Origin of the sequence: Rhizobium bangladeshense, from assembly GCF_017357245.1 — a bacterium.
Lineage (GTDB): Bacteria > Pseudomonadota > Alphaproteobacteria > Rhizobiales > Rhizobiaceae > Rhizobium > Rhizobium bangladeshense.
The window spans coordinates 114714-172005 of the sequence record NZ_CP071617.1; the positions used below are offsets into that span (position 1 = coordinate 114714).

Below are 57292 nucleotides of genomic sequence, written 5' to 3' on the forward strand. Positions count from 1 at the left end.
TCTGCATCGACATCTCGGCGCGCAAACAGGCGCAGGCCGCCCTGCGGCAGGGGGAGGAGCAGTTCCGCCTGTTCGGCGAGGCCTCTTCCGACGTGTTGTGGATCCGGGATGCGGAGACGCTGCAATGGATCTACCTGACGCCGGCGTTCGAGACCATTTACGGTGTCGATCGCGAGCAGGCCATGACGGGCAATAATTTCCGCAGCTGGGCCGAGCTGATCATCCCCGAGGACCGGGAACAGGCTCTTTCCGAGATCCGGCGGGTGCGAAACGGCGAACGCGTGGAGTTCGAATACCGCATCAGGCGTGCTTCGGACCATGAAATCCGCTGGTTGCGCAACGCCGACTTCCCGATTTTCGGAGAGGAGGGGAACGTTCAGCAGATCGGCGGCATCGGCCGCGATATCACCGATGAAAAAGCCTCTGCCGACCGGATGAAAGTGCTGGTCGCCGAGCTTCAGCACCGCACGCGCAATCTCATGGCAGTGGTCAGGTCGATGGCTGATAAGACCTTGCGGACAAGCGCCGACTTGCCTGATTTCTACCAGAGATTCTGCGACCGCCTGGATGTGCTGGCCCGTGTGCAGGGGCTTCTGTCACGGCTGCAGGAGGGGGAGCGCATTACCTTCGATCAGCTCATTCGATCCGAACTGGCCGCCCATGCGTACTGGATGGACAGATGGAACGGATCACGCTCGACGGCGTGGAGGGGGTACGGCTTCGCACGACCACTGTACAGACAATGGCCTTGGCAATGCATGAGCTCGCTACCAACGCGGTCAAGTACGGAGCATTCAGTCAACCCCAGGCGCATGTGACCATCGCCTGGCGTGTCGAGCAATCAGGCGAAGGCGGCAAGCCGTGGCTGCATGTTGACTGGCGGGAGAGCGGGGTGAAGATGCCGCCCGCTGATGCCGGGCCGCAAGGGGGCGGCCAGGGGCGGGAATTGATAGAGCGCGCGCTGCCCTACCAGCTGGATGCGAAGACCTCGTTCACGATGGGAGAGGACGGCATCCACTGCACAATTGCAATTCCTATTTCCCTTACCAACCTCGCCGAGGATGAGGTGACGACTGAGGGGAGGGTGTTGATCCAGTGAGTCCGTGTCGACGGCCTTCAGCAGGAGCTGGCTGAATTGAAGCCTCCGGGAGGCCGTCTCTGGTCCCCGGGTCATGCCGCAAGGTCTTCGCTGTCACTCTGGCGGGCAAGCGCTCTGGCTCGCGGCGAGACGTGACCTCTCGATCATCAAGAGGTCGAAGCACCTGCGGGGCCGCTTGCCTGATGTTTCTCGTCCCATTCAGACAGCTCTCCCTGAAGCCTATCCAGGTGAGCCAGATGCATGGCCTGCGACTCTTCAAAATTCGCAAGAAGTCGTATCGCTTCCGCCAGGTCGGCGCCACGGGTCGTCAATTCAGCCACGATCTCGCGCTGCCGAGCGACGTGCTGCCTTCCCAAGGCGACATGCTCTCGCGCCTGCTGCAAATTCTTCTCCACAATCGCGCGGTCCATGCCGCTCTCCTTCTCCAAAGTGCGCCGCATCAATTCGATTATGCGGCGCGCTTTGATTCTTGCTTTGATGCACGTCATTGTCCCGGAGCGACGGGCACTTCCGGGCGATATGCAATGGGAGCGATCATGCGCTTATTATTCAGATTTGGAAACTGCCTCGCCGCATCGTAGAGACTGCCGTTGACCTTGCCCTAGGCGCCCGCGATGCCCGGAATCCTGTGGGATCGCGCGCGTACTTATCGGCGAGGATCCCCGCAGATATTTCGCGACCCGAGGTCTCTGAGATGCAAAAGGCTAGCGAGATTCTTGGGGCCGCCTCAGGCGCGTCGCATACCCCTCAGAGCTGCGTCGGAGCGTCGGTCTCCACCTCGGCATAAAGCTGACCGCACAGCGTCAGCGATCGCCGTATCGCAGCGACGCGATCTTCGGCGTCTTTGGGCGAATAGGCCCAGATGTCGGTCGCCCAGCTCTTGCCGTCCATTTCGTACTGCAGGGCGAACCTATAGAGCCGTCGCTCATCCGCGTCGGTGCTCACGAAAGTGCGGTCGGGCTCACCGCGGCACTCTCTCACGCGGGGGAAACTCACAACATTCAAAACGTGTGCTCCTTGGGTTTACCTCGTCGCCAGGGCTCGAAAGGCCACCTTCCTTTGACTAACCTGATCGCCTTGATTTCGTTCCCGGCTTCTGGCGCGAGCAGTCCCATTCGCGGTCCAGCTCTTCAGGCAAGTTACATCGCTGTGCCAAATCCATCATGTACATACAGGTGATGTACATCGGCGAGGTTATGGAAAGGAGGATGTGATACATTGGAGGAAGGTATTCAAAAGCGGCAACTCCCAGGTCATCAAACGCGGGGAGACTGACATTCCAACTTTGCAGAAACAGGACACTTCAACTTTGCGGCTACACGCTATCTGGCATAAGCTGAATTATGGAACTGCCCGAGCGGCGCCGTTGCCAATCACCCGCAATGCATCAGCGCCGATTGCCGAGGATGGCGTCAAACGGATTGGTGAACTGTATCGCATCGAAGCCGAATTGGGCGGCCTTGACCTGGCGCCTCGCCTCCCCGGGCGACAAGAGCGGTCAGCGCCGCTGATCGAAGACATGCAGGCATGGCTCGTCCATCATCATGCCCGTGTCCCGACGAAGTCGCCACTCGGCGAGGCTTTGGCCTACATCGTCAAATACTGGGACGGCCTGAAGCCCTTCCTGACCGACGGCAATGGGAGCCAAAGCCACGCGCGATTACGGTCGCCTGTTCCGGGCGCCGCCAAAGCGCGATGCTCTGCGAGTGCGATCGGAAAGCAACGTGGATCTTGACGGTTCAAGCGGGTTGCATTGATTTCAGCGCAGTGGCGGTTTCAGGAGCCCTCGCCCTGGCGAGGTCCGCCAGAAATCTTTCCATCAGATCGGAATCGCCAAAGCGGCGATATTCCCTCTCCTTAGCCAAGGAGAGATCGGGACTGGCTTTCACCAGGCGCGCCATCATATCCTGCGCACCCGCCAGCTTCCCCTGGCCCGTGAGCACGGCTGTCTTGATCAGCAAGCAATCTTCTGCCTGCGGCGCACGGATCAGGCATTCGTCCAGCACCTTGTCCGCGTCATCCAGCCGGCCAGCCGCGTATAATGCTTGTCCATGGACATAGATATAATACTCCGGCGCCATAGGATGCAGGCGCCGGGCCCGTTCTGCATTGGCAACGGCGTTCGCGTATTCACCGAACCGCACCTGTGCCTTGGCGAGGGCCATGAGGCTATCGGGATCGTTCGGGTTGAGTTCGACGGCCTGCTGCGCCGCCTGCCTGGCGCCGGGGTAGTCTCCCTTGGCGGCAAGGCCGAAACTCAAGGCCTGATAGCCGCTGGCAAGATTTGGGTCGAGCCGGATCGCCTGACGCGCCTCGCTCAATCCCGTTTCGAGATCGGCATCGGTGGCAAGCCCGCTCACGGATTGCACCTTGTCCAGAATATAGGTCATACCGAGATGCGCCCGCGCGGCGGCATAGCTCGGGTCCAGCTCCAGGGCGCGCTGGAAAAGTGTCCGCGATGCCAGAAAGGCGTCCTTGTCTTTCGATCCGTGCCTGTACCGATCACGACCGCGGAGCACGAGGTCGTAGGCCTGCAGATTTTCCGTCGGCCGCCGCGCTGCATTTTCAATCTCGGAAACTCGAACATAAGAGACGAGATGGGCTACGATCTCCGACGTCAGCTCCGTCTGCACCGCGAAGACGTCATCGACACCCCGGTCATAGCTGCGCGACCAGATATGAGCGCCGCTACGGGAATCGATGAGCTGGGCCACCACGCGAAGCTTGTCACCCGCTCGCCGCGCGCTGCCTTCGACTATGTATCCGGCGCCCAATCTTTCGCCGATCTCGCGCACATCGGCCGGGCGACCACGCAAGGCAAATGTCGAATTCCGGGCGATGACCTGAAGCTCGGGATTGCGTGCAAGCTCCGTGATAATATCTTCGGTAAGCCCATCGGCGAAGTAGCCTTCGTCGGCTTTGTCGCTCATGTTGTCGAAGGGCAGCACGGCGACCGAAGGACGGACATCGACGCTCGCTATACCCGACAACAAGGCGACGCCATTCGAAATCTCCCGGGAAATCCCCCTGAACGGGGGAACGTCTGCCAAGGCCGCCGCGCCGCCGATAACGGCAATGGCAGCGGCATAAGGTGCCGCACGACGAAGCATCTGGCGAGGGCGGGAAAGCCGCTGCCAAAGCGCGGGACCGGCCGTCAGTCGCACGGCATAAACATCCAAGGGTTCGGGAATGTTCTTGGCCTGGCGCCGACCAATTCGATAGAAGAGCTTCGCCCTCTCCCTTTCGGCGCTTCGCACTACGGCCGCACTCACGAAGATGCTGCCGGGCTCCGCCATGGACTCAAGACGTGACGCGACATTTACGCCGTCGCCGAATACGTCGCCATTGTCTTCGATGACGTCACCGAGATTGATGCCTATGCGAAGGTTGAAGGTTCGATCGGCAAAGCCGCGCTGGATCTCAATGGCAGCGTCAAGCGCTTCGTTGACACTGGGAAAGGCCGCGAGAAATCCGTCTCCGGCGCTCTTGAAGGTGCGGCCACGGTGCTTCAGAATGGTCGGTGCGATCAACTCATCCAGAACGGAGCGGAGTTCGCTGTAGGTCCCCGCCTCATCCTCCGCCATATGACGGCTGTACCCGACGATATCGCCGGCCATGATCGCAGATAGCTTGCGTTCCACGGGGGGCTCCTCGGTGATTTCCTATCGGGTATCATATAGCGACGGCAGGTGCCATTCACAGTTCGGTGTGCCATTTTTTCAGGGTGGCAGCTGAAACCGTGCAAGCAATGATGTGCGTCATCAAACAAGAGGTCTCTGCGGTTGATGGAAACAGAAGATGAGAGCCCTCATTGGGAATCCGGCCTCAGTCAAAGGTTGAACCTATGTCCATCTCCGAAACAGGCGTTTAGTATCAAAGCTTCCTGGCCATGCTGAACGGCAGCACGTTATCAGTTTCAAGCTGAGCTGCCGGCGCCGGCCGTCCAATGTAATATCCCTGAATCTGGCTGATTCCGTACTGCTGCATCAGCCGCTGATGTTCAATGGTCTCGACGCCTTCAACGAGGATCCTCACACCCCGGTTGCGCAGCAGGCTGATGATGTCGAGCAGCATCCTCTTCCCTCTCTCCGTGTTGCAGTCATGGAGGAAGGATCGATCGATCTTGACGGTGTCGAATTCTATCAGGCGAAGCCATGAGAGCCCGGCGAACCCTGTGCCGAAGTCGTCGAGCCAGACTTGAGCGCCCAGCTTTCTCAAGTCGCTGATGCAACGAACCACATCCTGGTCGATTTCCAGCTCCACGCCCTCGGTAATTTCGAAAGCAAGCCGAGCGCCGGCCACGTCGAATTCTGCTAGTGTTGCTGCGACATAGCTGGCGAAACCTGGCTTCTTAAGTTCAATCGGCGAAACGTTGACGCTGGCAACTTGCACCAGGTCGGTTGCCAACAAGTCCCGGCAAACAGTGCGAATTGCCCATCGGCCAAGTTGGATGATAGAACCTGTCCTTTCCGCAACTGGGATAAATATCGCAGGCGACACGGGCGTCCCGTCCAACATCCTCAAACGCATCAAAGCTTCAACGCCGTCCGTCTTGCCTGTCTGGATGTTGCGGATCGGCTGATAGACGAGGGAGACGAGGCCGTGTTCGAGCGCGATTTTCAGGGTCGCGGCTATATCCTCGCTGTCATCTCTGCTCTGCGGGTCCTCAGGATCGAAGACCACGAGGGTGTTGCGACCACTTGCCTTGGCAGCATAAAGCGCGCGGTCAGCTTCATGAATGACCTTGTCGACCTGCCTGGTCTCATCCCGTGTATAGGATACGCCGACACTTACGGTGATGACAGTGGTCCCGTCCCGCCTGTGCTCGTGTGGCCAAGCCAGTGCTCGGACAGCCGCACACATTGCTTCTGCGAGTTCGGTCGCTCTTTCCGCATTCTGCATTGGTGTGATGACGATAAATTCTTCACCCCCGTATCGCCCGATGATCGAGCCGCAGGACGAGGCGACGCTTTGGAGAAGCTGGGAAACGGCGACAAGGCACCGGTCACCCTCCTGATGGCCATAATAGTCGTTATAGTGCTTGAAGTAATCTACATCGATCAACAGGACGGCAAAGGGCGCCCTATCGTCCTGCCAGCGTTGCCAACAATCACGCAGACGTTGATCGATTGCCCGGCGATTTTCCAGGCCGGTCAAGGAGTCGGTGTTTGAGAGATGCAAAAGAGCCTTGCCCCTTTCGTCGGCGGCAGCTTGCTGCAAACTCGCTTCAAGAGCATTCAGGAAGACTTTATAGCGCTCTCTGTTGAGCTGCAGGTTCACGTAAGAAGTAAAAATGAGGCAGGAGATGCAGAACGCACCGAGGATCAGCTTGTGGAGAAGCAACATAGGCGCGAATAGATAAAGCGCGCCGATGAAGATGAGCATATTCGTCACGGATGACGCAAGAGCCAGCGGAAAGCGGAAGCTGAAGAACAAGTTGACGCTCATCATGAAGATCGCGCCAAAAACCATATAGTATGAGAACGCGTCCCTGACCGTGGTCATCTGGGCGGTGAGAAGCCAGACAAGATAAGCTGCCAGCACGGACGCCGCCGCGGCCATGTCGACGGTATCGGCTTTTGACTTGCGGTAGAGCAAGAGTTCCAGCATGCATAGCGCACTGACGCCAACTGCCAGCCGGCCAGCGATCGTGTACCGGACGACATCGCCAATAAAAAGATAGTCAGTGACAGAGTATGCGAGGTAGGCAGCTACCGCTATCCAGAGACCGTTGCGGGTGGCGGTCTTTCGGCTGCTTTCGCTCTTCTTGTTATAAAGGCAACGCAACTGTTCTGGCGACAGCGTCGGCCGCATGGTGGCGACTGCCGTCTCGGCTAACACGTGCATCATGCCCCTGCCACCCAACATCCTGCAGCCGTTGCCCTACGCAGACCGCTAGCTGAAGCTGGATAGCCCTACGCAGACACCACATCAACCGATAACGCTCGAACGAACGCTAAGCGGGCGGAGTATCTCTCGGGTTCACTAATATTTTCTAAAATTAATAGGTGTACTGGCGACCGCGGCCGCCAACCTTGACTTGACCTTTGCGAGAATACTGAGAATTTTATGCAATCGATTAAATTCTTATTCACCAGTGAGGTTCCGTGGCTCAGCCCCTCTTTTCTCTTGATGGCCAAAGCTTGATCACTCCGCAGTCCGTCAGCAACAATTTCCTCTCACCTGACCAGAATTACCAAACAGACATCCTGCGAACTGCGGAAGCCGAATTTGCGATCGTCATCAACATCGCAATGCAGCGGTTCGCCGGAGGCAAAGACCTGCCTGGCGCAGTCAGGTGGTTGATTGGTCAGCTCCACGACGTCCGCCAAAAATTCGGCGCTGCTACCTGGCAGAAGCTCATTCCGATTATTCAGGCCCATCCCTCGGCAAAGATTCTGCAGCAGTGCCCGTTCACCCGCTGGTCCTTCGAAAAACCGCGCGGCTATTCCGGTGATGCCGGTCTCATCGACTTTATTTATGGGCATCCGGCGGCGGCCGACGAAGTGGCCAGATCCACTCCTCTCGGTCTCGATATCTTCGAATACACGATAAACGCTCCCGGCCCGGTAGCCGTAAGGGAACGCCGCGACATCCTGACCCGCTACGTTGATGAGACCGCTGCGCGAACAGGTTCGGACACCGAGGTCCTGGCCATCGCCGCCGGTCATCTTCGCGAAGCGGAGACATCAACAGCACTCGCAGAAGGCCGCCTTAAACGCTGGGTTGCTCTTGATCAGGATCCCCAAAGTATTGGCTCGATCTCAAGCCAGTTTCACGGAACTGCGGTCGAGCCGATCGACGGCTCCGTGCGCGGCCTGCTGGCGCGAAAGCATCAGATCGGCAGCTTCGATCTGATCTACGCAGCAGGATTGTACGATTATCTCACCGATAAAGTTGCAATCCGACTCACGCAGATCTGCATGGAAATGCTGAAGCCTGGTGGCGTCTTTCTATTTGCCAACTTCTCCGATGAAATGGCGGATGACGGGTACATGGAATCCTATATGAACTGGGAGCTCCTCCAGCGTTCCGAAGCCGACATGTGGCGTATTGCCAATGCTAGCGCGGCGGAAAACACGGTCGATAAGACAGTCTGGTTCGGTAGCAACCGCAACATCATCTACAGCACGATCAGAAAGCTGTCGTAAGTTGCGACGGGCCGGGCGCGTCACAGCCGATGCGTCCGGATCCCGCGATGTTACTGCTCACAACCGGTACTGCCAACGGAGCAGATTGAACAACTGCGATCCCGCACTCTGCATTTGCTCTCTGAAATGGCATCTGCTGATGCCAAGGCCGGTGCGTCGGCGCGGAGCTGATCACGCTCCGGCGAGTTGGGGCGCACGTGGCTGCGTGACGGCGAACACGATCAGGCCAAGAAACGTGAGGGCGAAGCCAGCCCAGACTGCAGAAAGCAGGCCAAATCCCGCCGCGATTGCCGCCCCGCCGGCCCAGGCGCCGATGGCGTTGGCCACATTGAGTGCCGCGAGGTTCATCGCGCCCATCAATGTCGGGGCTTCCGGGGCGAAGCTTGCTAACCTCACTTGGATTGTGGGGATGGCAATCATCATCGTCGTGCCGACACCGAAGAGCCCGATCATGAGCAGCACAACATTTCCACCGAAGGATGCGAGAATTGCGAGCATAACCAGCGCGCTGCCGAAGCCGATGATGAGGCCCCTCGAGGGATGGTTGTCTGCAAGACTTCCACCAATGAGATTGCCTAGCGTCATACCGATGCCGAAGAGAGCGAGGGCTAATGGAATCCAGGCCCGGTCAATCATTGCAATATCAGTCACGAATGGTCCGATGAAGGTGTAGACGGCAAAGATGCTGGCGACCCCCAGCGCCGCGACGAGCATCATATTCCAGACAGATGCGCGGCGAAGCGAGCTCAGCTCCTGCGCGATCGATCCGCCATTCAATGCGTCGGCCCGCGGTACCCATACCGAGAGCGCCAGCAACGCCAGCAAACCTACCCCGGAAATGGCAAAATAGGTGTTCCGCCAACCGAGATTCTGCCCGAGGAAGGTAGCGACTGGCGAACCGATGATGGTTGCAACCGTAAGCCCGGTCATGACGAGCGCAAAAGCCTTGCCCCCATGTCCAGGTCCCACAATGTAGGAGGCGACCACGGCGCCCGCCCCGAAATAGGCGCCTTGGGGCATCCCGCTGACGAAGCGGGCGAACGCGAACATGCCAAGATTGACTGCGATTGCCGAGAGCACATTGCCGACGATGAAAAGGCAGAGCAACGCCAGGAGCAGAGTTTTCCGGTTGAAGCGGGCAGCCGCCAGGGTGACGAGCGGAGCCCCGATTACGACGCCAAAAGCATAGGCGGTGATCGCGTTCGTCGCCACCGGTATGCTGATATCGAGGCTTTCGGCAAAGAGTTGCAGAACCCCCATGCTGGCGAATTCGGACGTTCCAATACAAAAGCTTCCAAGGGCCAGCGCAAACAAGGTCAGACCCCGGCGCCGATGCTGCGCCTTGTCCGTGCAATAGGAGCTGACCGTCCTACATTGAGGTTCAAACGCTTTTTGGAGCATGTTCAGACTCCTCTGCACCGCTCGAGGGTGGGTTGATGATTGCCAGGCCTGGATCCGCGTCGCCAATTCAGAGGTTCCAGCGCGGCTGCGATGCCGTCATGCGGCCTCAACGGCATCAGAACTTCACGACCGCCCGCCCGACGACCTTGTTGTCTCGCTGGAGATCGAGATATTCGTTGATCTCATCGAAACCGATAGTCTTGATAGTGTGTTGGATTTTGCCTGCGGCGGCGAGCGCCATCACCTCGGCGAGGTCGGCGTTATTGCCCCAGAAAGACCCATGAAATGTCTGCTCGCCGGAGACTCGTGGGAACAACGGAATGTCGATGCGATCGGCGATGAAGCCGACATCGGCATAGTGGCCACTGATCGCCAACAAGGCGAAACCCAGTTGCATCATCTCCCGGGCGCCGGCGCAATCGATGATCGCATCGAGCTTGTCCTGCCCGGTGGCCTTCTTGAGCTCCTCGCCGATATCGCCAGTGGACCTGCCCTTGATATCGATGATGTGGTCGGCACCATAGCTCTTTGCGATGGCCAGCTTGTCCGGATTGCGGGCGAATGCAACCACAGTCGCACCGGCGCCAAGCAGCTTGGCATATTGGACCGCATAGGCACCGAGGCCGCCGATGCCGAACACGCCGATCACCCGATCAGGTCCCAGGCCACCGGCATCGCGGATCTTCTTGATGCCGCGATAGGGCGTCAATCCGGCATCCGTGAGTGGAGCAAGCTCTTCAAATTTCAAATGCTCCGCGACCTTGATCACGTAGCGGGCCGGAACGGGAATATATTCCGCAAAGCCACCATAGGAGCCGAAGCCGGGCCAACGCACGTTAGCGCAGATATGCGTGTTGCCGACCTGGCAGTGGCGACATACGCCATCGCCCCATCCGGGAGCGACCACGACATGATCACCTTCTTCGAGCCCCGCAGATTTTGAAACGACGCCGCCTATCTTCTCTATCGTACCGGTGATCTCATGGCCCGGAATGACCGGCGGGGGAATATCGCCGTAGTTCTGGAAAAATCCGTCGACCAGAAGAACGTCGGAGCGGCACATCCCGCATGCCGCAACCTTGACCAGAACTTCGTTCGGCTCGATATCGGGAACCGCTATGTCTTCCAGGACGAGCGGCTTGTGATATTGGAGTATGCGCGCGGCTCTCATGCGTTTCTCCTTTCCTCGATAACCTGGCTTCATCGACGGCTACCTCTGCAACCGCGATATTCTGCTCAATCCTTCTGGCACCCAGGGCCGTTAAGACGGCATGCGCGCATTGTCTTAGTTTGCCGGCGCAGCCGCGCTGGCGATAAAGTCTGCGACGTCCTGCGGATGCGAGAGCATCACGGCGTGGCTGGAGTCGATTTCAATGACCTTGGCGCCGGCACGCGCTGCCATGGAACGCTGCTGGCTGGGCGGAATCATGTGGTCGTTCTTCGTCACCATGAAGTAGGTGGGCTTGTCCTTCCACGCCGGCGCCGTGACTTTGGCCTCTACGGCGCCCAGCCCCCAGGGAACCTGAGACTCGGCCATGAACCTGGTCTTGGCGGAGTCGACGTCCGCTGCGAAGGACGTCGGGAACTTGGCCGAGTCCACCAAGAGGAAACCGTCGCTAGGCGGAAGCAGCGGCGCCTTGTCCTCGCCGGGCGTCGGCACCGTGGCGATGTCGTGGACCGACTCACCTGCTTCAGGCGCAAATGCCGCCAAGTAAACCAGGCTCTTGACCTTGGGCAGGCTGCCGGCCTCGGAAATTACTGCTCCACCATAAGAATGCCCAACCAGAACGACCGGTTTGCTGGCCCTGCCAATGACGTGCCTGGTGGCATCTACGTCACCCTGCAGGGTAACGGTTGGATTCTGGACGGCCAGAACCTCGTAGCCGTCGGCGGAGAGGATGCGGTGGACGGCCTGCCAGCCCGAAGCATCGACGAAAGCGCCGTGCACCAGCACGATGGACACGGGCTTGTCGGCCGCGTGGCCGACGACGGCGGAAGCGGTTGTGATCATGACAGCGAGCAATCCTGTTATCGCGCTTTTCATCGGAGTTCTCTCCAGGGTTAATCGACCTCGACCGGGTCGAGAGTGATCGGTGTCCGATCGGCGAGATCGCCGATCCTGGCGGCATAGTCCTTGAAGTGCGGAGTGTCGCGATGGGCGGCGACAGCCGCGTCATCGGCATAAAGCTCGTCGAGCACGAAGCGGTCATGATTGGCCTTGTCTCGCCATATATCCCACCGCAGATTTCCAGGCTCGGCCCGGCTGCGCACCCGCATTGCGGACAGGAGCGTTCGGAGTTCGGATGCCTTGCCGGGGTGCCCGGTCAGGATACCCACAATCTTCACGTGAGCGGACATGGTTCATTCCAATCTTGGACTTGGCCCATCTTGGACGTGAGTTGGGCAAGTGTCGGCTGCGGGCTGCAACCGGCGAACCGCGACGACGTGCCGGCCGGTTCACAAACTCATGCCTGCTCTCTCAGAGCAGTGAGCAACTCTTTTGCCAGCGGTCCCGCCGAGGCAGGATTCTGGCCGGTGATGAGGCGGCCATCGACGACAACATGCGGTTCCCAGTTGGACGCAGACGAGTATTCGGCGCCTTCCGCCCTCAATGCGTCCTCGAGTTCGTAAGGCACGTCATCTCGGGCGTAGTCATATTCCTCTTTCTTCGAGAAGGAGGTGAGCTTCTTGCCGCGCACGAACGTGCCGCCACCGAGGTCCACGCCGAGCAATGAGCACGGGCCGTGACAAACGGCGCTCACGAGCTTGCCCGTGCTCCAAGCCCGCACGACGGCCCTCTGGACGTCCGCATTGCGCTGGATGTCGACCATCGGCCCGAGGCCGCCGGGGATCAGGATGGCGTCGTAATCCGCGGCGTCCACCTCGGCTAACTTGCGGCTGTGATTGAGGCGACGAAAGGCCTCGCTCCCAAGGAATCCTTTCTGGGCAGGGTCCTTCTCGTCGTAGGCGTCGTATGGCGTCCATCCGCCGGCAGGTGATGCGAACTCCACCGCGACACCGGCCGTGTCGAGCACATCGAAAGGATGAGCGACCTCGGCGAAAAAGAAGCCGGTCTTGCGGTTGTGCGGGCCGATCACGGCCGCGTTGGTGACGATGAACAAGACGTGTTTTGTCATGGCTTTCCCCTTGAAAATGATTCAGTCGAGGATTCCGCTTCAGGGCGGCGTCCGCCGTCTCAATGGAGTGGTGACCTTGCACGGACGCGACAGCATCACTGCCTGGCCGCTAACTGATTCCGTGGCCTGGCGCGCCTCCGCGCTTCGCCATCTATTGCAGCATGCTGGGCGCCGCATGCTCGGCAATCCCATGCCGGTCCGCGCCTCATGCGTCCGCAACCTCACTATCGCCGCCTGGTGCCGTTAGACCCATAGCCGCGCCCTGAGGTGCTGAATTCCTTTAATGAGCTTCTTCAAATGCTCAGCCGCTTGGGCTGCCGCACGTTGCAAGCGGCCATCCGCGACCAAAGACGATCCATGCGTCGGGCAACTGGATCTTTACTCACGCAGCGAGTTTACATCGAATCCCGCGTGCCGCCCGTTAATCATGGTAAAATTTGGTAATGAGCTTCTGCGACGAGACCTTCTCGCCAGCTAATCCCGTTCCAATGGCGCCGGCGCGGCCGATATCTCGCCTGATGTTCCGGCCGAAAGCCTTGGCCCTTCGCCGCCGACTGCATCAGTTCTGCTCGAACCGGCGCAGGATTGCCTGGGGTGCTCGCAATACTGGCCGAGAACGAGTATTATAGATTGGTTATTCGCATATATTATGATTGTCCAAGTGCGCCGGGTTTCGCGTTCGATAAGATTCATCTGAGTGCCGCGCCGCGACCCGTTTAAGCGGCTCGCGGGTTTTTGCTGTTTTGTGCCGACATTCCATTAGGCGCGCAGATAGGCTCATAAGCAGCCCCGGAGTTGGACGCTGCGCCTTTCGCTTCGGTGGCTGGTCGGCAGACTGCTATCAAGTTCAGTTCGGTAAGAAGGAATCTTGAGGGAAAAGATTGTGACGAGCGACCTTGCCGAGCAGATTTCCCGGTCCTTCTCCTTCGGGCCCTTCGTGCTCATTCCCGAGCGCCAGTTGCTCTTGCAAGGCGATGCCCCTGTTCGCATAGGTGGCCGCGCACTGGATATCCTGACGACACTGGTCGAGCGCCCGGGGGAATTGGTCAACAAGCGCGAATTGATCACACGCGTTTGGCCGGACGTCGTTGTCGATGACGGAAACCTCAAGGTCAACATGGCTGCCTTGCGGCGAGCCCTCGGCGATGGCGCCGGGACGACGCAATACATAGCGACGGTTACCGGGCGGGGCTATCGGTTCATTGCGCCAGTCGAGGTCGTCAGAATGTTCGGCTTCGCGCCACCCGCAGCGGCGGCGAGAAAGCGCAGCCACAATCTACCGATCGCGACGACGAGGGTCTTCGGAAGGGCCGAGGCGATTGAAACCATTCGACGCGAGTTGAATTCATCCCGTTTGGTGTCGGTTGTCGGTGCCGGCGGCATCGGAAAGACGACGGTGGCGCTGGCCGTCGCCGAGCAGACGATCGGCGTGTTCAGAGACGGTGTCTGGCTGATCGATTTGGCGCGGTTAAAGGATTCGTCGCTCGTGCCCTATGCCGTTGCGGCTGCAATCGGTCTGGCAACGCACTCCGCGAATATGCTCGCTGCCTTGGGCAGCTATCTCCGCGATTGCGAAATGCTCCTCGTGTTCGACAATTGCGAGCACATCATTGAAGCGGCCGCCTCCTTTGCGGATCGGATTCTGGCCGAAGCGCCAGGCATCAGGATTCTCGCCACCAGCCGAGAGCCGCTCGGTGTGAGAGGCGAACGCGTCCGCAGGCTATCGGGATTGGCCGCGCCACCTGCGTCGTCCGACCTGAAAGCTGCCGAAGCGCTCGGCTATCCCGCCATTCAACTCTTTGTAGATCGCGCGACCGACAGGCTGGAGTCCTTCGAACTGAGCGACGCCAACGCGCTGACGATTACGGAAATTTGCCGGCGGCTCGACGGCCTTGCGTTGGCGATCGAACTTGCGGCGACACGCGTCGATTCCTTCGGCACGGACGGGTTGCTCGCGCATCTGGACGGTCGATTTCGCTCCCTGAGTGGGCATCGCGCCGGCCCCAAGCGCCATCGCACGCTGACGGCGATGATCGACTGGAGCTACGATACTCTCACGGAGAGCGAATGTGCGGTCATGCGCCGGCTGTCGGTCTTTGCCGGTTCGTTCGATCTCGATTCGGCCTGCGCCGTCGCCGGCGACGATTTCGACCGGGTGGTGCAGGTGATCGACGACGTCGCCAACCTGGTCGCAAAATCCCTGCTTTCGGTTGACGTCGCCGCCGACAAGCTTGTCTACCGGCTCCTGGAGACGACGCGCGGATATTGTGGCGAGCGGCTGCAACTGAGCGGCGAGGAGGAGGTCGTCCGCCGTCGGCATGCGGAGCATATTTGCACGGTTCTGGAGCGCGCAGCGAGCGAGTGGGCGCAAAGACCGGCCCCGGATTGGGCTGGTGCCTACGGAGGCGTCCTCGACGATCTGCGCTCGGCGCTGGACTGGGCCGGAGGGGTCGCCGCGGACAAATCGCTGTACGCCCGGCTCGCGCTCGCGGGAAGCCTGCTCTGGAACCACTTCTCTTTTACCGAAGAATGCCGCGTTCGCGTCTCGCGGGCGCTCGAGGAACTCGATGCAGCGGGGCTTGTCGGGACGGCGGCAGAGATGCAGCTTCAGGTGTCGTTCGCAGGCACGACGATGTTCACGCGCGGCGCCATACCCGTGGCCATGGATGCGATGCGACGGGCATTGGAAATTGCCGTTCGGATCGGCGACATCGACCATCAGCTCCGTTGCCTGCGGATGATCGGTACATACCAGCTCTTCAGCGGCGAGCACAATGCCGGGATCGGGACGCTTGAGACCTTCATTTCAATCGCCACCGCGGCGGACCCTTCCGCGTTGCCGGCGGGAGAAACGCATTTGGCCGTAGCCGATCTACTCATCGGCCGGCTGGAAGGCGCCCGGGAACGTATTGAACGTTTTTATGGGAACTACTTGAAAGACTCCAACGACCCGCGGTTCGCGCGTTTCCTGTACGATGGAAATGTCGATGTGGGGATTATCCTGTCGCACATACAGTGGCTGACGGGTTTGCCCGACACGGCCGCGCGCACCACAGAGGTCACAATCGCGCTCGCGCGAAAGACCGGGCATGAGCTTTCGCTCAGTAATGCGCTCGCCTGGGCCAGCCTAACCTTTCTGATGAGCAGGCGTTATCAAGAATGTGACCGCTTTGCCGCGATGCTTGACGATCAAATCGTACGGCATGGTATCGTCATCTGGCGGCCTGTTGCCACTTTCTGTCGCGGAGCAGTGGCGTGTGCTCAAGGGGACATGGCGGGCGAAGTTTTGGGCGTGCTCGAACAAGCTGTTGAAGAGTTCCGCGCTATCAGGCATCTAGCGCGGTTCCCTTTCTATCTCGGAGGCTTTGCGGACGCACTAGCCAAGTACGGTCGGCTAATCGACGCCGCCACTGCCATCCAGGAAGCGATCGATTGCGCGCAAGAGCACAACGAGCAGTGGTGCGTTCCTGAGCTGCTGCGCATCCAGGCGTCCATTCTGTCGGCCGAGGCCCGCCGCGATGAGGCGGAAGCACTCCTCATCGAGTCGATGGCGTTGGCCGAGAAAATCGGTGCGTTGTCGTGGCGATTGCGATCAGCCTGCGATCTCGCAAGCCTCTGGCAAATACGATTGCGGGCGCATGATGCGCGCAAAATGCTGCAACCGGTTTATAATGAATTCACTGAAGGATTGGAAACGCACGACCTTGCCCTCGCAGCCGACCTGCTCGCCTCCCTTGCGCACCTTGGAGAGGACAAAGAGGTTAAAACCAATCTCGCCGACTTCGTCCCTCAAACTGGATGCGAACTCTAAGGGTGAGATGAAGTGGTAAGGAAGAAGATGACGGGTCAGCTACTATGACCAACCGTATGGCAGCGTTCGAGCACGATGATTTGCAGCGAGCGCTGGCCCTATGACGAGAACATTCCTCCAACAGCAAGGTTAGGACGCGGTCCTCGTTCCAAAGCCCTGAGGGTTCCCATCCCGGCTCATCAGAAACTAACGGCTGGCTTTTTCCTGCCATGCGGCCGTGGGTGGCCGTTTTCGCTTGGTTCGGAAGCGCGGTATTCAAGATCCTCCCGCAGCGAAGAAACCCCGGCGGGTCTTGGGAACGGCGAATTCGGTCATCAATCCCTGTCACCCTCCCTTGGCGGATAAACTTCGATGTTCGCTGACCAGTAGTGTCTGGCAATGTTCTGGCTGTTGCGGATGACGTGATATGCAATATCGGGATCACCTCCTTCGAAAGTGTCGGGATCCGCACCGCACATCAGGCAGTACATGCGCTGATGAACGACAGCAGCGAAGTACTCAAGCGTCGGCGCCATGCCATGCTGGCCGATTGCCGTCATGACTTCGCAAGCGTGATTTCTTGCCTCCGTCAGAACTGCAAGGATTGCGTTCGACAACATCTTGTCAGTGCGGTGGATAACCTCGGCGATCTGCATCTCGGCAGGATCTTTGCCGGCATTGCCTTGTCGCATGGGCTTTTCCTTCGATCCTCGTGCCGGAATTCAGCCGCCGTCGGGTACCATCGTGCTGTACGACAGGTAGTTTTTCGCGCTGTCGGTGAACTCGCGGTCAGTCCGGAAGAGGAATGAACTCACCACGATCGCCGATCGGAAGGTCGAAGCGTCCCTCCCCCCACTTTCCGGCTCGCCACTCCGCCTTCGCTTCTTCGATACGTTCCTTCGACGAGGCAACGAAATTCCACCAGATATATCTGGGTCCTGAGAAGGTGGCGCCGCCGAGGATCATGATCCTCGCGCCCTTTTCACCCGCCGCCACCGTGATCCTGTCTCCGGGACGAAACACCATCATTTGCATCGCTGCGAACTCTTGCCCGGCGACGGAGATCGAACCGTCGACAATGTAGATCGCACGGTCTTCATGCTCGTCCGGCATCGGCAGACGCGCGGCCGGAGCCAGTTCGACGTCCGCATAGAAGGTTTGCGAAAGCATCCTGGCGGGCGCCTGCTCGCCGTAAGCGCTACCGAGGATAAGTCGCGCCGAGATACCGTTATCCTCGATCATGGGCAGCGCGTTCTTGGCGTGATGTTCGAATGACGGGGTCACATCCTCATGGCTTTCGGGCAGAGCCAGCCATGTCTGGATTCCGAACAAGCTGTTCGGGCCGGTCCGCGCTGCGGCACTCGTGCGTTCCGAGTGAGATACGCCCCTGCCTGCGACCATCCAGTTCAACTCTCCCGGTCTTATGATCTGGTCGGCGCCGGTGCTGTCCCGATGGTGAAAGTCGCCGCGATAGAGGTAGGTGACGGTGCCGAGGCCGATGTGAGGGTGGGGACGAACGTCGATGCCCTGCCCGGTCAGGAGTTCGGCGGGGCCGGCCTGATCGAAGAAAATGAACGGCCCGACCATCTGCCGTTTCGGCGCGGGCAGAGCGCGACGGACTTCGAAGCCGCCTAGGTCGCGGGCTCGGGGAATGATCAGCGTTTCAATCGCGTCCACGCCCACTTGATCAGGGCATCCGGGTTCGATGCCGGGGTTCCAGCTCATTCAATACGTCCTTCTAGTGGCGGTTTCATCCGACGCGTTTGCCCTGCGGTCCGGAGGAGACGAAAACTCACAGGCTGTAATCTACGCCCGCGCCATACTATGTCTACATCATCGGTTGCGCCAAGGCAGTGAAAACCCAGGGCCGGTCGGCTGTTGATCGCCGGCCCGAGCGAGGACGTGGATGGCGAGCGAAGGCCGCTGCGCGGTTTTCGCTCGCCAACTCGTAGCCCGATTACATTCCTGTGCCGGTTTTGGGCGCTGGGGTGTTAAGCAATTGCTGCTCCCACAGATATGCAATCCCGCTACCGCCAACATGCTGCACGATAACGTCTGTGATCCTTGCCGCCTGTTCTGCACGAGCCCAGTCGCGCTGCCATTCGGCCGCGAGCGCCAACCAGGTCATCATGTTGACGCCGGCTGCGATCATGCGTTGAATTGCGACCTGGTGCGCCTCGACCGAGACTGCGCCCGAGGCGTCGGTAATCACCGTGACGTCCCAGCCTTCGCCCGCAGCCTGAATTGCCGGCATGGCGACACATACCTCCGTCCAGAGACCCGCTATAACGAGTTGCTTGCGGCCGGTCGCCTTCACGAGGTCGACGACCTTCTGATCCTGCCAGGTGTTGATGAGCGTCCGGTCGATTATCTCCTGGCCGGGAAACACGTCCGCGATCTGGGGGAACAGATTGCCGCCGCGCTCTGCGATCACTGTGGTCAGGATCGTCGGAACGCAGAAGGCCTTGGCCGCCTTCGCAAGACCGACGGTGTTGTTGACCACCATTGTAGGCTCGTGGCTGTTTACGTTCGCGAGCTGATAGGGCTGGTGGTCTATGAGAACGAGCACCGAATCTTCGGGACGCAGGAGTGAGTTGAGGCCGTTACGAAAGGTCATGGATTGTCCTGGGTTGGCGGTTCGTCGAGGTACATGTGAACGCTTCTTGAAAAGCGATCCGCGAGAACCCTGTCATTCTCACATGCGATACGGTAGTCCTCGGATAGGGTGAGCAGTGTTGCAGAATGAGGAACGCCGGGTGGAAATCGAGGATCTCAGGACATTCGTGGAAGTTGCCGATGCGGGCGGAGTGACACCGGCGGCGCAACGGCTCGGCATCTCCAAGTCAATGGTCAGCAGGCGCATCGCCCGGCTCGAGGCAGATCTTGGCGCGCAGCTTGTGGCACGGACGACGCGTGGCATCGCCCTTACCGAAGAAGGTGCCACCTTCCGAGACTACGCCGCGAGAATCTCGGCCGAGATCGATGCGGCGCGCGAAACGATCCTGCCGGCCGGGGAGCTCTGCGGCCGGCTGCGAGTTGCAGCACCTCTTTCGTTCGGCCCGACGCACTTCGCGCCCGTCCTGTCTCAAATGGCGCGTCGGCACCCGCAACTACACGTCTACTCGTGCTACACCGACCGCTTCGTCGATCTCATCACCGAAGGCTTCGACTGCGCCATTCGGGTCGGCTACCTGTCGGATTCCAATCTCGTCGCCAGACGTGTCGGACCACTGTATGGAAAATTCGTCGCCAGCCCGGACTACATCGCGGCGAACGGTTCACCTGAGACGCCGGACGAGCTTCTCAACCATCAGGCTCTAATGCAAGGAACCGAAATCTGGCAGGTCACCGATGGAGACCAAGTTCTCAACATTCGGCCACAAGGACGCTTCAAGGCCGACAATGGCGTAGCGCTCCTTGCGGCCGCGTTGGAAGGGCTCGGGATAGCAAGACTCCCGAACGGCCTTACGGATGAACATATCTCCTCGGGTGCGCTCGTCGAGGTGATGCCACGCCACGCGCCGCCTCCAGCCGGCATCTTCGTCGTCAGGCCTCCCGGACAGCATCCGGCCAAGAAGGTTCGCGTGCTGACAGAGATGCTGATTGAATGCTTCGATTCCGGCTCGTAGAAAGCGCCTCGAATCTGTGGCGCAAGATGTTCTGAGTAAAACTCGCCCAGCCGCATTGCCGCCTGGCCCACATATTCAGGCAGCCGCGACAGGGAGATCGTCAACGGTGCTGTGAACTGCTCGCCTTTCGAAGAGCGAGCCCATAGGCTGCCATAGATCGACGTCGAGCTTGCTGCCTCCAGCCTTTCCAAGGAAGACAAACGGCCTTCGGCAGCGAGCGCGGAGAGTGAAGCCCGTAGCCGCGCTGAGGAGCGTAGAGCTGTGGCCCTGCAGGACTAGCGAACGCACCGACGAGAGCCGAAACAGCGGATACCTGGCCAGTTCCTCTTCGCGCAACACTCTGTCGCGATCGTCGTCACTACGGGAATCCCTGCGGAAGCACAAAATAAGCCGAACTGGTCGTCGAGGGCTTCTGCGCCTCCCGACCCTGCTGAAACTTGACTGTCAGTAACTGAAAGGACCAACATGATCGATCTAAGCGGAAAGCGCGCCTTGATCACCGGCGGCTCGCGCGGCATCGGTGCAGCAATTGCCGAGGCGCTTGCCGATAACGGAGCCGACGTGGCGTTCACCTATCAGCATTCGGTTGAGAAGGCTGAGGCGGTGGCAAAAAATATTGAAAGCCGCGGCCAGCGCGCGTTTGCCATCCAGGCCGACAGCGCCGATCCGAACGCAATAGCTCGAGCGGTAGAAAAAGCCGTGTCTGCGCTCGGCGGGCTCGACATCCTTGTCAACAGCGCAGCTATCGGCCATTCCGGAACCATTGCGGACCTGGATGTGGAAGAATATCAGGCCCTGATGGACGTCAACGTGCGAGCGCCAGTGCTGTTCGCGAAAGCTGTTATCCCGCATTTGCAGGAAGGTGGCCGTATCATCACTATCGGTTCCGCCCTTGGCGAGCGGGTGCCATTTCCCGGAATTACGCCTTACGCCATGTCCAAGGCGGCGCTCACCTCATTCACCCGCGGCCTCTCGCGTGAACTGGGACCAAAGGGCATAACTGTGAATCTCGTGCAACCAGGCGCGACCGACACGGATGCCAACCCCGCCGACGGCGCGGCCGCCGATTTCCAGCGGAGCCTGACGTCGCTGGGACGCTACGGCGAGCCACGCGAGATCGCGAACGCCGTGGTCTTTCTTGCGAGCCCTGCCGCCAGCGTGATCACCGGCGCAACCCTGACTGCAGACGGAGGGGCAATCGCCTAGCCGGAGATCACCGAGCACCTCTCAGTGGCAGTGGCTCCGGCTGTGAAGGCCGTCAGGCTGAGAGGTGATAAGTCAACCGCCGGCAATACAACGGAGCATTGTCAAAAGGCGCGCTCTGCACGGCTGCAGAAATAGTGGACCGTCAGATCGATCAGATTCGGGCGCCGCCCGTCGCGTCAATCATCTGACCCGTCGTCCAACGCGCATCGTTCGATGCGAGGAAGGTGATGACGTCGGCCACGTCCTCCGCCCGTCCGACACGTGAGAAGACCGAGAGTGCTTCGGCGCCGGCGCGCGCATCCGGCGATGCCAGCCACTCGGCATTCATGTCCGTCTCCGTCACACCCGGCAGCACGGCATTGACTGTTATCCCGCGAGCCGCCAATTCAGGTGCCAGCGCAAGTGTCAATGTCTCGAGCGCGCCCTTGGAGGCAGCATACGCGGGATGCGTCGGCGCCGCGATCCGTGTAAACCCGGTCGAGACATTGATGATCCGGCCGTTCTCGCGAATGTGGTCAGCGACGGCCTGGATCAGGAAGAACGGCGCCTTGTAGTTAATCGTCATCACCTCGTCGAACGCGGCTTCGCTCGTCTGCTTCAACGGCAGTGCAGGCGCGATGCCGGCATTGTTCACCAGAATGTCGAGACCAGCCGAGCCCGTCTCGGTACGCGCGGCTTCGCTGAACTGCGCCCAGAGGCTGTCGGCCGCGTCCTTGCCCTGTCTGAAATCGGCCTTCACGGCGACGGCCTTGAGGCCTAGCGCTTCGATGTCGCGTACCGTGGCATTGGCCGCATCCGAATTGGCGGTGTAGTGCACGCCGATCAGCGCGGCACCCTCCTTGGCGAATGCAAGGGCTGCCGCCCGGCCGATACCACGAGAACTTCCGGTTACAAGGGCTATCTTGTTTGCTAGTCTTCGGGACATGGGCCACTCCGTTGCTAAATTAAATAGTGAACCCTATAATAAGAGGCGATAGACGTATGTCAACAATTTAATAGGGATCGCTATTTTAATGGCTGAGGCTGTCCGCAAACGAGGCAGACCGCGTGTTCTCGACCGCGACATCGGGCTCGACATCGCGGTACGGCTTTTCTGGGAACGGGGCTACGAGGGAACATCGACCGCCGACCTTACTAAGGCGATGGGAATCAATCCGCCCACGCTTTATTCCATGTTCGGCTCTAAGGAAGAGTTGTACCGTCAGGCGCTCGACTTCAGCATTGCCCGTGAAAACAGCCGACGGTTGAAAATCCTGCAATCGAGTCTTCCGGTTTATGAAGCCCTGAGCCTCTACCTTTATGATATCGCTGACGGAGACACCCAGCCGGACAAGCCGCCAGGTTGCATGGTCTCAACGGCCGTCCTGCAGCATGCGGAAGAAAATGCATCCGTCGCGCGGATGACGGCAACATTGCGCGAGACGTCGATGCAGACCCTCAAAGCCCGCTTCGACCGTGCCGTCGAGGAAGGCGAACTGCCTCCACATACTGATACCGACACGCTCGCGCGCTTCTATGGTGCGATTATCCAAGGCATGTCCGCCCAGGCCTGCGACGGCGCCTGCAATGCGCTTTTGAAACGGCTGATCGACATCGCACTCACAGCTTGGCCTGGAAAGCGGCAGACTTCCGCGGAAAACTCAGATTAAAGGCGCTTAACCACTCATATGACCGCAAGGAAGGCAGTGCTCGATATTGGAAATGTTATTGCCTCTGGCCGCCAAAGGAAGAGGGAAAACTTTCGCGCGTCTTGTCGAACCGGCGCGGCATGTGGCGCTATTTTACCTCCGGCGTGGACAATCGGCATCCGGTGCAGTTGAAATGATTTGAACCAGCGATCCTCAGGAAAACAAGTCGCCGCTCCCACAAAATCAATGAGTTGAGGCATAAAGTGGAGCCGCAACCAGCATGCAATTACTAATCGCTCAGCCGCAGGCTTGCCGGTCATGACATCCCGCTTCCAGCCGACATTAAACTCGAAAAATGATGTAGCGCTATGAGCCATTCATCTTCCGTCTCCACCACGACGAAAGATGAGCGGACCCTGTTGCGCAAGATCGTGCCGTCCAGATGGCGATTCACGATGTTGCCGAAACCCTGCGCCATGAACACACCCTTGCCCAAAGAACGGATGGTCTGATCGACGAGGGAAAGCGTGACGCCGCGGAGGGTATCTTCGTAGCTGCTGAATTACTCCTCCACCTGCGGGCGGCCGACATAGAGCCTTGGGAGCAAGCCAAAAAAAACAGCGTCGCTCGTATAGATCCGAGCCAGCGCCTTACTATCCCAGGTCGCAGCCGCAGCGTTCCATCGCTGCTGTATCTCATTGAGAATTATATCATGCATTTGAAAACAGGTACTCTCAGCCGGAAGCCCTGCGGCGGCCGTTGGTTATGTTTGGGGTTGAATATGGTTGGTAGGGCGTGACCCCACCCCTTGCGTCGTGGCGACGCCTGCCGTCGGCGGTTGTCCGCCGACGGAATCGCGCTTTCGAAAGTCAGTCGTAGTATTCTACGGGCGCTTTCTTGAAGCCCTGCCAGGTTTCCATGTCGTGGCCGGGTACGACGATCGCGTTTTCCTTCTCGACGACACGGCGCAACCTGCGCACGGATGCGGCAGCCTCGCGCGCCGAGGTCAGAGCGCCGGGCAGGCACTTCTCGTTCCAATGATCCATCGTATAGGCGGCATCGATCGCTAGCAGGATCGGGCCTGTGTTCGGCAACCGCACCATGATCGACTGATGACCGGGCGTATGCCCGGGCGACATGAACGTCTGCACACTGCCGTCGCCGAACACGTCGTACTGGTCTTCGTCTTCCATCACGTCCCAGGTGATGCCATCCTTGGTCAGGTCCTTCTTGATATAGCCGCCTTGCATGAACCAGTCGGCGGAGAAGGCCCAATCGATCTCGCGCCGCTGCACCAGATGGCGCGCCTTGGGAAAATTGCCGCAGGCGCCGGAATGATCGAGATGCAGATGCGAGTGGAGCACGAACTTGATGTCGTCAGGCTTCATGCCGATCTTGGCGAGCTGGTTCACGCAGCCTTCCGCCGGATCCATGATCGGGTAGTATTTTTTGGTCGTCTCGCCCCACCAAGCTTCCGGATCATGGGCCGCCTCGACGGCCGTACCGCCATCGATGACGATGTTGCCCTTGGGGTGAACGATCAGATACCACGGTATCGGCGTGAAGAAAGGCTCCTGGCTGTAGCCGAGCTTGATGTCGACTTCTTTCTGCCGGATCTGGCCGGTCTGGAACATGTAGAGCCTGATATTTGTGCTCATGGGGTCTCCTCCTGTCGTGAATATGCTGCGGCTTACGCCGCGGTTTTCGATTTTCCGCTCAACGTGACGGCCAGAAGCTCATCGTAGGTCCAGTCTGTCTTCAAAGCTTCCGCGACGCGGTTGCCGTCGTGAATGACCATGACGCGATCGGCCAGCGCGAGTGTTTCGCGCAATGACGACGACACAAGCAACACCGCCGCGCCATCCTGCGCAAGCTGCAGGATGATGTCGTAGATTTCCTTGATCGCACCGACATCCACGCCATTCGTCGGTTCGACGATGATGTAGAGAAGTGCACCGGCGCTCATCCATTTGCCGATGACCAGTTTCTGCTGGTTACCGCCCGAGAAGAAACGGACCTGGATGGTGGCATCGCGCGGGCGTACGGCGAGCTGATCCATCACCTCGTCCGCATATTTCTTCATCGCGCCGGGACGGATGGTCAAAAACCTCTCCAGCGTGTTCAGCACCGGAAGGCAGATGTTCTCGGCAACGGTCAGCGACGAAAAGAGCGCCTGCTTGCGGCGGTCCTCGGGAATGAGGGCCACGCCTGAACGGCGCGCGGCAATCGGTGTGCCGACGTCAATGACCTCGCCGCGCAGGCTGGCGTTGCCCGCGTGGCGCACGATACCGCCGAGTGCGCGTGCAACATCCTCCATGCCGCCGCCGACCGGCCCCGTGATGCCCAGAACCTCGCCCGCACGGACTGTGAAGGAGAGTGGTGACAGATTGGCCGTCGCCAGTCCCTTTACCTCCAGAAGAACCTCCGGGCGGACCCGGCTGCCGTCATTGTAGGCCGACAGCTCTGCGCGATTGCGATCGACCATCAACTCGGTCACTCGATCCTCAGTAACTTCGCCGCGGTTGAGCGTGCCGGAGACCAGCCCGCCGCGCAGGATCGTTGCACGATCGCAGATTTCCTGCACCTCCTTGAGGCGATGGGAAATGTAAACGATAGCGATCCCCTGCGTTTTGAAGCGCTCGATGATGCGGAAGAGCATCTCCGATTCTGCGGCGGAAAGGCGCGCCGTCGGCTCATCCAGCACGATCAGCTTGTAGCGACGATGGAAAAGCGTCGCCAGCGTAACCAGCTGCATCTCGGCTGCCGACAGCGTGCCGGCAACGCGGCGCGCGTCGAGATCGATGCCCATTTCGGTCAGGATCGCGGTTGCCTCGTCGTGGATTGCCCGGTCGCTGACCCCAAAACGCCCCGGTTCGTTGCCGAGCAGGATATTCTGCCCGACGGTGAAGCTGGAAACGAGTTCGGCGTCCTGATAGACGGCGCCGAGGCCCAGGCGGTGCGCTTCAGGCGGGCTAGAGACGCGCACGGGCGCGCCTTCGAGGAGAATCTCGCCGGCGCTGGGTGAATAGACGCCGGTGAGGATCTTGATCAAGGTAGACTTGCCGGCGCCGTTTTCGCCGAGCAGGCCGTGGACCTCGCCGGCAAGGAAGCTGAGGCTCACGCCTTTCAGTGCCTTGGTGCCGGCAAATTCCTTCTCGAGATTCTTAAGTTCGACGAGTGCTGTTCCGGTCATGGCCCTCACCTCAGATGAACTTGAGGTGGACTTCTTCGCGGTTCAGAAGCGCGTTTGCGCCGACCGCAATGATGAGAACCAGCCCCTGGAAGATGTGGCGGGCTGCAAATGGGAAGCCGACCATGTTCATGCCGGAATCCACCATATAGAGGAAGAAGACGCCGACGAGCGTGCCAAGCAGATGCGGCCTGCCTTTGCCGAGCACGGTCGCGCCAAGGAACACGGCAGCGAATGCCTCCAGCAGATATCCTTCACCACCGACGGGCTGTGCCGATGAAGAGATGGAGGTCACGATCACCCCGGCAATGCCCGACATGAGCGCCGACAACACGAAGGCGAGGATGACCCAGCGATAGACGTTGATGCCGGAATAGAAGGCTGCCATCGGATTGTCGCCGACGGCGGCGATGTAGTGGCCGATGCGGGTACGGGTGGCGGCGACCAAGGCGACGAGGAAGACGGCAAGCAGGATGAGGACCGGGACGCCGACAATGCCGAATTTGCCCTGGCCTAGATAAAGGAAGGCCGTTTCGTCATAGCCGACCGGCACCTGATAGCCGCCGGTGATGAAGATGTTGATGCCCGAAAGAACGAACATCACTCCCAGTGTCACCACGATGCCGGACAGGCGACCATAAGTGACGAGAATGCCGTTGACCGCACCGATCAGGCACGCGGCAATGAGCGCGACAGCTATTGCGGCCCATGGTCCGAGGATCGGAATGAGGAAGGCGACGAGGATCGAGGACGTGGTAACCGTCAGGCCAATCGACAAATCGAAGCTGCCGGAAATGACGACCCATGTCAGGCCGAGTGATACGAGCGCGCTGACGATCATAGAGAACAGGATGTTGTTGAGGTTCGACAAGCTCGCGAAATAGGGCGAGGCGATGGAAAAGCCGACCGCCGCCAGCACCAGCACGATAATGGTTCCCCACCGCCGCAGAAAGCGCATGGCGGAGGATTCATTTCGTCCCGCTGTCTGTGTCTTTGCCACGAGTTTTTTCGTCGTCTTCGCCTTCGCGAGGCTTTCCTGCTCAGCTTGCGTCACTGTACTGTTCCAGTCGTTCTTGATCGATAGAAGGCAAGCGTTAGCCTGCGCCGAACCGCTTACCGTGTGGCATGTCATGGGAGACGCATGCGGCGGGCGGGAAGATCAAGCCCGCCGCATGCCAGGCTGGCTCTTAGCCGCCGAACTGCTTCAGCAGTGCGATCGCTTGCTCATCCATGCTCTTGAGTTCGGCAAGGGCCTCTGCCGCCTGATCGGGCGTCTTGGTGATGACTGGAATGCGGTAGACGATGTTCGGGACATCCTCGCCTCGGGCGAGCTTGACGGCGAGTTCGCCGGTCTTGCGGCCGATTTCGGGAAACGGCGAGTCGCAGCTGAAAACCACCGGAACCTGCTTGGCGGCCCAGGCTTCGAGGAATTGGGTGGAGAGATAGTGGTTGAACAGCGGGACGTCGTCGCGGTTCATCTGCTTGAGCGCTTGCGCTGCTCCGAGTGTGAAGGGCCACCACCACGAGATAAAGCCGGCAAGCGAACCGGGCTCGGGATTGGCCTGCAGAAGGGACAGCATATTCTTGCGGCCCACGGAGATTTCGTCCGTCGTGCCCTGTCCACCGTCGATGAACGGAAGAACCTTCATGCGCGGCTCGTAGCGGCACATCAGCTCGAACATATCGACTTCCATGTCGAACGGCGTGAAGTAGCCACGCTGCTCGGCGGTCTGGGCGAAGGTGCCCTGACGCTTGCAGTAGTTCTGCACGAAATATCCGAGCGTGGTGGCGGTGCCCCACACGTCGTCCATAACGGCGGGCGAATCCTTCACAGGGATCGTAAAGCCGACCGTCTTGATGCCGCGCTTATGAGCCTCGTCGGCGATGTAGGCCGTCTCGGATTCCTGGGAGTAAATACCAATGACGAGAGCGTCGATGCCGCGATCTAGCAATGCACGGGAAGCGGCCTGCTCGCTTGCCTTGGTCGGCTCGCCGCGAACGGTGACGACTTCACCACCGGCATCGAGCACCGCCTTGACGATCTGCCAGCAGCCGCGCCGCCAAGGCTGGTTGAACGGGCCGTAGGTCAGCGGCACGCCGATGCGCACCTTCTTGCCTGGCGCCGGTGGCGTGATTTCTTCCGCACTCGCAACCGTCGCAGACCCGGCAAGGACAGCGCCGCCGATAATGCCAGCTGCGCTCTTTAGAATGGTGCGCCGACTGAACTTCGCATATTCGCTGGCCTCCTGGGCAAGTCTTCGCAGTCGTGCGGTGTCATCAAAGAAGCTCATGTTTTCCTCCCTGTTGCTTCGGATTTCGGCCCGAGGAGCCCGGCGCTTGTAGACCGACGACGGCTGCGCACGCGTCGCCGGCGGCGCTGGACCGATGCCCCACGCCCTGCCCGCTTCGTGAACCTGAAACCCGCCGAGGCGACCGTCGCGCCCCTCCTCTGGACAAGGAACCATATTACATGGTTGCCTGACAAGTGGATTCTGCTATTCTTGCGGAAAAAGTTGCAACAGGGCAGTGGGAGGCGGCAAAGCCTGTTAAAACCTCGCGTGGTAGGGACAGGCAAAAACGCTCGGAGGTGCGCATGGTGCTAGATCACAAGGTAACTCGCGGCCCGTCGCTTGCGGATTCGGTCGCTGGCCGAATTCGCGCCGACATAACGTCCGGAACCTACGCGAAGGGCGACAGACTTCCGACGGAGCGTGTTCTTGCAGAGAAATACGGCGTGAGCCGGCCCATCGTGCGTGAAGCGATCGGCACGCTCAAGCGGGACGGTCTGGTTTCAACGCGCCAGGGGCTTGGCGCCTTCGTCATTGAGACGAAGGAGGTCGCCTTCCGGTTGGCAGGCGTCGATCTGACCGATGCTCTGGATGTCCAGAATGTTATCGAGCTGCTGATGGCAGTTGAATCCGCTGCAACGGCGCTGGCAGCAGAGCGGCGTTCCGCAAAGCAGCTCGTCGAGATCGAGCGTCGGCTCAACGCCATCCAGACGGCATTCGATAATGGTTCGGCCGGCATCGAGGAGGACCTGGCGTTTCACCGGGAGATCGTCGATGCATGCGGCAATCCGTATTTTCGGGAGATGTCAGATTTCCTTGAAGCCCATGTCCGAAACTTCATCCGCAAAGCCCGGGCCAGCACACTGCGCAACGCCTTGCTCGAGCAGGTGCAAGCCGAGCACGTCGCCATCTACAATGCAATCGCCAATGGTGATGCGCAGGAGGCGCGGCTTGCAGCAGAGGATCACCTTCGCGGGGCCGCCAATCGACTCACCTTGCTTCTCCACGAAAACTCCTCATGAACGGAAGTTAGTTCCCGAGCAGCCATCTCAAGCGGGCTTATCAAAAGCTGAACCATGCGTCGGGCGTAGATGCAGCATCGGGTGTGGAATAATAAGGTTCTAATTGGAATACGAACCATCGACCCCACTTTTCCGCAACTGTGCAGTTGAACGGAATCGAACCTGAGGCCCATTTGTTTCGAAACCGTCGAAGTTTCAAGAATGCTCGAGTCTGGAAACTGAAGCCAAATCCTCACGCGCTAACGCCACAATGCCGATATTGGAACAGCGGACAAACGTTCCCCGAAAGGGATCACCTTATGATGGTCATACAAGACCATGCCCGAAACAAACCGTTCTCCGGATGCTTCGGCCAAAATTCGCAATCCCGAAAAATCGGAATTCGAGACAGATGCTGCCGCTTTTATCTCGATGCCGACGATCCGGCCTCTTCTATCTTCAATGACGATATCGACTTCGTTCTGCTGCTTGTCACGAAAATGCGAAAACTCGTATCGGCTATGCCCGCCGCTGGCGAGCTTTAGGATCTCCCCAAACACGAAAGTCTCCAGCAAAGCCCCGAACTGACCCCTGTTGTCGCGCAGGCGGTCGAGAGAGAGGTCACGAAGAGAAGAGAGCAGACCAGAGTCGAGGAAATGGATTTTCGGTGTTTTGGTCAGGCGTTTCAGTTTGTTCGAAAACCATGGTTGCAAGGTTCGGGCGAGGAACAGGCTCTCGAAGATGCCGACATATTTTTGCGTTGTGATGTGATTCATCCCGATGGCGGCGCCAATTCCGGAATAGTTCACGAGTTGTCCCGAATGCTCTGCCAGAATGCCTAGCAAGCGCGGCATTTGAGCGATCTGCTCGATCTGTGCGACATCGCGAACGTCGCGTTGAACGATCGCATTGATGTAATCCGCATACCAGTCCTGCCTGCGGCTCAAGGTTTTGCGGCCCAATGCCTCGGGATATCCACCTGCCAGAACTACAGCTATCAGGTCGTCACCGACGATTGGTTCTCCGGCCGTGGCTTCATTTTGAAAGGCGTCACGCAGGAAGGTGCTGCCGGCCCTTCTGATCTCGCTTTGCGCAAGTGGTAGCAATCGAACGACTTCCATGCGCCCTGCGAGTGAGTCTGCCACGCGTGGCAGCGTCATGAGATTTGCTGAACCAGTCAGGAGGAAACGCCCTGGGCGCTGGTCCGTATCCACGCTTTCCTTGATCGCCAACAACAGCTCGGGAGCGCGCTGAATTTCGTCGATGATGGCGCGATCCATACGTCTTACAAAGCCAACTGGATCCTGCCGCGCTGCGTCCAAGGTCGTCGCATTATCGAGCGTGTAATACTCCATCCCCTCCTTGGCCATTTTCTTAGCCAACGTCGTTTTTCCTGATTGTCGGGGACCTACGATCAGTACGACTCGCGTGTCTGACATGGCGTCGGCAACGCGCCGCTCAACGAGCCTTGGGTACAGCGCCACAGCTTCATTCCCTTGATGACTGTTTGAAACTACGGCGATGACTGATTGAAAGTCAATGTGTGACCGTTTGAAATTAACGTGGCGGGTAATTTAAAGTTGGCGACATGCCAGATTGCGGCATGAGGTAGGCGAGAGGCCATGCAGGCGCTGCTGAACCTTCGCTGATTGGTCACCGAGTAACCTTGTAAGCGTGGTAGGACAAGCCAACTGAGCACTAACAAACACATACCCACGTCGAAAAACTTTGCGCCACGGATAGCGGAGCGCAAAGTCCCTCGTCGTTGAAGTCACACGGACTGAGCGAAAGGTTCACGCAAAGCGGACAGACCATGTGACTTGCGCAACAGATCGGCCGCCCTCTCTCCGATGACAACACATGGTGCCATCGTGTTGCCGGTGGTGATCCGCGGCATGATCGAGGAATCCGCGATACGAAGGCTATCGATGCCATATACCTTGAGCTCCCTATCGACGACCGACATATTGTCACGTCCCATTTTGGCGGTGCAGGATTGATGCCAATAGGTGACGGCCGAGCGTCTAATGAAATCGATCATGCCTGACCTGCTGCGCGGGCCTGGAGCGGTTTCACCCGTTACCAGAGGTCTGAAGCCATCGCTGTTTCCCAGTTCGCGACACAACTCGACTGCGGCCAACGCGGCTGCCATGTCTTCGGGCTCACTGAGGGAGTTCGGCTCGATCAGGACGGGATCGTTTATGTCGGGGCCAGAGAGCCTCAATCGTCCGCGGCTTTTCGGCTGTGCAAGACCGTTGAACATCGTCCAACCGTATTCTGGCGTTTGGAGACCCGTTTCGGATGGTGAAGGCACCGCGAACTCCAACTGACACTGGAGGATGTCGGGCTGGTTTAGACGCGTGTCACTCTTCCAGTAGATGTTCGCCTCGCAGCCGCTACCGCCAACAGCTTCCGGTTTTCGGTAGGCCCAGGTGCAGCCGAAAGCGAGATGATCCTGATGATTGCGACCGACACCCGGCAGGTCTTGCACGACTGTAATACCATGCGACTGCAGATCTTTTTTTGGGCCGATCCCGGACTGCATAAGGACCTTCGGCGTATTGATCGCCCCCAGTGACAGCACCGTCTCGCAATGCGCCATGAACTGGCGTTGCCGACCATCGACCAGAGCCTCCACTCCTTTCACCCGCTTACCATCGAAGATGAGACGCGTAACCAACGCATCGGTCAGCACCGTCAGGTTGCGGCGCGACAGCAGTGGACGAACATAAGAGTGGAATACCGATTCCCGCTTGCCATCCCGGATCCGTAGCTCAGCGATCGATGCGCCTCCGGGGACTTCCATCATCTCGCCGTTCGTTGAACCGAAGACCGGAACGCCCAGAGCTGACGCGGCGCTCAACAGGGCCTCTGCGACTGGCTGGGGTGACAGAGGCTGTGCGACATGCACTGGCCCCCCCGTTCCGCGACGGGATGGGTCCACGTCGCCCTGCCAATCTTCGATCCGGCGATAATAACCGAGGATCGACTCATATCCCCAGGCATCATCACCCGCCTCTGCTGCGAAGTAATCCCAATCCGCCTTGTGTCCCCTGGCCCATACCATGACGTTGATACTCGAACCGCCGCCTAGCCCCTTACCCATACTGAGAGGGAGTCGTCGCCCGTCCAAACCAGGAGCCGGTTGTCCAACAAAGCTCCAGTCCCGGCTCGATCCGAGATTAAGCGGCCACTGCGCGGGGTTCGATACGGTTTCGGATTTATCATCGCCACCTGCTTCAAGCAGCAGGACGCTGGCGTTTCCATCCTCTGCCAATCGCGCTGCGACAACCGAGCCGCTGGACCCTGCGCCGCAGACGATGAAGTCAAAGACATCGCCGACCGCGTTCTGCGGAAAGGACGTATTTGCGGGCACATTATCGTCATAGTTGTATAGTTTCACGTAAGTTCCTCCGTGAATTATATCGGGTAAATTGATGAAGTCTGTGTCGCGGGACGCGAGGAAATGCCCATGGATTTCGGTCGGGGATCCGGTGCACCACCGGTATCTCGCTTCCGCAGTGCTGATCAGTTAAGGGATAGCGCGAAATCGTTCACTGCTTTTTTGCCGATGCGGCCTTGGCGGCCTTGTCGATTGTATCGGCGATGACCGCCGGCTGCGTCATGAACAGGGCATGGCTCGCCGACACCTTGGTGACCTTAGCATTGATGCGCTCCGCCATATGGATCAACATGGCCTGGTCGAAGGCCTTGTCTTCGGTGGCAATAACGGCCCAGCTGGGCTTGGTGCGCCATGCGGCGTTCTCGAGCTTGGTGCCGAACGCCGACATTTTGATCGGAACCTGCGCATCTCTCATGAACGCGACATCGGCGTCGCTGACGTCGTGTGCAAACCCTGACTTGAACTTGGCCGGGCTGACGTAGCCGAAACCGTCCTTCGTGGTCTCGATAACGAACTCGGACGCGGGCGCAAATCCCTCGTATTGCTGAGCCGTCGTCTCGCCGGCATCTGGGGAGAGAGCAGAGACATAAACGAGGCCCTTAACCATTTCATCGACCCCAGCTTCCGTGATGACAGTACCGCCCCAGGAGTGTCCAACGAGAATGACCGGACCATCTTGCCGCTCAAGTGCACGCTTGGTGGCGGCAACATCATCTGCAAGAGACGTTAGCGGGTTCTGCACAATCGTGACGCGATAGCCACGTTTTGTAAGATTGTCGTACACGCCCCTCCAGCCGGAACCGTCCGCAAATGCGCCGTGAACCAGGACCACGTTTCGCACGGATTGGTCTTGCGGGAGCGATTCAGCGGCCTGCGCCGGCAAGGTGGCCGAAAGGGAGGCTGCAGATGCGATTGCGGCAATCGTGGTGATGGTCTTGCGTGTCATGGCTTTCTCCTCTTGGGAAATCACGATAACAGTTATCGCGATATCTATAAGCTGACAGATGTTGAGTTATGCGTCAACAAGATTATTATCGCGATATTTGTTTTCGTGATAATATCGGTTATATGTATGAGGACAGGAGTTCAAAATGACCCAACGCCACAACGATCCCCCGCCCCTGCGTGACCAACTGTGCTATGCGATCTACACCGCCGGCATCGCAATTCAGCGTGCCTACAAGCCGCTACTCGACGAGCTTGGGTTGACATACCCGCAATATCTTGTCTTGAACGTTCTTTGGGCGCACGACGAACAGACCGTGGTTTCCATCGCTGATCAGCTTGCTCTGGAATCCAGCACCTTGACACCTCTTTTGAAACGCCTGGAAGCCGCCGGGCACGTGCGCCGGACACGCAATCTCGGAAACGAACGGCAGGTTTTGGTGGCGCTGACTGACCAGGGACGCGCATTGCAGCACAGAGCAGGCTGCCTCGGCGATACATTGCTTGCAGCCTCAACCCAGACACCACCGAAACTCGCTGCTTTGAACCGCGACGTGCGACATTTGCGCGATGCGATCTACTCCCAGATCGGCGGGTGGGATGCACCCGCCTGACCTGTAATGGCGCCAGATGACCTAAAGCTCACGCGGTCGGAACAGTCCCACCGTCGATCACATGCTCGGTCCCGGTAATGGATGTTGCCCGATCCGAGGCGAGGAACGCGATCAGGTCTGCGACCTCCTCCGGCGCGGCCGGTCGTCCCAGCGGTATGCCGCCGAGCGACTTCATGATCACGTCGACCGCGGCGTCGTAGTCGATGCCAGCTTGCTCGGCTATGCGCAGAGCCAGACCATTGGAATTCGGACTGGCGATCCAGCCAGGGGACACTCGTACCACCCGCACGCCCTTCGGAGAAACCTCCTTGGAGATGCTCTTGCTGTAGGTGTTGAGGGCCGCCTTGGCCGAAGCATAGCCGGTCGTCGCCTCCGGTAGCGGAAGGCGGTTCTGGATCGAGGTGACGTGAATGACGACTCCGCTTCCCTGAGCGATCAACCCGGGGATTAGCGCACGATCCAGCCTGACTGCCGGAAAGAAGTTGAGGTTGAACTCCTTGTCCCACTCCTCGTCGGTGAGCGCAGCGAAGCCACCTGAAGGAGCCGAAGAACCGCCCAGCATATTCACAAGAATATCGAGCCCGCCGAGCTCCCGATGCACCGCGTCGACGACCGCTTGAACGCCCGCCCCGGTGGTCAGGTCAGCTTCAACGAATGCCGCACCAGAGAAGTCCGCCGGCTTGGAGCGAGCGGTGGTCAGCACACGGGCGCCAAGCTCCCGGAAGAGAGCTACGGTTGCTGCGCCGGCACCCATCGTTCCCGCGGTGATCAGGGCCCGACGCCCCTGCAATGTGAAAAACGGTGTCATACGGTGATCTCCAGTTCGGCGACCTTGTCGCCCGCGAGGACGAAGAGGAAGCGCAGGTCAATCGGGCTGCCAGGGAAAGTGCCGACGGCGTGAGCCGTCACCAGGGTCTTTCCGTGTTCAAGGGCGATGTGGAAGGGTTCCACGGTGTAGCTGTATTGCTGGCTTTCATCGGCCATCCACTTACGAATGGCATCACGTCCCGTATGGGACTTGCCTTTATCTTTCACGCTGCCGTTTTCGGTGAAGGCGGCTGCGACAGCATCGGGGCTGCCATCCCGGTCAGCATCAAAATAGGCCTCTATGGCCTCGGGGAGTTTGATAGTCATTCTGGTCTTCCAATCCTGTTTTCAGCCTTAGCCAGCTATGAGCCGCGCCCATTTGAGGCCGACAAGCCCAATCTAAGACTGGACGATTGGCAGGATAACTGGGACAAAGCGGGATGAAACGTTTCGAAAAGAGGGATAATGACGCGCTCTTTCCTTGTTGACCTGGATGCCGTCCTCAGCATCGCCCGCCTGGGCTCGTTTCGGGCCGCCGCGCTGGAGCTCGGTATGTCCACGACAGCACTGAGCAATGCCATCGCCAAGCTTGAGCAGCGCTTAGGCATTCGGCTTTTTAACCGCACAACGCGCAGCGTCTCGCTGACCGACGCAGGGAAAACCTTCGTCGAGCGGGTTAGACCGGCAATGACCGACATCCACGATGCCATGCTCTCGGCTCAGTCGCTTCAGGAGACTCCGACCGGTACGTTGCGCATCAATGCCTTTGTGTCGGCAGCCCGCGAGGTGATGGCGCCGCTCATCCTCTCTTTCCTGCAGCGCTTCCCCCAGGTGCACATCGATCTGGTCACGGAGGGACGGCTCGTCGACATAGTAGCGGCCGGCTTCGACCTAGGCTTGAGGCCGGCCGATTTGGTGCCGAACGACATGATTGCCGTGCCCCTCGGTCTGGAGCGCAGCAATGCCGTCGTCGCATCGCCGGATTTCCTGCGCACGCACGGTAAGCCTGTCGTTCCGGCCGACTTGTACGGGTTTCCGTGCATCCGCGCCCGTCTTCCGAATAACGCATTGTTGCGCTGGCGCTTCGAGAAGGACGGGAACGCTGTCCAGATCGATGTGGAAGGCTCGATCACCCTCGACGAGTCAAGCCTTGTCAGGATAGCGGCGCAGAATGGAGTGGGGCTTGGATACGTCATGGAAGCGGATGCGCGCGACGACATTGCGGCGGGCCGACTGGTGCGAGTTCTCGAGGACTGGACCCCCTCTTTGGCCCCACTAGCGCTGTATTACCCTGGCAGGAAGAATCCGCCGGCAGCCTTCAGTGCGTTCATTCAGGCTGCCCGCGATTTTGCGAATCGCTGACCTGGTGCACAGATCGAGATTTTTTGCGGCGCGGGATGTTCATGCCAAGCGCTACAATCAAAAGGATGTTCGTCTCACTCGTGCGGGATTGCTTTAGCAAACTGCGCAACCGAAAGTTGAATTTATGACGTAGTTGATATTATATGACAACACCCCGCTAAGGGCTTCCGCGTTGCCGATGGGATCAACCCTTTACTCTCATTTCCCGGACCGCCATGGGGCGGTCGCGGCCAGCCACTGTCGCGTGCGGGCCTCCGGATCCGAGTTGCGGGTGATATCGGTGACCACGGCGGCACTGTCGGCGCCGTTTTCCAGTACCAGCGGCGCCCGTTCGGCGGTGATCCCGCCGATGGCGACGAGCGGTGTCGTGCCGACGCGCTGGCGCCAGTCGGAAAGGCGTTCGACGCCTTGCGGCGCCCATTTCATTTCTTTGAGTATCGTGGGCCAGACCGGCCCGAGCGCAACATAATCCGGCTCGGCCGCGAGCGCCGCCTCCAGCTCCGATACATCGTGCGTGGAAAGGCCTAGCTTCAGGCCGGCGCGACGAATGGCATTCCTGTCGGCGGCCACCAGGTCTTCCTGCCCGAGATGAATGAAATCGCATCCTTCATCGATCGCCAGCTTCCAATAATCATTGACGACCAGTTGGCAATCCGCTGCCGCACAGGCAGCCTTCGCATGCCGTATCTCCTCGCGAAGTATTGCATCTGAACGATCCTTGATGCGCAGCTGGACGAGTTTGACGCCAAGCGGCACGAGGCGTTCGACCCATTCGGCGCTGTCGACGATGAGATAGAAGGGGTCGAGCTTCATGAGAAGACGGCCTTTCCGATGACGGGAGTGGACGGCACGGCAATGTCGCGTGGTTCCAGCGGTACGGCGCCATGCGCCAGGCTGCCGGCATCGATGGCAAGCGCGAAGGCCTCGGCAATGGTGGCGGGATCGCCTGCGCCGGCAACGGCTGTGTTGAGAAGAACGGCATCATAACCGTACTCCATGACGGTAGCGGCATGAGACGGCCGGCCGATGCCGGCATCGATGATCAGCGGCACATCCGGAAAATGCGCACGAAACGCCCGCAGCGCCATCGGGTTCAGCGGCCCCTTAGCGGAGCCGATCGGCGCACACCAGGGCATCAGGACACGGCAACCGGCTTCCAGCAGCCTTTCGGCTACGACAAGGTCGTCGGTTGTATAGGGAAAGACCTGAAAGCCCTCGCCGGTGAGGATGCGGGCGGCCTCGACAAGGCCGAAGACGTCAGGCTGCAGCGTATCGTGATGACCGATCACTTCGAGCTTGATCCAGTCGGTGCGGAAGACCTCGCGCGCCATCTTCGCCGTCAGCACTGCCTCCTGCACGCTGTGGCATCCGGCTGTATTCGGCAGCACGCGCACGCCAAGCTCGCCGATCAGGTCGAAGAAGGCGCCGCCCGCTTTGCCGCCGACGGCTTCGCGGCGAAGCGACACGGTGACGATCTCGGTCTTCGAACGCCTCACCGCTTCTGCAAGGACAGCTGGAGACGGATAGCGGGCGGTGCCGAGCAGCAGCCGGGAACGGACTTCGATATCATAAAGTTTCAGCATCTCAGCCTCCTTGCATGGGTGAGAGAATTTCGATGCGGTCGCGTTCGCCGAGCCTGAAATCGGCGCGATCCTCGCGGTGCACCAGCTCGCCGTTGACAGCGGTCGCCAGCCATCCGCCTTCGTAGTCCAGAGCCAGAAGAAGATCTGCGAGGGTCGTGGCCGCGACCTCCTGTTCCTCGCCATTGATGATGAAGGTCATGATGCCCTCCTTTCCGGTTGGTTGCCTTCTCCAAGAAGAAGCCGCGCCACCTCGCCGGCAATGGCCGGCGCCAGCAGAAAGCCGTGGCGGTAGAGGCCATTGACATGGAGGGTGCGCCCCTCCTGCGTCACACGCGGCAAATTGTCGGGGTAAGCTGGCCGCACGCCCGCGCCGGTTTCGGTAACCCGTGCCTCGCCGAAGGCGGGATTGAGGGCATAGGCGGCATTCAGCAATTCCATCAGCGAACGCGCGGTAATCGGGCCGACATCGTCACTTTCGATCATCGTCGCCCCGATCATGAAGCGATTTCCCTGCCGCGGCACGATATAGATCGGGTGGCGCGGATGCAGCAGACGGACGGGACGGGAGAGATTCACCTCGCTCGTTTCGACGCACAGCATCTCTCCGCGAACGCCGCGCAATTCGGGCAGGCGGCCGATCTGGGCGGCCCCGGTGCAGTCGATCACACGATCGTAATGGGCAAGGTCGGGGTCACCCGTGACCCCGAATGTGAGATGCATGCGGGCTTCCTCAAGTCCGGCGGCGAGCCCCGAGAGCGCCTGCCGCGGATCGAGATGCGCTTCCTGCCGAAAGAACAATGCCCTGCGGAAGCGGCCGGCGAGATCAGGTTCAAGGGCTGCGATCGCCTGCTCGTCCAGCCACTCCCATCCGCTTGTCCGGCGGCAAAAGCGGTCGAGTTCGCCGGCATCGCGCCCGGCCGCCACGACAAGTGTCCCCCGGCGATTGACAAGGCCGGGCAGCGCTGCCCCCCACCAATCGGCGGCAAGACGACCGAGCGCCAGTACCGGCTCCTCCGCGCTTTCCCTTTCGCACCATGGAGCAAGCATGCCGCCGGCAAAGCCGGAAGCGCCGGCGCCGACCCGGTCGGCTTGCTCAGCGACGCTGACGCGGAAGCCGTGCCGATAGAGCTGCCACGCAACGGTGAGGCCGGCAACGCCGGCCCCCTTGACGAGGATGCGCATCGTCATTCTCCGGAAGGCGGTTTCGCGGCCTCGGCGACGGGCATGTAGAGGTCGCCGCCGTCGCGATACCTGGCGGCCATGGCTTCCAGTCCTTCTTTCTGGGCTTCGGCGCGAATGTCGTGGGAAATACGCATGGAACAGAATTTCGGGCCGCACATCGAGCAGAAATGCGCCACCTTGTGCGCCTCCTTCGGCAAAGTCTCGTCATGGAAGGAACGCGCCGTTTCCGGATCCAGAGACAGGTTGAACTGGTCTTCCCAGCGGAATTCGAAGCGTGCCCGCGACAGCGCGTCGTCGCGGATGCGGGCGGCCGGATGGCCCTTGGCAAGATCGGCGGCATGAGCGGCGATCTTGTAGGTGATGACGCCGGTCTTGACGTCGCTGCGATCCGGCAGCCCCAGATGCTCCTTCGGCGTGACGTAGCAGAGCATGGCTGTGCCGAACCACCCGATCATCGCGGCTCCGATGCCGGAGGTAATATGATCATAGCCAGGTGCGATGTCGGTGGTCAGGGGTCCGAGCGTATAGAAGGGAGCCTCGCCGCAAACCTTGAGCTGCTTATCCATATTCTCCTTGATCTTGTGCATCGGCACGTGGCCGGGACCTTCGATCATCACCTGGCAATCCCTGGCCCAGGCGATTTTGGTCAGTTCGCCGAGGGTTTCGAGCTCGGCAAATTGCGCTGCGTCATTGGCATCGGCGATCGAGCCAGGGCGAAGGCCGTCTCCAAGCGAGAAGGAGACGTCGTAGGCGCGGCAGATCTCGCAGATTTCCTCGAAATGCTCGTAGAGAAAGCTCTCCTTGTGATGATGCAGACACCACTTGGCCATGATAGAGCCGCCGCGTGAGACGATGCCGGTGACACGATTGACGGTGAGCGGGATATAGGCAAGCCGCACGCCCGCATGAATGGTGAAATAGTCGACGCCCTGCTCGGCCTGTTCGATCAGCGTATCGCGATAGACCTCCCAGCTGAGATCCTCGGCAATGCCGTTCACCTTTTCAAGCGCCTGATAGAGCGGCACCGTTCCGATCGGAACCGGCGAATTGCGAATGATCCATTCCCGGATATTGTGAATGTTGCGGCCGGTGGAAAGGTCCATCACCGTGTCGGCGCCCCAGCGGATCGCCCAGACCATCTTTTCCACCTCCTCCGCCATCGACGAGGTGACGGCCGAGTTGCCGATATTGGCATTGATCTTCACCAGGAAATTACGGCCGATGATCATCGGTTCGGACTCTGGGTGGTTGATGTTGGCCGGAATGATCGCCCGGCCCGCCGCGACTTCCCGCCGGACGAATTCGGGCGTGACGAAATCGGGAATATCAGCACCAAAGCTCTCGCCGTCGCGGGTCAGCGCCTCCTTCGCGGCCTGCCGGCCGAGGTTTTCGCGGATCGCGATGAACTCCATTTCCGGCGTGACGATGCCGGCACGCGCATAGGCGAGCTGGGTGACGGCGCGGCCCGTCTTTGCCTTGAGCGGTGTGTTGCGAATGGGGAATTCCGGCGTCAGCCGCTCGCCTGCGGCAAAACCATTGTCTTCAGGCTTCACCAGCCGGCCTTCATAGGCTTCGACATCGCCACGCGCCTTGATCCAGTTTTCGCGCAAACGCGGCAGCCCGGCGTCGATCGAGACCGTATGTTGCGGGTCAGTATAGGGACCGGAGGAATCGTAGACCGTGACCGGTGGTTCGCCCGAGGTCGGGTGAAGGCTGATTTCCCGCATAGGCACGCGAAGATCCGGATAGAGTGTTCCGGGCTTTACGACCTTGCTCGAGGCCGGAAGCGGGCCGGTGGTGACCACGGGAGTAAGCTTGGGTGCGGCAATATTCATGGGTGAGGCTCCAAGGTTTGACGTTTGGAGACCCAGTTCCAGTGTTGGAATGATGGAAAGACGCCTCAAGCGACAAAGCGAAATCCGCCTGACAGCCGCAGCGTCCGCACCGTCCCTACGCCAGTATGAACTGGATCAGGTTCAACGGGTCACTGCGCCACAATCGGCAAAGCCGTATTGTTCAGCAGAATCTCAGCCCCTTGCCGGGACACCCCTGGTGAATGCGCGGCATCAAAGACCGGAGCGGCCCCGATGTCAAGAAGGCCTCTCCTTATCCGTTCCGGTGCAATGGTTTGAATTTGACCACGATGGAAAAAGAAGGAGGCAGCCTGAAGGGAAATCCCTCTGGCGTTTCATGAGCATAGCAGTGCGGGGCCCAGCCGCGCGCTTCGCTGCGGAGGTTGATGGAGGCCCCGTGCCAGGCAGGATTGGCACCCCGAGATCTCTGGTCTAGTGTTGAGTTCTCTGCGGGCATTCAGCAGCAGCCGGTACGTTGAACAAACGGGATTCTCATGACCACGCATCGCTTCATTCCGACGATCTTCCATAATGTCATCGGTTCCCTGCCGGTGGCGCTCCGTATCGCGAGTGGCGATACCGTGGTCACGGAAACGCTCGACGCCATCGGCTATGACAAGGACGGCATCAGGCGGGCATCTGGTCCGAACCCGATGAACGGCCCAATTTTCGTGGAGGGTGCGGAGGCCGGTGATGCGCTGAAGGTAGATATCATCAGCATGACGCCAACCAGGGGCACTGGTTTTACCCGAAGCATCGTCGCGGCCAATGTTGTCGACCCTGAAACGGTTCGCGGCCTTCCGCCGCGCGATACCGCTCTCTGGACCATCGACCGCGAAGCATTGACCGTCCGGCTGTCGGAGCCGGTCGCGGGTCTCGAGAATTTCGTTCTGCCCCTCGCGCCGATGATCGGCTGTTTCGGGGTCGCGCCCGCCCTCGCCCAGGCGATATCGACCGCGACCAGTGGCGAATATGGCGGCAACATGGACTATCGCCTGTTCGGCCCCGGCACCACGGTTCGCTTCCCAATATCGGCGCCGGGCGCCCTGTTCTTTTTGGGCGACTGCCATGCCGTGCAGGGAGATGGCGAGATTGTCGGCACCGGCATCGAGACCAGTTTCGAGGTCACGGTGCGGCTGACGGTGGAAAAGAAGTCTGGGCTGGTCTGGCCGCGCGGAGAAACCGCTGAAGACATCTTCACGATCGGCAATGCCCGGCCCCTCGATCAGGCGCTTCAGCATGCGACGAGTGAAATGCTGAACTGGCTGGCGTCCGATTATGGTCTGGACAGGACGGCTGCAAGCCATCTGCTGGGCCAGGTAGTGCGTTACGATGTCGGCAACGTCTTCGATCCGGCCTATACGATGGCTTGCCGGGTCGCGAAGAAATGGCTGGCCGGCCGATCGTGACGACCGGTCCATGCTTCAGTCGTGCCGCGACAGGAAGCGGGAAACGGTCGCCATGCACAGCGGCCTTTCCTCGACATGCGGCATATGGCTGGAATTTTCGAAGAGCACCCACTCGCAGCCGGGGACGCGATCGAGATAGGGCCTGACGACCAGGGGCGTCGCCTCGTCATATTTGCCCGAGATCAGCAGCGTCGGTGCTTCGATGCGATCGAGCCGGTCTTCGATCGTCCAATCCTTCATCGTTCCGATGACGTGGAATTCCGTCGGGCCGTTCATGTTGCGATAGACGGTGTTGTCTTCGTCCATGATGGCAAAGGTGCGCGCCACCTCGGGCGGCCATGGCGCCACGCGGCAGACATGGCGATCATAGAAGACGCGGGAGGCGGCGATATAGTCCGGATCGGTGAGGCTTCCGGCGTGTTCGTGCTTCAGCAGCGTGTCCTGCACCTCCTTCGGCAATTCCTGCCGCAGCCGGTTGGCCTCGGCAACCCAGGTGTGCATGTTGGCCGGCGAATTGGCGATAACCAGGGCTTTCAAACCCTGCGGCCGGCGCACCGCATGTTCGGCGCCGAGCATGCCGCCCCAGGACTGGCCCAGAAAGGCGTAACGATGCTGGATGCCGAGGTGGGCCAGCAGTTCGTCCAGCTCTTCGAGGAAGAGACCGACCGTCCAGAAATCCGGGCCCTTGTCAGGAAGGCGGGTGGAATTGCCGTTGCCGAGCTGGTCGTAATGGATGACCGGCCGGCCGTCGAGGGCGGCGATGTCCTTGAAGGAATCGACGTAATCATGCGTGCAGCCGGGCCCTCCATGCGCAACGACGAGAGGCAGCTTGTCGCTTTTCAGGGAGCCGGTCACGCGGTACCAGGTGCGATAATCGCGAAAGGGCAGATAGGCTTCACTTGTCGCGACTTCGGCCACCGGCATCTCCATTTCTCGGAAGTTTGGAGACCATAACGCGGCGGCGGCGGCGAAGGCAGCTATCACAAGTTATAGGTTGGGCAATGACCGTTCACGCTCTTCGAGAAGGCGGTAATGGGTCGCGCGCACGACGGCCTGCGTACGATTGCGGGCGCCGAGCTTCTTGGCCGCCGCGTTGAGATGCATGACCACGGTGGGAACGGAGCGGCCGATGATGCGCGAGATTTCCTTGGCGGAATAGCCTTCCGCAGAATGGCGCAGGCATTCGCGCTCCCGCTCGGTCAGGCGGATGGTGCCGACGGTCCTCGCCCGTGTGTCGAAAAGCGAATAAGCGGTCTCATGAAAGATATGGGCAAGCAGATTGAAGTCGGCGATAGCGCTCAACGCATGCCGTTCGAAATCGCGGCCCCCGCGGAAACGGATGCCGGTGACCGTGGCATAATCGCCCCCCGGCATATGCACCGGCACGGTCACGCCGGTCGACATGTCGCGTTCGCGGAGATAGCGGGTCACCGGCGCGGTGTCGTCGCTCATAAAGCGATTGATCAGCGTGTCGGCATCAGTGTCGTAATTCCAGAAGAAGGGCGCGCTGCTGCGTAGCGCCACCTGCTGGACCGGGTCGATGCGGAAATAACCGCGATCGAACCAGTAGTCGTGCATGTCGTCGGCGATGTTCCTGAGCTTCAGCAGCGACGGAATCATGATCGCGCCGTCAATATCATAGGGCACCGGCGTATAATCATAGATGAGGGCCTCGAAGCCGAGCTGCTTCATTGCCTCGAAGGCCTCGTCGATCCGGCCGTCCAGCGTTTCATGCGCCGTAAATTGCTGTCTGATCGTTCCAATATCATCAAGCATGGGCAGTTCCCCGGTTGGCATGCACCGCGCTACCCTATCACTTCTTATAGCTGGCATGGAGCGCGTTTTCCGGTAAAAAATTAGCCATGCCCAAATATTGAGCAAGGGAAATTTTCTGCTGGAGTAATCAATGTGGCGTGAAATGCAGCCGGACGCGCGATTCGAGGTCGATGTGGATGGCTATCGCGTCGTCGCCTATAGCTTCGGGATCGGCGACGAGACGGTGTTCTGCCTGAACGGCGGTCCCGGCCTGCCATGTGATTACTTGCGCGAGGCCCATTCCTGCCTGATCGACAAAGGCTACCGCGTCGTCGCCTTCGACCAGCTCGGCACCGGCGCTTCCGACCGGCCGGACGATCTCTCGCTCTGGACGATCAGCCGCTATGTCGAAGAGACGGAAACCGTGCGCAAGACGCTCGGGCTCGGCAAGGTCCACATGCTCGGCCATTCCTGGGGCGGGTGGCTCGCGATAGACTATGCTCTGACCTATCCCGAAAATCTGAAGACGCTGATCCTCGAAGATACCGTCGCCGACATGCCGCATCTGATCTCGGAACTGGAACGGCTGCGGGCAGCGCTTGGTCCGGAAACAGTCTCGATGATGCAGAAGCATGAGGCGCAGGGGACTTATGATCATCCGGAATATCTCGCCGCCGTCACCATCCTCAACTACCGCCATGTCTGCCGCCTGGCCGAATGGCCGGCGCCGGTGCGCCGCTCGCTCGACGACTGGAACATGGCGCCTTACGCGACGATGCAGGGCCCGAACGAATTTCTCTACATAGGCAATCTCAGGGACTGGAACCGTATCCCCGATCTGCCGCGGCTGACCTTGCCCGTGCTCATCACCACGGGAGAGCATGACGAGCTGACGCCTGCCTGCGCGCTGAGGATGAAGCTCGCGCTGCCGAATGCCGAGCTCAAGGTATTTGCCAATGCCAGCCACATGCCATTTTATGAGAACCCGCAGGACTATTATCCGGCGCTTCTAGGCTTTCTTGACCGGCACAAGGCATCCTGATGCAAGTGAAAGCGGCTCAAATCCCACGAAGACAGAGGGGCGATCGCCGTCATGCACCGCTATAAGTTCGTTCTGACGCGACCGCTGCAGTTTCTGCCCGTACTTTTCGGCATCAGTATCATCACCTTCATCTTGGTCCGCCTGATCCCCGGCGATCCCGCACGCAATATCCTCGGCACGCGTGCAACGCCGCAAGCACTTGCGAGCATCCGTGCCCAGTACGGTCTCGATCAGCCGATGTGGCTGCAATATGTCTATTTTCTTAAGAACCTCGCCGATGGCGAAATGGGCAAGTCTATCCTCTACAAGATCGACGTGCTGAAGCTGATCGCGACCCGCATCGAACCGACGCTCGCGCTCGTGGCCGCCAGCCTCGTGCTCTCGGTCCTGATCGCGGTGCCGATGGCGGCGATCGCCGCACGCAATGCAGGCCGAGCGCCGGACCATGCGGTGCGCATCGTCTCGACTCTCGGCATCGGTTTTCCGCCCTTCTGGCTGGGGCTGATGCTGATCATCCTCTTCAGCGTCGAGCTCGGCCTGCTGCCGGTTTCGGGCTACGGCGCGACCATCGGCGACAAGCTTTCACATCTCGTGCTGCCAAGCCTGACGGTGGCGTTGTCGCTCTCGACTGTTTTGACGCGAAGCCTGCGGGCGGCAATGATCGAGGCGCTGAAATCGGATGTCGCCACGGCGGCGCGCGCCCGCGGCATGCCCGAGGGCATCGTCTTCTGGCGGCATGTGCTGCCGAATTCGCTGGTGCCGACGATCAACCTGCTTGCCGTCAACATCGGCTGGCTGATCGGCGGCACGGTTGTGGTCGAGAGCGTCTTTGCGCTGCCCGGCATGGGGCAGCTCCTCGTCAGGGCGATCTTCTCGCGCGACTATATGGTGGTGCAGGGCGTGGCCATGGTCTTTGCCTGCGCCACCGTGCTGATCAATTTCATCGCCGACATCGTCACCGTGGCCGTCGATCCGAGGGTGAAGCTATGAGCATCGAGGCGACCGCACCCGCCTCCCCTCGCCGGCGCCGCTTCCTCGGCCAGCGGCCGATGCTTGCCGTCGGCGCCGGCGTGCTGCTGTTCTTCATCATGCTGGCGGTCGCCGCACCTCTTATCGCGCCCTATGACCCCATCATGCAGAATGCCGAGGTGCGCCTGCAGGCGCCATCGCTGATGCATCCTTTCGGCACCGACAATTTCGGCCGTGACATCCTCTCCCGCGTCATCTGGGGTGCGCGCATCGATCTGCAGATGGCGCTGATCGGTGTCGTCTTCCCCTTCCTCATCGGCACGACGGTCGGCACCATTGCCGGCTTCTTCGGCGGGATCGTCGACGCGCTGTTCATGCGCCTCGTCGATATCATCCTCGCCTTCCCGTTCCTCGTGCTGATGCTTTCGATAATCGCCATCCTCGGCCCCGGCCTCGGCAGTTTCTATATCGCCATGGCGCTGGTCGGCTGGGTTTCCTATGCGCGGCTGATCCGGGCGCAGATGCTGGTGCTGAAGGGCAGCGATTACGCTGTCGCCGCCGTCAGCCTCGGCTTCAGCCGTTCGCGCATCATGTTCCGTCACCTGCTCCCGAACGCCATCGCCGGCTCGATCGTCTTTTCCATGTCCGATGCGACGCTGGTGCTGCTCAGCGGCGCTGCCGTCAGCTATCTCGGCCTCGGCGTTCAGCCGCCGATCGCCGAATGGGGCGTCATGGTCGCGGAAGGACAGAGCTTCATCACTACGGCCTGGTGGATCACGCTGTTTCCCGGCCTCTCCATCGTCTGCCTGGCCTTCGGCTTCAGCATGCTGGGCGATGCGCTCGGCGAATTGCTGGGGGTGCATGAATGAGCGGCTCGGTGCTCTCCGTTCGCGATCTTACCGTCAGGGCGCATCTCGATTCCGGTCCGCGCACGCTGCTCGATGCTGTTTCGCTCGACCTCGGCCGCGGTGAAATTCTTGGCCTCGTCGGCGAGAGCGGCTCGGGAAAGAGCCTGTTCTGTCGCTCGCTGGTGCGTCTGCTGCCCTCCTCGCTGCTGAAGATCGAAAGCGGTTCCGTGTTGCTCGAGGGGCGCGACCTGACGCGGATCGACGACGCCGAGATGCTGAAGGTGCGCGGCGGCGAGATCGGCATGATCTTCCAGAACCCGACCAGCCATCTCGATCCGGTCATGCGCGTCGGCGACCAGATCGCCGAGGGCATCCGCTACCATCAGGGCCTTGGCGCCCGCGAGGCCCGTGCCGCGGCAGTGGAGATTCTCGCGCAGGTCGGCTTTCCCGACCCCGGCCGCCAGTACGACAGCTATCCGCATGAGTTTTCCGGCGGCATGCGCCAGCGGGCAATGATCGGTGTCGCCCTGTCCTGCAACCCGAAGATCCTGATCGCCGACGAGCCGACAACGGCGCTTGACGTCACGATCCAGGCGCAGATCCTGCGGCTGCTGATCGATATTCGCGACCGGCGCGACCTATCGATCATTCTCATCACCCACGATCTCGGCATCGTCGCCCAGACCTGCGACCGCATTGCTGTGATGCGCGGCGGCAAGCTTGTCGAAGAAGGGCCGAAGCGGACGATTCTGACGCGGCCGCAGCATCCCTATACGACCAACCTCATCGACAGCCATCCCTCGATATCAGGCGAGATGCCGGCACCGTCGCTCGAGATCGCCGGGGCAAGCCGGCCAGCCGCAGCTTTGCTCGAGGTCGACGATCTGCACGTACGCTTCAGAGGCGGCGGCAGCCTGTTCAAAGGGAGTGCCAGGACGATCAGCGCCGTTGCCGGTGTCAGCTTGAAGATCATGCCGGGCGAGACAGTTGGCATTGTCGGCGAATCCGGCAGTGGCAAGAGTACGCTTGCCCGCGCCGTGCTGGGATTGACGCCGCTTTCCTCGGGGCACGTGACTTTCGACGGCATCGACCTGGCGCAACAGAGGAGCGCGGGCCTCGCAAAGCTCAGGCGCGAAACGGCGATGGTGTTCCAGGACCCCTACAACGCACTGAACCCGCGGCTGACGATCGGACAAATGCTCGGCGAGGTGCTGAAGGTGCAAGGCAAGGTCGCCGCCGCCGATATTCCAGCGCGGATCGGCGAGCTGCTCGACCTCGTCGGCCTCGAGCGTGAATTCGCCGGGCGCAAGCCGCGCAGCATGAGCGGCGGTCAGTGCCAGCGCGCCGGCATCGCCCGCGCGCTCGCCGTTGAGCCGAAGCTGATTATCGCCGACGAATGCGTGGCGGCGCTCGACGTCACCATCCAGGCGCAGATCATCGAGCTTTTTCGTCAACTCACCGCGAAGATGAACCTGACGCTGATCTTCATCGCCCATGATTTGGCGATCGTGCGCAATCTCTGCCAACGCGTCGTCGTGATGTATCGCGGCGAGATCGTCGAGGAGGGCCGCTCCGACCAGGTCTTCGCGCGGCCGAAGCATGCCTATACCGCGGCGCTGATCGCTGCCATTCCCGACATCGATCCCGACAAGCCGCTGCTACAAGGCCCCGACCGCAGGGGCGAGCCGCAATCCATGTCCGTCAAACGCATGCCATAACAAAGAAGGGAACGAACTGATGACAAAAAGGTGGAAATCAATCGGGCTCGCCGCCATGCTCGCTGGCCTGACGCTGAGCGCAAGCTATGCCGAGGCCGCCGGCGTGCTCACCATCGGCCGCCGCGAGGATTCGACGACATTCGATCCGATCAAGACGGCGCAGAACATCGACAACTGGGTGTTCTCCAACGTCTACGACGTGCTGATTCGCGTCGACAAGACAGGCACCAAGCTGGAGCCGGGGCTTGCCGAAAGCTGGACGATCTCGGATGACGGGCTGACCTACACCTTGACGATCCGCGACACGAAATTTTCCGACGGTTCGCCGCTGACGGCGGAAGACGCGGCCTACAGCCTGCTGCGCATCCGCGACGATCCTGCCTCGCTCTGGAGCGATTCCTACAAGGTGATCGAGACGGTGGTCGCAACCGATGCGCATACGCTGACGATCAAGCTCAGGAACCCGTCCGCGCCTTTCCTCTCGACCCTTGCGCTGCCCAATGCCTCCGTCATCTCCAAGAAGGGCATGGAATCGCTAGGGCCTGACGCTTATGGCGAGAAGCCGATCGCATCCGGCGCCTTCGTGGTCGACGAATGGCGGCGCGGCGACCGCGTCATCCTCAAGAAGAACCCGAATTTCTGGGAAGCCGACCGCGTCAAGCTCGATGGTGTCGAGTGGATCTCGGTGCCTGACGACAACACCCGCATGCTGAACGTTCAGGCCGGCGAACTCGATGCCGCGATTTTCGTGCCCTTCTCCCGCGTCGAGGAGCTGAAGAAGGATCCCAACCTCAACGTCGACATCGATGCCTCAACACGCGAGGATCATCTGCTGATCAACCATGCGCATGGCGCGCTCGGCAAGAAGGAAGTCCGCCAGGCGCTGGATCTTGCGATCGACAAAAAGGCGATCGTTGATACCGTCACCTTCGGCCAGGGCACGGTCGCCAATTCATATGTTCCCAAGGGCGCTCTCTATTATTACGCCGATAACCTGCAGCGGCCCTATGATCCAGCAAAGGCCAAGCAGATGCTGGCGGCGGCCGGCGCCTCCGACCTGACGCTGAATTACGTTGTGCGTGCCGGCGACGAAGTCGACGAGCAGACGGCCGTCTTGGTCCAGCAGCAGCTACAGAAGGCCGGCATCACCGCCAATCTGCAAAAGGTCGATCCCAGCCAGGAATGGGATATGCTCGTTGCCGGCGACTATGACATCTCGGTCAACTACTGGACCAACGACATTCTCGACCCAGACCAGAAGACCACCTTCGTCCTCGGTCACGATTCCAACAACAACTACTTGACCAACTATAAGAACGAGGCGGTGAAGGAACTGGTTGCCAAGGCGCGTCTCGAGCTCAACCCAAAGAAGCGTGAAGAGATGTATGTCGACCTGCAGAAGATGGCCAAGGACGACGTCAACTGGATCGATCTTTATTACAGCCCATATATCAACGTCTCGCGCAAGAATATCGAGAACTTCCACCAGAACCCGCTCGGCCGTTTCTTCCTGGAAGACACGGTCAAGAACTGAGTTCGCGCAACATGCAAATGCTCCGGCGCCCTTGCGGCGACGGAGCCTCATTCATTGCTGCGACAGGTGGCTGACCGGCTTGCTTACTCGGCGGCCGCCAGTTTGTCCTGTGTTCTGGTCTCGAAGTCGCTGGCGTCGTGACGCTCGTGCAACTGGGTTGACGGGTCGCCGGAGAGGCGGTTGACCATCCGGCCGCGCTGCACGGCGGGCCGGCTGTAGATCGTGTCGGCCCAGCGAAGCACGTTCTTATAGTCCTCGACCTGCAGGAATTCGGCCGCCCCGTAGCTCCAGCCCTTCACCAGGCCGCCGTACCATGGCCAGATGGCAATATCGGCGATCGTATATTGGCTGCCTGCCACATATTCGCTTTCGGCAAGCCGGCGATCGAGCACGTCGAGCTGACGCTTCACTTCCATTGCGAACCGGTCGATCGCATATTCGATCTTCGTCGGCGCATAGGCGTAGAAATGGCCGAAGCCGCCGCCGAGATAAGGCGCGCTTCCCATCTGCCAAAATAGCCATGACAGGCATTCGGCCCGTTCGCTCGGCTCGGTCGGCAGGAAAGCGCCGAATTTCTCGGCGAGATAGGTAAGGATGGCGCCGGATTCGAAGACGCGGATCGGCTTCGGCCCGCTGCGGTCCATCAGTGCCGGGATCTTGGAGTTGGGATTGACGGCGACAAAGCCGCTGCCGAACTGGTCACCCTCGCCGATCTTGATCAGCCAGGCGTCATACTCAGCACCGCTATGGCCAAGGGCCAGCAGCTCCTCGAGCATGATCGTGACCTTCTGGCCGTTCGGCGTTCCAAGCGAATAAAGCTGCAGCGGGTGACGGCCGATCGGAAGCTCCTTCTCATGTGTCGGTCCTGCTATCGGGCGGTTGATATTGGCGAATTGACCGCCATTCGCCTTGTTCCAGGTCCACACCTTCGGGGGAATATAGTCGGAGGTACCGCTCATCTTTCAAACTCCTGGTATTGATCGGACAGAGCGCGACGCCTGTTGGGTCGCCGCATTTTTCCTGACATAGCAGAGGCGATGAGGTTTTGTCACAGCTATCGGAGTGGTTTCACACAAACGTCAGAGCTTGGCAAAGTTGCGGAAAACAACCGGTTCAGGCGGCACCCTCGCCTTCATGATTGACGGCCGTCCTGGTACCGGAGGAGAACATGATCAGGGCGAAAAGCGGTTCCTTGCCGAGCGCGCGCGCCCAGTGTCGGATATTGCGGGGAATGCGGATCGCGTCGCCGGCTTCAAGCCGATAAAGGGCGTCGCCAAGCTTGTGCTCGCAACTGCCGGAGACGACATAGAGAATTTCCTCGCAATCAGGGTGCGAATGCAGCTGATTGCGCTCGCCGGGATTGATGCGGCAGGTGCCGAAAGTCATCTCGGCGCCGGGCGTGCCGTCGCCGGTGATCTTCCAGTTGAGTTCGCCCCAGCTGGTCGGCATGAATTTGCCGCCGGCTTTTCTGAAAATGACGTCGGTTTCGCTCATAACTGTGCCTCCGGTGAGAGATTGGTGGTGACGCCGGCATCCGTACGTCGGTAGAATTCGAAGAGCTTCATGATCTCGCCGGCAATTTCGAGCGTGCCTCTCGTGATCGGCGTGCCGGCGAGGATCGCATCCGTGAGATGCAGGATTTCCGGGACGTAGCCGAGATAGAAGAGGTTGTTGTTGTAGAGCTGGCCAAGTGAATGCTCCGGCTCGTAGAAGAGTGCCGCGTTCTCGTCCGGCTGGATGAAGCTCGCGGCGCGGCCGTAGGACGGAAGGTCCGCCTTGCGGAAATAGGTCAGCCGGCTGCCGTTTTCGACAATGGCATTGGCGCCTTCGCCAATGATTTCGACGCGCTCGAAGATGCTGCCGCCCGATTGGCCGGCGGCAAGGTGCAGTGTACCGATCGCGCCGGAGCGGAAGCGCAGGCTGGTGACGCTCGCCCCCGTCACGGGCTCCCACTCGTAGCTAGCGCGTTCTATCTCGCCGCCCAGGAAGTTGAGGATCGCACCCGGGTGGTAGATGTGGTCGAGAAAGCTCTGCATCTTGACGAGATCGGCCCGGTCTTCCCGGCGCGGCAGGCTTTGGGGATAACGGACATTGATCGAGGTCAGCCTGCCGAAACCCGGCGAGCCAATCAGGTCCTTGAGCTTCTCGATTGTGGGGAAAAAGGTCTTCTTGAGTCCGGTCATCACCATGCGGCCGGCCGCCGCACTTGCCGCCTGCAGCCTCTCGATGTCCTCGATGCTTGCTGCCGTCGGTTTCTCCATCCAGACGTGGGCGCCTGCTGCAAGCGCGTCGAGCGCCAGATCGGTCGCCTGCACCCGGCCATCGGGATGATAGGCAGTGACGAGGAAGACCAGGTCCGGCTCTTCCCGCATGAGCATCTCGCGGTGGTCGGCATAGGCTTTGCCGGCGCCGAAGAGCCTGGCGAATTTCTCTGCACGGCCGAGATCGAGATCGCATAGGCCGGCGAGGTCGATCGGTGCATAGCGCAACGCTGGATAGACATTGCGGTAGGCATGGCCGCCGGCGCCGATGAAGCAGGCTTTTATGCGGTGTTCGAATTCGAAATTGTAGCGGATTTCCCGCTGGACGTGATGCGACATGGTCAGCCCTTGATTGCCCCCTGCGTCAGCCCCTCGGTGAAACGGCGCTGCATCAGGATGTAGAGAAGGATGATCGGCAGGAATGAAATGACAGTGCCTGAGAAGACCAGGCGGTAGTCGGAAGCATAGGTGCTTGCGAAACGGACGAGCCCGAGCGGCAGCGTCTGCACCTCTGGGCTGATCAGCACGATCAGCGGCAGGAAGAAGTCGTTCCAGGTGGAGAGCGCGCTGATGATTACGAGCGCCTGTACTGCCGGAGCCGAGATCGGCAGAAACACCTTGGTGAGGATCTGGAAATGCGAGGCGCCGTCGATCTTGGCGGCCTCGACCAGATCATCCGGCACACTGATGAAGAAGCTTCGCATCAGGAAGATGCCGAAGGGAATGCCGTTGCTGACCTGCACCAACACGATACCAGCAAGCGTGTTGACGAGGTTCAAGCCGAAGAGCACCTGGTAGAGCGGGATCACGATCGCCTGTACCGGCACGGTGAGGCCGAGAATGAAGGCATAGAACAGCCACTCGCGGCCGGGAAAACGGATCTTGGCGAGGGCATAGCCGGCCGGCGCGCAGGTGACGAGCGACAGGAGGACGACGCCGACGAGATTGATGAGGCTGTTGCCGACGAGGTCGCCGAACCCGCCTATCTGCCAGGCATCGAGATAGTTGCGCCATATCAGGTTGGCGGGCCAGGCGAAGGGATCCGCCCGGCCGATCTCGGCCTCGGTCTTGAAGCTCGAGATCACCAGCCAGACGAAGGGGGCAAGGATCAGGATCAAGACCGGCGTCAGCGCCAGCACCACCGGCCATTCGCGGTTGCGTGCACTCATTGGGACAGCCTCGCGCGCCAGCGGTTGAAGACGATGGTGATGACGATCGCAAGCAGGCTGAGCAGGATGCAGAGCACGGCCGCAAGCCCGTGATCCTGGGATTGGAAGGCAAGCCGATAGATATAGGTCGTGATCAGTTCACTCTGATAGAAGGGCCCGCCATTGGTCATGACGAAGACCGTGGCAAAGCCCTTGAGGCCGTTGATCATCGCCAGCGAGATGACGAAGGTCATGACCTCACGAAGTCCCGGCAGGGTCACATAAATCAGCTTCTGGAAAGCGTTGGCGCCGTCCACTTCGGCTGCGTCATAGAGCGAGTGATCGATATTCTGCAGGCCGGCGATGAAGAGCAGCATATAAAGGCCGAAGCCCTGCCAAGAGCTTGCGACGTTGACGGAGAACAGCACCAGTGCGGGATCCGAAAGCCAGCCTTGCGTGAAGGCGCCGAGCCCGATCTGCGTCAGGGCCGTGTTCAGCAGGCCGAAAAACGGATCGTAGATGTTGGCCCAGATGACGCCGACCACGGCGAGCGAGACCAGATGCGGCAGGAAGAAAGCGGTGCGGAAGAAGACCTGCGTGATCCTCAGCCTGCTGACCGCAAGCGCCAGCAGAAGACCGAGCCCGCCTGCCATCACCACATGATAGGCCAGCCAGGCGAAGGTATGAACGAGGCTCTTCCAGACGATTGGATCCTGCGCCGCCTTGGCGTAATTGCCGACGCCGACGAAGCTCGCCGAGGTGTTGAAACCAGCGGAACTGTTGAAGCTCAGCCAGAAGGTTGCGGCAATCGGCAGCAGCGTGAAGACGGCGTAGAGCGCGAGCGCCGGCGCCACCAGCCAGAATGCGGTGCGGGCATCGTCATTGGGCGATCCCTCAGGTAGGGCAGCGCCGGCCGTCCGGCCTTTGGACATGCGGGCAGACAGGCCGCCCGTATGTCCCGCCACGGCAGACGCATCCCCGAGAGGAGCCACGATCTTGCTTCCCTGCGTTTCTGGAACAACCACTATTTGGCCTCGGCCATCTTCGCCTGGAGCTGCTTCATGCCGTCCTCGCCGCCGATCTGGCCGGAGATCAGGCCCTGGATGACCTGGAAATAGGTGTCGAGAACGGTGCCCGGCAGATAGACGCTCGGATTGTAGCCGACGCCGCCAGCGGCCGCGGCGAAGATATCTTTGAGAACGGGGGTCGGCGGTTCGACGCCGGGGATTTCGCGCGGGTAGATCATCGTGCTTGCCGGGTCCTGCGCGCGTTTCTTCATCGCCGCATCCGACAGCATGAAGTCGATCCACTTCATCGCAAGCTCCGGCTGCTTGGAATTGACCGGCACGAGCCAGCTCCAGCCGACGCCGCCGGTCGGGATCGCTGCACCCTTGATGTCGGAAGGCATCGGCGCATAACCGGCGTTGGCGAGGTCGTAGCCGGCCTTGCGGGCATTGGCGGTGAACCAGGGACCGGCAACGAACATCGCCGCACGCTTGTTGAACCAGAGGCGGGAGGCGCCATCGAGATCGAGGCCGGCCATTTCCTTCTTGATGTAGCCCGCCTCGACCAGCTTCTGCAGCCGGACGGCGCCGGCAGCGATCGATGGATCGTCGAAGGCGACCTCGCGGCGCATCGCCTTGCCGATCACCTCCTTGCCGCTCGCCGATTGCAACAGGTTGCCGAAGAGATGGCCGGCGCTGCCCGGCGTGCGCGGACCGATGGCGATCGGCTGCAGGCCGGTTTCCTCGATCGCCTTCATCAGCGTTTCGAACTCGGCCCAGGTCGCCGGGATCTTCCAGCCCGCCTGCGCGAAAATGTCTTTGTGATACCAGATGCCGAGAGCATCGAGCCCATCGGGAACTTCGTAGATTTCGCCCCCGAACTGGCCCTTGAGCTCGGTGTAGAGCCAGGGATAGATCTGATCCTTCCAGCCGCGCTTCTCATATTGCTCAGTGAGCGGCATCACCTGCTTGGCGTTCTTGACGACGCTGATGCGGCCGATGCCTGAATTGGTGAGGATCACGTCGGGGCCGGCATCCGACTGGATCGCCGCCTGCACGGCGCCGTTGCTGATCGTCCCGGTCGGCGGCATGAATTCGACGGTCACACCGGGATTGGCCTTTTCGAAATCGGCCTTGATACCGTTCCAGAGCTGCGCGACCAGCGGTTCGGTGATCTGTTCCGGACCCCACATTTTCAGGGTCTCGGCATGTGCCAGCGAGCTTGTGGCGATCATCGCCGCCAGTGCCGTGCCGCGGGCAAGAAATTTCAGCATTGCTCCCTCCTCCGGGCCGCTCCTCGGCCACGTTTTGCTTGTTGAAAAGGAGACCTCCCTCTCCTTCGTTCCGGGCGGCTAACGCGCCGGATCTTCTTTCTGAAACCGCGCCATGACGGCCTGCTGAACATCGCTGATATGCGCGTGCATCAGTGCCTTGGCGCGGGCGATGTCACGCGCTCTGAAAGCCTGCAGGATCTGATTGCGCTCCTCGGCCGCCCTTACGGCCAGATCGCGGCTCTCATTGGCGATCGAGCGGCAGATCTGGATCTGCAGCGCCAGCCGCGCCAGCGTTTCGACCAGCGGCGCACTTCCTGAAAGCTCGGCGATGGTCTCGTGAAACTCCTTGTCGCGGATGCCGTAGGTCGCCATGTCGCCGCGGCGCAGCGCCGCCACCGCCTCGTCGAGGATGCGTTCGAAGCCGGCGATATGTCGGTCGCTCATCTGCGGAACAGCGAGTTCGACGGCGAAGCACTCGAGCGTCTTGCGTAATTCATAGAGGTCGTCGATCTCCTTGGGCGTGAAGCTGCGCACGAAGAAGCCGCGATAAGGCTTGATCTCGATCAGACCTTCCTTGGCAAGCGTGCCGATCGCCTCGCGGAACGGCGTGCGGCTGACCTGCAGGCGTTCCGTCAGTTCCTTTTCGTCGATCGAGACGCCGCTCGGCAGTTCGCCGGAAACGATCAGGCGTACGATTTCCTCGTAAATCCGCTCGCGAAGGGTCAGGTGGCGCGGTGCGTTCATGGTCTCCACTTCCGTCTGGCATTCGTGATTTAAGTATGCAATATACTAAAGAATATACAATATGGAAAATACAAAACGGGGAATTTTGTTGAAAAAAACCAGCAGAAGCTGGATTGAAAAAGAGGAGGAAAACCAATGGGAAAGGTCTATATAGTCGGCACCTGCGACACCAAGGGCGCTGAACTGAACTACGCCAGGGAGGTGGTTCTTTCGGCCGGAACCGAGGCCATTCTGGTTGATGTCGGCACGCTTGGTGAGGGTGCGGACGCCGATATTCCAGCGTGCGACGTCGCGGCATTTCATCCGGATGGTGCTGC

General features: G+C 60.2%; 52 protein-coding genes, 2 pseudogenes and 1 riboswitch (2 of these 55 only partly in view). Of the genes and pseudogenes, 18 read left to right on the forward strand and 36 right to left on the reverse strand.

Annotated features, from left to right (window positions below):
• Positions 1–1099: pseudogene (locus tag J2J98_RS29690) on the forward strand (CheR family methyltransferase) (it extends 2902 nt beyond the left edge of the window).
• Positions 1100–1245: 146 nt separating this feature from the next.
• Here the strand turns inward: J2J98_RS29690 and J2J98_RS29695 are convergent.
• A complete protein-coding gene (locus J2J98_RS29695) occupies positions 1246–1509 on the reverse strand; it encodes a hypothetical protein (RefSeq protein ID WP_207604170.1) in 264 nt (87 codons plus the stop codon).
• Positions 1510–1846: 337 nt separating this feature from the next.
• Positions 1847–2044, reverse strand: coding sequence for a hypothetical protein (locus J2J98_RS29700; RefSeq protein WP_246569500.1), 198 nt, complete (start codon positions 2042–2044; stop codon positions 1847–1849).
• Positions 2045–2468: 424 nt separating this feature from the next.
• Between J2J98_RS29700 and J2J98_RS29705 the strand changes: the two are divergent.
• Positions 2469–2739 (forward strand): annotated as a pseudogene (locus J2J98_RS29705) (IS66 family transposase); the annotation flags it as partial.
• A gap of 99 nt (positions 2740–2838) precedes the next feature.
• Here the strand turns inward: J2J98_RS29705 and J2J98_RS29710 are convergent.
• Positions 2839–4740, reverse strand: a complete 1902-nt coding sequence (locus J2J98_RS29710) for an adenylate/guanylate cyclase domain-containing protein (protein WP_207604172.1) — start codon at positions 4738–4740, stop codon at positions 2839–2841.
• Between the two features lie 232 nt (positions 4741–4972).
• Positions 4973–6949 carry a putative bifunctional diguanylate cyclase/phosphodiesterase gene (locus J2J98_RS29715; protein ID WP_311044039.1) on the reverse strand — a complete coding sequence of 659 codons (1977 nt, stop codon included), beginning with the start codon at positions 6947–6949 and terminating at the stop codon, positions 4973–4975.
• A gap of 257 nt (positions 6950–7206) precedes the next feature.
• Here J2J98_RS29715 and J2J98_RS29720 point away from each other — a divergent pair, with 257 nt between their 5' ends.
• Positions 7207–8250, forward strand: a complete 1044-nt coding sequence (locus J2J98_RS29720; protein ID WP_207604173.1) for a class I SAM-dependent methyltransferase — start codon at positions 7207–7209, stop codon at positions 8248–8250.
• Positions 8251–8421: 171 nt separating this feature from the next.
• Here the strand turns inward: J2J98_RS29720 and J2J98_RS29725 are convergent, their stop codons facing one another.
• The 5 genes from J2J98_RS29725 to J2J98_RS29745 all read right to left on the reverse strand — a co-directional run bounded on the left by J2J98_RS29725 (position 8422) and on the right by J2J98_RS29745 (position 12788).
• Positions 8422–9651, reverse strand: a complete 1230-nt coding sequence (locus J2J98_RS29725; protein WP_207604174.1) for an MFS transporter — start codon at positions 9649–9651, stop codon at positions 8422–8424.
• Positions 9652–9766: 115 nt separating this feature from the next.
• A complete protein-coding gene (locus tag J2J98_RS29730) occupies positions 9767–10822 on the reverse strand; it encodes an NAD(P)-dependent alcohol dehydrogenase (RefSeq protein ID WP_207604175.1) in 1056 nt (351 codons plus the stop codon).
• 114 nt (positions 10823–10936) lie between these two features.
• Complete coding sequence (locus J2J98_RS29735; RefSeq protein ID WP_259665046.1) at positions 10937–11695, reverse strand: alpha/beta hydrolase; 759 nt, start codon at positions 11693–11695, stop codon at positions 10937–10939.
• A 17-nt stretch (positions 11696–11712) separates the two neighbouring features.
• Complete coding sequence (locus tag J2J98_RS29740) at positions 11713–12009, reverse strand: putative quinol monooxygenase (protein ID WP_138395775.1); 297 nt, start codon at positions 12007–12009, stop codon at positions 11713–11715.
• A gap of 107 nt (positions 12010–12116) precedes the next feature.
• The gene (locus tag J2J98_RS29745) at positions 12117–12788 is read right to left on the reverse strand and encodes a type 1 glutamine amidotransferase domain-containing protein (RefSeq protein WP_207604176.1); all 672 of its coding nucleotides are present in this window, start codon (positions 12786–12788) and stop codon (positions 12117–12119) included.
• A gap of 883 nt (positions 12789–13671) precedes the next feature.
• Between J2J98_RS29745 and J2J98_RS29750 the strand changes: the two genes are divergently transcribed.
• Entirely contained in the window at positions 13672–16599 is a 2928-nt protein-coding gene (locus J2J98_RS29750; protein WP_207604177.1) for an ATP-binding protein, read from the forward strand.
• Positions 16600–16913: 314 nt separating this feature from the next.
• Here the strand turns inward: J2J98_RS29750 and J2J98_RS29755 are convergent, their stop codons facing one another.
• The 3 genes from J2J98_RS29755 to J2J98_RS29765 form a co-directional block, all read right to left on the reverse strand.
• On the reverse strand, positions 16914–17270 hold the full coding sequence (locus J2J98_RS29755; RefSeq protein WP_207604178.1) for a hypothetical protein: 357 nt from the start codon (positions 17268–17270) through the stop codon (positions 16914–16916).
• A 97-nt stretch (positions 17271–17367) separates the two neighbouring features.
• A complete protein-coding gene (locus J2J98_RS29760) occupies positions 17368–18303 on the reverse strand; it encodes a pirin family protein (protein WP_064710490.1) in 936 nt (311 codons plus the stop codon).
• Positions 18304–18535: 232 nt separating this feature from the next.
• Positions 18536–19195, reverse strand: a complete 660-nt coding sequence (locus J2J98_RS29765; protein WP_207604179.1) for a hydrolase — start codon at positions 19193–19195, stop codon at positions 18536–18538.
• A gap of 139 nt (positions 19196–19334) precedes the next feature.
• Here J2J98_RS29765 and J2J98_RS29770 point away from each other — a divergent pair, with 139 nt between their 5' ends.
• Positions 19335–20207: a LysR family transcriptional regulator gene (locus tag J2J98_RS29770; protein ID WP_207604293.1), complete on the forward strand. Its 873-nt coding sequence runs from the start codon at positions 19335–19337 to the stop codon at positions 20205–20207.
• Positions 20208–20672: 465 nt separating this feature from the next.
• Positions 20673–21413: an SDR family NAD(P)-dependent oxidoreductase gene (locus tag J2J98_RS29775; RefSeq protein WP_138395780.1), complete on the forward strand. Its 741-nt coding sequence runs from the start codon at positions 20673–20675 to the stop codon at positions 21411–21413.
• A gap of 151 nt (positions 21414–21564) precedes the next feature.
• Here the strand turns inward: J2J98_RS29775 and J2J98_RS29780 are convergent, their stop codons facing one another.
• Positions 21565–22338 carry an SDR family oxidoreductase gene (locus J2J98_RS29780; RefSeq protein WP_207604180.1) on the reverse strand — a complete coding sequence of 258 codons (774 nt, stop codon included), beginning with the start codon at positions 22336–22338 and terminating at the stop codon, positions 21565–21567.
• A gap of 88 nt (positions 22339–22426) precedes the next feature.
• On the opposite strand from J2J98_RS29780, the gene J2J98_RS29785 reads away from it, so the two are divergent.
• Both J2J98_RS29785 and J2J98_RS29795 read left to right on the forward strand, forming a co-directional pair.
• Positions 22427–23062 (forward strand): TetR/AcrR family transcriptional regulator, encoded by a 636-nt coding sequence (locus tag J2J98_RS29785; protein ID WP_207604181.1) that lies wholly within the window; start codon positions 22427–22429, stop codon positions 23060–23062.
• A gap of 421 nt (positions 23063–23483) precedes the next feature.
• Positions 23484–23840: a hypothetical protein gene (locus J2J98_RS29795; RefSeq protein ID WP_207604182.1), complete on the forward strand. Its 357-nt coding sequence runs from the start codon at positions 23484–23486 to the stop codon at positions 23838–23840.
• Between the two features lie 70 nt (positions 23841–23910).
• On the opposite strand, the gene attM is transcribed toward J2J98_RS29795, so the two are convergent.
• The 4 genes from attM to J2J98_RS29815 all read right to left on the reverse strand — a co-directional run bounded on the left by attM (position 23911) and on the right by J2J98_RS29815 (position 28522).
• Complete coding sequence (gene attM / locus J2J98_RS29800; protein WP_207604183.1) at positions 23911–24699, reverse strand: AttM family quorum-quenching N-acyl homoserine lactonase; 789 nt, start codon at positions 24697–24699, stop codon at positions 23911–23913.
• A gap of 32 nt (positions 24700–24731) precedes the next feature.
• Positions 24732–26234 (reverse strand): sugar ABC transporter ATP-binding protein, encoded by a 1503-nt coding sequence (locus tag J2J98_RS29805; RefSeq protein ID WP_207604184.1) that lies wholly within the window; start codon positions 26232–26234, stop codon positions 24732–24734.
• Positions 26235–26244: 10 nt separating this feature from the next.
• A complete protein-coding gene (locus tag J2J98_RS29810) occupies positions 26245–27285 on the reverse strand; it encodes an ABC transporter permease (RefSeq protein ID WP_246569501.1) in 1041 nt (346 codons plus the stop codon).
• Positions 27286–27418: 133 nt separating this feature from the next.
• Entirely contained in the window at positions 27419–28522 is a 1104-nt protein-coding gene (locus tag J2J98_RS29815) for a sugar ABC transporter substrate-binding protein (RefSeq protein WP_207604186.1), read from the reverse strand.
• A gap of 302 nt (positions 28523–28824) precedes the next feature.
• Between J2J98_RS29815 and J2J98_RS29820 the strand changes: the two genes are divergently transcribed.
• A complete protein-coding gene (locus J2J98_RS29820) occupies positions 28825–29541 on the forward strand; it encodes a FadR/GntR family transcriptional regulator (protein WP_207604187.1) in 717 nt (238 codons plus the stop codon).
• 239 nt (positions 29542–29780) lie between these two features.
• Here J2J98_RS29820 and J2J98_RS29825 read toward each other — a convergent pair whose 3' ends face one another.
• The 3 genes from J2J98_RS29825 to J2J98_RS29835 all read right to left on the reverse strand — a co-directional run bounded on the left by J2J98_RS29825 (position 29781) and on the right by J2J98_RS29835 (position 33869).
• A complete protein-coding gene (locus J2J98_RS29825) occupies positions 29781–31004 on the reverse strand; it encodes an ATP-binding protein (protein ID WP_064710481.1) in 1224 nt (407 codons plus the stop codon).
• Between the two features lie 287 nt (positions 31005–31291).
• Positions 31292–32923 carry a GMC family oxidoreductase gene (locus tag J2J98_RS29830; RefSeq protein ID WP_207604188.1) on the reverse strand — a complete coding sequence of 544 codons (1632 nt, stop codon included), beginning with the start codon at positions 32921–32923 and terminating at the stop codon, positions 31292–31294.
• Positions 32924–33074: 151 nt separating this feature from the next.
• A complete protein-coding gene (locus J2J98_RS29835) occupies positions 33075–33869 on the reverse strand; it encodes an alpha/beta fold hydrolase (RefSeq protein WP_207604189.1) in 795 nt (264 codons plus the stop codon).
• A gap of 145 nt (positions 33870–34014) precedes the next feature.
• Between J2J98_RS29835 and J2J98_RS29840 the strand changes: the two genes are divergently transcribed.
• Positions 34015–34482, forward strand: coding sequence for a MarR family winged helix-turn-helix transcriptional regulator (locus J2J98_RS29840; RefSeq protein WP_064710478.1), 468 nt, complete (start codon positions 34015–34017; stop codon positions 34480–34482).
• A gap of 28 nt (positions 34483–34510) precedes the next feature.
• Here the strand turns inward: J2J98_RS29840 and J2J98_RS29845 are convergent, their stop codons facing one another.
• Positions 34511–35290 carry an SDR family oxidoreductase gene (locus J2J98_RS29845; protein ID WP_138395786.1) on the reverse strand — a complete coding sequence of 260 codons (780 nt, stop codon included), beginning with the start codon at positions 35288–35290 and terminating at the stop codon, positions 34511–34513.
• Positions 35287–35616 (reverse strand): nuclear transport factor 2 family protein, encoded by a 330-nt coding sequence (locus tag J2J98_RS29850; protein WP_064710476.1) that lies wholly within the window; start codon positions 35614–35616, stop codon positions 35287–35289. The genes J2J98_RS29845 and J2J98_RS29850 overlap by 4 nt, the downstream gene beginning before the upstream one ends.
• A gap of 138 nt (positions 35617–35754) precedes the next feature.
• Between J2J98_RS29850 and J2J98_RS29855 the strand changes: the two genes are divergently transcribed.
• Positions 35755–36651, forward strand: a complete 897-nt coding sequence (locus J2J98_RS29855; RefSeq protein WP_207604190.1) for a LysR family transcriptional regulator — start codon at positions 35755–35757, stop codon at positions 36649–36651.
• 198 nt (positions 36652–36849) lie between these two features.
• Here J2J98_RS29855 and J2J98_RS29860 read toward each other — a convergent pair whose 3' ends face one another.
• From J2J98_RS29860 to thiC, 5 genes are read right to left on the reverse strand one after another with little or no spacing between them, the layout of a single operon-like run.
• Positions 36850–37464, reverse strand: a complete 615-nt coding sequence (locus J2J98_RS29860) for a thiamine phosphate synthase (RefSeq protein ID WP_207604191.1) — start codon at positions 37462–37464, stop codon at positions 36850–36852.
• The gene (locus J2J98_RS29865) at positions 37461–38234 is read right to left on the reverse strand and encodes a thiazole synthase (RefSeq protein WP_207604192.1); all 774 of its coding nucleotides are present in this window, start codon (positions 38232–38234) and stop codon (positions 37461–37463) included. Before J2J98_RS29865 ends, J2J98_RS29860 begins: the two co-directional genes overlap by 4 nt.
• A gap of 1 nt (position 38235) precedes the next feature.
• The gene (gene thiS, locus J2J98_RS29870) at positions 38236–38433 is read right to left on the reverse strand and encodes a sulfur carrier protein ThiS (RefSeq protein WP_064710472.1); all 198 of its coding nucleotides are present in this window, start codon (positions 38431–38433) and stop codon (positions 38236–38238) included.
• Positions 38430–39416: a glycine oxidase ThiO gene (thiO, locus tag J2J98_RS29875; protein WP_207604193.1), complete on the reverse strand. Its 987-nt coding sequence runs from the start codon at positions 39414–39416 to the stop codon at positions 38430–38432. Before thiO ends, thiS begins: the two co-directional genes overlap by 4 nt.
• Positions 39417–39418: 2 nt before the next feature.
• On the reverse strand, positions 39419–41251 hold the full coding sequence (gene thiC, locus J2J98_RS29880; RefSeq protein WP_207604194.1) for a phosphomethylpyrimidine synthase ThiC: 1833 nt from the start codon (positions 41249–41251) through the stop codon (positions 39419–39421).
• A 94-nt stretch (positions 41252–41345) separates the two neighbouring features.
• Positions 41346–41477: riboswitch (TPP riboswitch) on the reverse strand.
• Between the two features lie 286 nt (positions 41478–41763).
• On the opposite strand from thiC, the gene J2J98_RS29885 reads away from it, so the two are divergent.
• A complete protein-coding gene (locus tag J2J98_RS29885) occupies positions 41764–42678 on the forward strand; it encodes an acetamidase/formamidase family protein (RefSeq protein WP_138395792.1) in 915 nt (304 codons plus the stop codon).
• 15 nt (positions 42679–42693) lie between these two features.
• Here the strand turns inward: J2J98_RS29885 and J2J98_RS29890 are convergent, their stop codons facing one another.
• Positions 42694–43596 carry a proline iminopeptidase-family hydrolase gene (locus tag J2J98_RS29890; protein ID WP_207604195.1) on the reverse strand — a complete coding sequence of 301 codons (903 nt, stop codon included), beginning with the start codon at positions 43594–43596 and terminating at the stop codon, positions 42694–42696.
• 69 nt (positions 43597–43665) lie between these two features.
• Positions 43666–44454, reverse strand: a complete 789-nt coding sequence (locus J2J98_RS29895; RefSeq protein ID WP_207604196.1) for a helix-turn-helix transcriptional regulator — start codon at positions 44452–44454, stop codon at positions 43666–43668.
• Positions 44455–44584: 130 nt separating this feature from the next.
• Here J2J98_RS29895 and J2J98_RS29900 point away from each other — a divergent pair, with 130 nt between their 5' ends.
• Genes J2J98_RS29900 through J2J98_RS29920 form a run of 5 tightly spaced genes read left to right on the forward strand, consistent with a single transcriptional unit; the run spans position 44585 to position 50544 of the window.
• Positions 44585–45475: a proline iminopeptidase-family hydrolase gene (locus J2J98_RS29900; protein ID WP_207604197.1), complete on the forward strand. Its 891-nt coding sequence runs from the start codon at positions 44585–44587 to the stop codon at positions 45473–45475.
• A 51-nt stretch (positions 45476–45526) separates the two neighbouring features.
• Positions 45527–46465 (forward strand): ABC transporter permease, encoded by a 939-nt coding sequence (locus J2J98_RS29905; RefSeq protein ID WP_207604198.1) that lies wholly within the window; start codon positions 45527–45529, stop codon positions 46463–46465.
• Positions 46462–47313 (forward strand): ABC transporter permease, encoded by an 852-nt coding sequence (locus J2J98_RS29910; protein ID WP_138395797.1) that lies wholly within the window; start codon positions 46462–46464, stop codon positions 47311–47313. Before J2J98_RS29905 ends, J2J98_RS29910 begins: the two co-directional genes overlap by 4 nt.
• Complete coding sequence (locus J2J98_RS29915; RefSeq protein WP_207604199.1) at positions 47310–49010, forward strand: dipeptide ABC transporter ATP-binding protein; 1701 nt, start codon at positions 47310–47312, stop codon at positions 49008–49010. Before J2J98_RS29910 ends, J2J98_RS29915 begins: the two co-directional genes overlap by 4 nt.
• Before the next feature lie 19 nt (positions 49011–49029).
• The gene (locus J2J98_RS29920; protein ID WP_207604200.1) at positions 49030–50544 is read left to right on the forward strand and encodes an ABC transporter substrate-binding protein; all 1515 of its coding nucleotides are present in this window, start codon (positions 49030–49032) and stop codon (positions 50542–50544) included.
• Between the two features lie 83 nt (positions 50545–50627).
• Here J2J98_RS29920 and yghU read toward each other — a convergent pair whose 3' ends face one another.
• The 7 genes from yghU to J2J98_RS29955 all read right to left on the reverse strand — a co-directional run bounded on the left by yghU (position 50628) and on the right by J2J98_RS29955 (position 56975).
• The gene (gene yghU / locus J2J98_RS29925) at positions 50628–51503 is read right to left on the reverse strand and encodes a glutathione-dependent disulfide-bond oxidoreductase (RefSeq protein WP_207604201.1); all 876 of its coding nucleotides are present in this window, start codon (positions 51501–51503) and stop codon (positions 50628–50630) included.
• A gap of 154 nt (positions 51504–51657) precedes the next feature.
• A complete protein-coding gene (locus J2J98_RS29930; RefSeq protein WP_064710461.1) occupies positions 51658–52038 on the reverse strand; it encodes a cupin domain-containing protein in 381 nt (126 codons plus the stop codon).
• Complete coding sequence (locus J2J98_RS29935; protein WP_207604202.1) at positions 52035–53144, reverse strand: Gfo/Idh/MocA family protein; 1110 nt, start codon at positions 53142–53144, stop codon at positions 52035–52037. Before J2J98_RS29935 ends, J2J98_RS29930 begins: the two co-directional genes overlap by 4 nt.
• Positions 53145–53146: 2 nt before the next feature.
• Positions 53147–53974 (reverse strand): carbohydrate ABC transporter permease, encoded by an 828-nt coding sequence (locus tag J2J98_RS29940; RefSeq protein WP_207604203.1) that lies wholly within the window; start codon positions 53972–53974, stop codon positions 53147–53149.
• Positions 53971–54918 (reverse strand): carbohydrate ABC transporter permease, encoded by a 948-nt coding sequence (locus J2J98_RS29945; RefSeq protein ID WP_064710502.1) that lies wholly within the window; start codon positions 54916–54918, stop codon positions 53971–53973. The genes J2J98_RS29940 and J2J98_RS29945 overlap by 4 nt, the downstream gene beginning before the upstream one ends.
• Positions 54919–54977: 59 nt before the next feature.
• Positions 54978–56231, reverse strand: coding sequence for an ABC transporter substrate-binding protein (locus tag J2J98_RS29950; RefSeq protein WP_207604204.1), 1254 nt, complete (start codon positions 56229–56231; stop codon positions 54978–54980).
• Positions 56232–56309: 78 nt separating this feature from the next.
• Positions 56310–56975 (reverse strand): GntR family transcriptional regulator, encoded by a 666-nt coding sequence (locus J2J98_RS29955; protein WP_064710457.1) that lies wholly within the window; start codon positions 56973–56975, stop codon positions 56310–56312.
• 135 nt (positions 56976–57110) lie between these two features.
• Between J2J98_RS29955 and J2J98_RS29960 the strand changes: the two genes are divergently transcribed.
• Positions 57111–57292 carry the beginning of a Tm-1-like ATP-binding domain-containing protein gene (locus J2J98_RS29960; RefSeq protein WP_207604205.1) on the forward strand. It continues 1015 nt past the right edge of the window, so the window shows 182 of its 1197 coding nt (coding positions 1–182); the start codon lies at positions 57111–57113; its stop codon lies off the right edge, out of view.

Coding starts and splice junctions, on each gene's coding strand:
- J2J98_RS29695 (WP_207604170.1), bottom strand. CDS start 1,509: ATGGACCGCGCGATTGTGGAGAAGAATTTGCAGCAGGCGCGAGAGCAT.
- J2J98_RS29715 (WP_311044039.1), bottom strand. CDS start 6,949: ATGATGCACGTGTTAGCCGAGACGGCAGTCGCCACCATGCGGCCGACG.
- J2J98_RS29725 (WP_207604174.1), bottom strand. CDS start 9,651: ATGCTCCAAAAAGCGTTTGAACCTCAATGTAGGACGGTCAGCTCCTAT.
- J2J98_RS29730 (WP_207604175.1), bottom strand. CDS start 10,822: ATGAGAGCCGCGCGCATACTCCAATATCACAAGCCGCTCGTCCTGGAA.
- J2J98_RS29735 (WP_259665046.1), bottom strand. CDS start 11,695: ATGAAAAGCGCGATAACAGGATTGCTCGCTGTCATGATCACAACCGCT.
- J2J98_RS29740 (WP_138395775.1), bottom strand. CDS start 12,009: ATGTCCGCTCACGTGAAGATTGTGGGTATCCTGACCGGGCACCCCGGC.
- J2J98_RS29745 (WP_207604176.1), bottom strand. CDS start 12,788: ATGACAAAACACGTCTTGTTCATCGTCACCAACGCGGCCGTGATCGGC.
- J2J98_RS29755 (WP_207604178.1), bottom strand. CDS start 17,270: ATGCGACAAGGCAATGCCGGCAAAGATCCTGCCGAGATGCAGATCGCC.
- J2J98_RS29760 (WP_064710490.1), bottom strand. CDS start 18,303: ATGAGCTGGAACCCCGGCATCGAACCCGGATGCCCTGATCAAGTGGGC.
- J2J98_RS29765 (WP_207604179.1), bottom strand. CDS start 19,195: ATGACCTTTCGTAACGGCCTCAACTCACTCCTGCGTCCCGAAGATTCG.
- J2J98_RS29775 (WP_138395780.1), top strand. CDS start 20,673: ATGATCGATCTAAGCGGAAAGCGCGCCTTGATCACCGGCGGCTCGCGC.
- J2J98_RS29780 (WP_207604180.1), bottom strand. CDS start 22,338: ATGTCCCGAAGACTAGCAAACAAGATAGCCCTTGTAACCGGAAGTTCT.
- J2J98_RS29785 (WP_207604181.1), top strand. CDS start 22,427: ATGGCTGAGGCTGTCCGCAAACGAGGCAGACCGCGTGTTCTCGACCGC.
- J2J98_RS29795 (WP_207604182.1), top strand. CDS start 23,484: ATGGCGATTCACGATGTTGCCGAAACCCTGCGCCATGAACACACCCTT.
- attM (WP_207604183.1), bottom strand. CDS start 24,699: ATGAGCACAAATATCAGGCTCTACATGTTCCAGACCGGCCAGATCCGG.
- J2J98_RS29805 (WP_207604184.1), bottom strand. CDS start 26,234: ATGACCGGAACAGCACTCGTCGAACTTAAGAATCTCGAGAAGGAATTT.
- J2J98_RS29815 (WP_207604186.1), bottom strand. CDS start 28,522: ATGAGCTTCTTTGATGACACCGCACGACTGCGAAGACTTGCCCAGGAG.
- J2J98_RS29820 (WP_207604187.1), top strand. CDS start 28,825: ATGGTGCTAGATCACAAGGTAACTCGCGGCCCGTCGCTTGCGGATTCG.
- J2J98_RS29835 (WP_207604189.1), bottom strand. CDS start 33,869: ATGACACGCAAGACCATCACCACGATTGCCGCAATCGCATCTGCAGCC.
- J2J98_RS29840 (WP_064710478.1), top strand. CDS start 34,015: ATGACCCAACGCCACAACGATCCCCCGCCCCTGCGTGACCAACTGTGC.
- J2J98_RS29845 (WP_138395786.1), bottom strand. CDS start 35,290: ATGACACCGTTTTTCACATTGCAGGGGCGTCGGGCCCTGATCACCGCG.
- J2J98_RS29850 (WP_064710476.1), bottom strand. CDS start 35,616: ATGACTATCAAACTCCCCGAGGCCATAGAGGCCTATTTTGATGCTGAC.
- J2J98_RS29855 (WP_207604190.1), top strand. CDS start 35,755: ATGACGCGCTCTTTCCTTGTTGACCTGGATGCCGTCCTCAGCATCGCC.
- J2J98_RS29860 (WP_207604191.1), bottom strand. CDS start 37,464: ATGAAGCTCGACCCCTTCTATCTCATCGTCGACAGCGCCGAATGGGTC.
- J2J98_RS29865 (WP_207604192.1), bottom strand. CDS start 38,234: ATGCTGAAACTTTATGATATCGAAGTCCGTTCCCGGCTGCTGCTCGGC.
- thiS (WP_064710472.1), bottom strand. CDS start 38,433: ATGACCTTCATCATCAATGGCGAGGAACAGGAGGTCGCGGCCACGACC.
- thiO (WP_207604193.1), bottom strand. CDS start 39,416: ATGCGCATCCTCGTCAAGGGGGCCGGCGTTGCCGGCCTCACCGTTGCG.
- thiC (WP_207604194.1), bottom strand. CDS start 41,251: ATGAATATTGCCGCACCCAAGCTTACTCCCGTGGTCACCACCGGCCCG.
- J2J98_RS29885 (WP_138395792.1), top strand. CDS start 41,764: ATGACCACGCATCGCTTCATTCCGACGATCTTCCATAATGTCATCGGT.
- J2J98_RS29895 (WP_207604196.1), bottom strand. CDS start 44,454: ATGCTTGATGATATTGGAACGATCAGACAGCAATTTACGGCGCATGAA.
- J2J98_RS29900 (WP_207604197.1), top strand. CDS start 44,585: ATGTGGCGTGAAATGCAGCCGGACGCGCGATTCGAGGTCGATGTGGAT.
- J2J98_RS29905 (WP_207604198.1), top strand. CDS start 45,527: ATGCACCGCTATAAGTTCGTTCTGACGCGACCGCTGCAGTTTCTGCCC.
- J2J98_RS29910 (WP_138395797.1), top strand. CDS start 46,462: ATGAGCATCGAGGCGACCGCACCCGCCTCCCCTCGCCGGCGCCGCTTC.
- J2J98_RS29915 (WP_207604199.1), top strand. CDS start 47,310: ATGAGCGGCTCGGTGCTCTCCGTTCGCGATCTTACCGTCAGGGCGCAT.
- J2J98_RS29920 (WP_207604200.1), top strand. CDS start 49,030: ATGACAAAAAGGTGGAAATCAATCGGGCTCGCCGCCATGCTCGCTGGC.
- yghU (WP_207604201.1), bottom strand. CDS start 51,503: ATGAGCGGTACCTCCGACTATATTCCCCCGAAGGTGTGGACCTGGAAC.
- J2J98_RS29930 (WP_064710461.1), bottom strand. CDS start 52,038: ATGAGCGAAACCGACGTCATTTTCAGAAAAGCCGGCGGCAAATTCATG.
- J2J98_RS29935 (WP_207604202.1), bottom strand. CDS start 53,144: ATGTCGCATCACGTCCAGCGGGAAATCCGCTACAATTTCGAATTCGAA.
- J2J98_RS29940 (WP_207604203.1), bottom strand. CDS start 53,974: ATGAGTGCACGCAACCGCGAATGGCCGGTGGTGCTGGCGCTGACGCCG.
- J2J98_RS29950 (WP_207604204.1), bottom strand. CDS start 56,231: ATGCTGAAATTTCTTGCCCGCGGCACGGCACTGGCGGCGATGATCGCC.
- J2J98_RS29955 (WP_064710457.1), bottom strand. CDS start 56,975: ATGAACGCACCGCGCCACCTGACCCTTCGCGAGCGGATTTACGAGGAA.